We start from the raw sequence: 57,671 nt of genomic DNA, 5'->3' as shown, positions 1-57,671 counted from the left end.
CTTGCGCTTGAGGCGCAGCATGTAGTCCTTGTCGATCGACGACAGGGCCAGGGTCTTGACCTTTTCTTCTTCCTTGATCAGGTCTTCCATCTGCACCAGGAACCACATGTCGATGCCGGTCAGGTCGAAGATCTGCTCGCAGGTCATGCCGGCACGCATGGCGTCGGCCACGTACCAGATACGCTCGGCGCCCGGCACGGTCAGCTCGCGCTTGAGAATGCTGCTGGCTTCAGGGTTGGCCAGGTCGACTTTCGGGTCGAGGCCGCAGGCGCCGACTTCCAGGCCGCGAAGGGCTTTCTGCAGGGACTCCTGGAAGGTACGGCCGATGGCCATGACTTCACCCACGGATTTCATCTGGGTGGTCAGGCGGGCGTCGGCTTTCGGGAATTTTTCGAAGGCGAAACGCGGCAGCTTGGTGACGACATAGTCGATCGACGGTTCGAAGGACGCCGGGGTGCGGCCGCCGGTGATGTCGTTCTGCAGTTCGTCGAGGGTGTAGCCGACAGCCAGCTTGGCAGCGATCTTGGCGATCGGGAAACCGGTGGCCTTGGAGGCCAGCGCCGAGGAGCGCGAAACGCGCGGGTTCATCTCGATCACGACCATGCGGCCAGTGTTCGGGCAGATACCGAACTGCACGTTGGAACCGCCGGTTTCTACACCGATTTCACGCAGCACCGCCAGCGAGGCGTTGCGCATGATCTGGTATTCCTTGTCGGTCAGGGTCTGTGCCGGGGCAACGGTGATCGAGTCACCGGTGTGCACGCCCATCGGGTCGAAGTTCTCGATCGAGCAGACGATGATGCAGTTGTCCTTCTTGTCGCGGACCACCTCCATCTCGTATTCCTTCCAGCCGATCAGCGATTCGTCGATCAGCAGTTCCTTGGTCGGCGACAGGTCCAGGCCCCGGGCGCAGATTTCTTCGAACTCTTCACGGTTGTAGGCGATACCACCACCGGTGCCGCCCATGGTGAACGACGGACGGATGATGCACGGGAAGCCCAGGCGCTCGAGGACGGCGTTGGCTTCTTCCATGCTGTGGGCGATACCGGAGCGCGGGCACTCCAGGCCGATGTCCTTCATTGCCTTGTCGAAGCGCGAGCGGTCTTCAGCCTTGTCGATGGTGTCGGCGTTGGCACCGATCATTTCCACGCCGAACTTTTCCAGAACGCCGTGGCGCTCCAGGTCCAGGGCGCAGTTCAGTGCAGTCTGGCCACCCATGGTCGGCAGCAGTGCGTCCGGGCGCTCTTTCTCGATGATCTTGGCCACCGACTGCCATTTGATCGGCTCGATGTAGGTGGCGTCGGCCATGGCCGGGTCGGTCATGATGGTGGCCGGGTTGGAGTTCACCAGGATGACGCGGAAACCTTCCTCGCGCAGGGCTTTACAGGCCTGGGCGCCGGAGTAGTCGAATTCGCAGGCCTGGCCGATCACGATCGGGCCAGCGCCGAGAATCAGGATGCTTTTGATGTCTGTACGTTTTGGCATGGTTGTCACTCAAATCCGGGGTCAGTCGGCAAGCCGCCTTGAACAATCTGGGTCAGGCGCTTCCGGGCGCGGCGCAAGCCGGCCCGGGGCCTTGAAGCAGGATGCTCAGCGGCGCTTGGCCATGGCATCGATGAAACGATCGAACAGTGGCGCGACGTCGGTCGGGCCTGGGCTCGCTTCAGGGTGGCCCTGGAAGCTGAACGCGCTCTTGTCGGTACGCTCGATACCCTGCAGGGTGCCGTCGAACAGCGACTTGTGGATGGCGCGGACGTTGCCCGGCAGGGTGGCTTCGTCAACGGCAAAGCCGTGGTTCTGGCTGGTGATCATGACCACGCCAGTGTCCAGGTCCTGGACCGGGTGGTTGGCACCGTGGTGGCCGTGGCCCATTTTCACGGTCTTGGCGCCAGAGGCCAGGGCCAGCAGCTGGTGGCCCAGGCAGATGCCGAATACCGGGATCTCGGTCTCGAGGATGTCCTTGATCGCCTGGATAGCGTAGTCGCACGGCTCGGGGTCACCAGGGCCGTTGGACAGGAACACGCCATCCGGGTTGAGTGCCAGCACTTCGCTGGCCGGGGTCTGGGCCGGCACCACGGTCACGCGGCAGCCACGGGCAACCAGCATGCGCAGGATGTTCAGCTTGACGCCGTAGTCGAAGGCGACGACGTGGTACGGCAGGTCAGCGGCTTCGATGGTCGGGTGACTGTCGGTCTTCAGTTCCCACACGCTGGAGCGCCACTCGTAGCGTTCCTTGGTGGAAACGACCTTGGCCAGGTCCATGCCCTTCAGGCCCGGGAAGGCGCGGGCGGCGGCGATGGCGGCTTCTTCGCTGATATTGTCACCGGCGAGGATGCAACCGTTCTGAGCGCCCTTTTCACGCAGGATTCGGGTCAGGCGACGGGTGTCGATGCCGGCGATGGCGACGACGTTGTTGGCCTTGAGGTACTCAGGCAGCGACTGGGTGTTACGCCAGTTGCTGGCCAGCAGCGGCAGGTCACGAATGACCAGGCCAGCGGACCAGACGCGGTTCGACTCGGCGTCTTCCGGAGTAGTACCGGTGTTGCCGATGTGCGGGTAGGTCAGGGTAACGATTTGCTGCGCATAGGAAGGGTCTGTAAGGATTTCCTGGTAGCCGGTCATAGCGGTGTTGAATACCACCTCACCAACGGTCTGACCGTCGGCACCGATAGCTTCACCGCGGAAAATACTGCCGTCGGCAAGGGCGAGTATGGCTGGCTTTGTCAAGAAGACCTCCCGTAAATCAAGCATGAAAGGGCGATCGCAGGTTGCAAAAAAGCGGAGTGACGTATGGACACGTCACCCCGCTTTCATGTGCTGAATTCAATTCGCTGCGCGCTTTTAGTGGACACACTAAAGCTGTAGCTTACAGAAAAGTGCGTTTTCGGTCTACCGCGGATGTGCCTCTAAAACACATCAATGCGACAGGCTGACATCGGCGCCGGCTTTCTTCGCGGGTAACCCGCTCCCACAGGTACAGCGCTGCCCTCAGGCATGGCGCTATCCCAGTGGGAGCTGGCAAGCCCGCGAAGAAGCCAACACCACTCCAACTGCTTAACGCAGCTCGAGCACATCCTGCATGTCGTACAGGCCAGGCTCACGCCCGTCCAGCCACAGCGCCGCTCGCACGGCACCCTTGGCGAAGGTCATGCGACTGGAAGCCTTGTGGGTAATCTCGACGCGCTCGCCTTCGGCGGCGAACAGCACGGTATGGTCACCCACCACATCACCGGCACGTACGGTGGCGAAGCCAATGGTCTGACGCTCACGTGCGCCGGTCTGCCCTTCACGACCATACACGGCCACTTCCTGCAGGTTGCGACCCAGTGCCTGGGCAACCACTTCCCCCATGCGCAGCGCGGTGCCCGACGGCGCATCGACCTTGTGCCGGTGGTGCGCTTCGAGGATTTCGATATCCACATCGTCACCCAGCACGCGCGCTGCGGTATCCAGCAGCTTCAGGCACAGGTTGACACCGACACTGAAGTTGGCGGCGAAGACGATCGGGATTTCCTTGCCGGCTTCGGCCAACTGCTGCTTCTCTTCCGGAGTGAAGCCCGTAGTACCGATGACCATGGCCTTGCCCGCCTTGCGGCAGAACGCCAGGTTCTTCAGGGTTACCGAAGGGTGGGTGAAGTCGATCAGCACGTCAAACTCATCGACCACCTTGCCCAGGTCGTCGGAAATCGGCACACCAATACGGCCCAGGGCCGCCAGCTCACCAGCATCAGCACCCACCAGCGAGCTGTCCGGGCGGTCAATCGCCGCCGTCAGGCCTGCCTGGGGTGCCTGCTGCTGCACGGCTTCGACGAGGGTCTTGCCCATCCGCCCTGCCGCGCCCATCACTGCAATACGTCGCATAGCCATTTCCTTGTCAGAGATCGCCGAAGAAGCGCTTCACGCCATCGAACCAGCCACTGGCCTTGGGCGAGTGGGAGCTATCACCTTCCAGCGAATCACGCAGCTCTTCGAGCAATTCGCGCTGGCGGCGACTGAGGTTGACCGGAGTTTCCACCGCAACGCGGCACAGCAGGTCACCCGCACCACCACCGCGCACCGGGGCAACCCCCTTGCCGCGCAGACGGAACTGCTTGCCGGTCTGGGTGCCTTCCGGGATCTTCAGCTTCACCCGACCATCCAAGGTCGGCACTTCCAGCTCGCCACCCAGGGCGGCATCGGTGTAGCTGATCGGTACTTCGCAGTACAGGTGCTTGCCGTCACGCTGGAAGATCTCGTGCTCACGCACGTTGATCACCACATACAGGTCGCCAGTCGGGCCACCATGGGTACCAGCCTCGCCCTCGCCCGACAGGCGGATGCGGTCGCCGGTATCGACACCTGCCGGTACCTTGACCGACAGCGTCTTGTATTCCTCGACACGGCCTTCGCCGTGGCACGAGGTGCAGGGATCGGTAATGATCTTGCCCTGGCCATGGCAGCGCGGGCAGGTCTGCTGTACCGAGAAGAAGCCCTGCTGCATGCGCACCTGGCCGATACCGCCACAAGTCGGGCAGGTGGACGGGGTGGAGCCCTTCTTGGCACCGGAGCCGTCGCACGGCTGGCAGTTGACCAGGGTGGGCACGCGGATGCTGACCGTGGTGCCACGCACCGCCTCTTCCAGGTTAAGTTCCAGTGTGTAGCGCAGGTCGCTGCCGCGCTGGGCGCCGCCACGCGAGCCGCCACGCCCACCACCGAAGAAGTCGCTGAACACATCGCCGAAGATGTCGGAGAAGTTGGCACCACCGAAACCTGCGCCACCGCCACCCATGCTCGGGTCCACACCTGCATGGCCGTATTGGTCGAAAGCCGCACGCTTGCTGGCGTCAGACAGCACTTCGTAGGCCTCGTTGGCCTCCTTGAACTTGTCTTCCGACTCTTTGTCGCCTGGGTTGCGGTCCGGGTGGTACTTCATCGCCAGGCGGCGATAAGCCTTCTTGAGGTCAGCTTCGCTGGCGCCGCGCTCGACACCCAGTACCTCATAATAATCACGCTTGGACATAGGTCATTTGCACCTTGTTGGGCGTCTGGCATCTGCGCCGCGCCATCAGCACCTGCCTTATGCCCACCAGGGCCACTGACAGATGCTGTAAAAATTCTCGAATTCCAGATACGCCAACGCGGGAGCAAGCCCCCGCGCGGCGACATCCTACCAGCTCACCGCCAAACGGCGGTGAACCGGCCGACAACTTGCAGGGATTACTGCTTGTTGTTGTCTTTCACTTCTTCGAACTCAGCGTCAACCACGTCATCGTGCTTGGCTTCCGGCTCGGCTTGCTGCGCGCCACCCTGAGGCTGTTCGGCCGACTGCTCGGCGTACATCTTCTGGGCAACCGGTGCCGAAACCTTGGACAGCTCTTCGACCTTGGCGTCGATGGCAGCCTTGTCGTCGCCTTTGACAGCGGCTTCCAGGGCAACAACGGCAGCCTCGATGGCGGCTTTCTCTTCGGCGGTAACCTTGTCACCAGCGTCAGCGACCATCTTGCGGGTCGAGTGAACCAGCGCGTCACCCTGGTTACGGGCAGCGGCCAGCTCTTCGAACTTGCGGTCTTCCTCGGCATTGGCCTCGGCGTCACGCACCATGCGCTCGATTTCTTCGTCCGACAGGCCGGAGTTGGCCTTGATCACGATCGACTGCGACTTGCCGGTGGCCTTGTCTTTGGCGCTGACGTGCAGGATGCCGTTGGCGTCGATGTCGAAGGTTACTTCGATCTGTGGCACGCCACGTGGAGCCGGCGGAATGTCAGCCAGGTCGAACTTGCCCAGCGACTTGTTCTGGGCAGCCTGCTTGCGCTCACCTTGCAGCACGTGAATGGTCACCGCGCTCTGGTTGTCATCGGCAGTCGAGAACACCTGCGACTTCTTGGTCGGAATGGTGGTGTTCTTCTCGATCAGCGAAGTCATCACGCCACCCATGGTTTCGATACCCAGGGTCAGCGGGCTGACGTCCAGCAGCAGCACGTCTTTCACGTCACCGGCCAGCACGGCGCCCTGGATGGCAGCACCCATTGCCACGGCTTCGTCCGGGTTGACGTCCTTGCGCGCTTCCTTGCCGAAGAAATCGGCAACGGCTTTCTGTACCAGCGGCATACGGGTCTGGCCACCGACCAGGATCACGTCGTCGATCTTGCTGGCGTCGATGCCGGCGTCTTTCAGAGCGATGCGGCAAGGCTCGATGGTACGGGTAACCAGGTCTTCGACCAGCGATTCCAGCTTGGCGCGGGAAATCTTCACGTTCAGGTGCTTCGGACCGGTAGCGTCTGCAGTGATGTACGGCAGGTTTACGTCGGTCGACTGAGCGGAGGACAGTTCGATCTTGGCCTTTTCAGCGGCTTCTTTCAGACGCTGCAGTGCCAGGGGATCGTTCTTCAGGTCCATGCCGGACTCTTTCTTGAACTCGTCCACGAGGTAGTCGATCAGGCGCATGTCGAAGTCTTCGCCACCAAGGAAGGTGTCGCCGTTGGTAGCCAGTACTTCGAACTGGTGCTCACCGTCGACTTCGGCGATTTCGATGACCGAAACGTCGAAGGTACCGCCACCCAGGTCATAAACGATGACGGTGTGGTCGCCCTTGGCCTTGTCCATGCCGTAAGCCAGTGCAGCGGCAGTCGGCTCGTTGATGATGCGCTTTACGTCCAGGCCAGCGATGCGACCGGCATCCTTGGTGGCCTGACGCTGGCTGTCGTTGAAGTAGGCCGGAACGGTGATGACCGCTTCGGTAACGGCCTCGCCGAGGTAGTCTTCGGCGGTTTTCTTCATTTTCTTCAGGACTTCGGCGCTGATCTGCGGCGGAGCCATGTCCTTGCCGCTGGCCTGAACCCAGGCGTCGCCGTTGCTGGCCTTGACGATCTTGTAAGGCACCAGCTTGATGTCTTTCTGTACCACATCTTCTTCGAAGCGGCGGCCAATCAGGCGCTTCACTGCGAACAGAGTGTTGTGCGGGTTGGTGACCGCCTGACGCTTGGCCGACTGACCCACCAGGATTTCGCCATCATTGGCGTAGGCCACGATCGAAGGGGTGGTACGCGCACCTTCGGCGTTTTCGATGACCTTGACGTTACCGTTTTCCAGAACAGAGACGCACGAGTTGGTGGTCCCCAGGTCGATACCGATGATTTTACCCATGTTAACTCTCCCGAAACTTGAATTTGGTAGCAGCGACTACTTTGGCCAACTGCGGTAATACTTGAAGGCTTGACACCTAGATGGGGATGCCCGGAAGGATTTCAAGCCTTTTCATCGATCGAGGGCTGCGCGGCGCTCGGCGCCTTGCTGACCACCACCATGGCAGGGCGCAGCAGGCGGCCGTTGAGCAGATAGCCCTTCTGGAACACGTTCAGCACGCTGTTCGGCTCGACTTCGGCGTTTTCCTGCATGGCCATGGCCTGGTGATGCTCTGGATTGAACGGCTGGCCGTGAGGGTCGACCGCTTCAAGGTTGTAACGCTTGAGGGTGTCCTGGAACATCTTCAGGGTCAGCTCGACACCTTCACGGATCTGCTTGACGTGCTCGTCGTCGGCACTGGAGTGCGCCAGGGCCAGCTCCAGGCTGTCGATCACAGGCAGCAGGTCGCCCGAGAACTTCTCGAGGGCAAACTTGTGGGCTTTCTCGACATCCTGTTCGGCACGACGGCGAGCGTTCTGCACGTCGGCAACGGCGCGCAGCGCCTGGTCCTTGGCGGCGGCCAGCTGCTCCTCGAGTTCCAGGACGCGGGCGTCGGCAGCATTACCTGCACCGGTCTCTTCGACGTTTAGGTCTTTCTCGTTCAGCTGTTCGTCAGCCATGGGGTCTCTCCTGCGCAATTTTGTGGACTGCGAGCCAGGCTCGCCTTGGATGACGGCTATATGGGGCCGGAAAAACCAGCTTCAAGGGGCAAGGTGGTTTTCCCGGCTGCAACAGAATCTGCCAAGGGGCATTGGCAGGCCTGAAAAAAGTACTGTATAAATAAACAGACCTGACCTTTCGGGAGCCGCCCCATGCTGGTGCACCTGTCCATTCACAACTACGCCATCGTCGAGCACCTCGATCTCGAAATCGCCCGCGGCATGTCCGTCATCACCGGCGAGACCGGTGCCGGCAAGTCGATCATGCTCGACGCCCTCGGCCTGGCGCTGGGCGACCGGGCTGACAGCGGCGTGGTTCGCCCCGGCACGGACAAGGCAGACATACTCGCCACCTTCGACCTGGTGGACATCCCCGAGGCACATGCCTGGCTGGCCGAGCGCGACCTGGACAACGACGGCCTGTGCATCCTGCGCCGGGTGATCACCGCCGAAGGCCGCAGCCGCGGCTACATCAATGGCACGCCCTGCCCACTCGGCGATCTCAAGGCACTGGGCGAGCTACTGATCGATATCCACAGCCAGCACGAGCACCAGTCGCTACTGAAGACCGACACGCACCGGCGCCTGCTCGACGAGTACGCCGGTGCCGTCGACCTGGCCCGCCAGGTACAGCTGGCGGCCAAGCGCTGGAACCAGACCCGTCTGGAGCTGGAGCGCCTGTCCAACTCCGGCGATGAGCAGCGCGCCCGCCATCAGCTGTTGAGCTACCAACTGGAAGAACTGGACAACCTCGGCCTGGGCGAACACGAGCTGGAGCAGCTGGAGCAGGAACACAAGAACCTGACCAGCGCCGAAGCCCTGTTCGGCATTTGCCGACAGGTCATCGACCAGTGCAGTGAAAGCGATTCGGGCAATGTGCTCAGCGCCCTCACCTCCAGCCTCAACCGCCTGGGTGCCGCTACCAACTCGCCGAAGGCACTGAGCGAAGCGGCCAACCTGATCGCCAGCGCGCAGATCCAGGTCGAGGAGGCCGTGGGCGAGCTCAACCGCTTCCTCGACAACTTCGACGCCGACCCCATGCGCCTGCAGGCACTGGAAGAACGCCTCGACACTATCTATACGCTGGCGCGTAAACACCGCGTGCACCCCACCGAACTACCCCACCTGCAACAGCAGTTGATGGAAGAGCTGGAAGGCCTGAACGCCAGTGACGAGTCGATCGAGCGGCTGGGTGAAGAGCTGGCCGCTTTCGCCCAGCATTATAAAGAGAAGGCTCGCGAGCTCAGTGCACTGCGCCAGCAGGCCGCCCAGCAGCTGGCAGTGGCCGTCGAGCAGGAAATCCAGCGCCTGGGCATGCCCGGCGGGCGCTTCTGCATCGCACTTACACCCAATGAGGGAGCAGACCTTTCGCCTCATGGCCTGGAACAGATCGAACTACTCGTCAGCGCCAACCCCGGCCAACCGCTCAAAGGCCTGGCCAAGGTGGCTTCAGGTGGCGAACTGTCCCGCATCAGCCTCGCCATTCAGGTGATTACCGCGCAGACCTCGCGCATTCCCACCCTGGTGTTCGACGAAGTCGACGTCGGTATCGGCGGGCCTACTGCCGAAATCGTCGGCCAACTGCTGCGCCGCCTGGGCGAACGCGGCCAGGTGCTAACCGTTACTCACCTGCCGCAGGTGGCGGCACAAGGGCATCACCACCTGTTCGTGCACAAGGTGCGCAACAGCGACACCACCCATACCGCCGTGGCCAACCTGGGCAAACGCGAGCGGGTCGAGGAAGTGGCGCGGATGCTGGGCGGCATAGACCTGACCAAGGAATCCCTGGCGCATGCGCGCAAGATGGTGGTGAGCGGCAAGGCCTGAACCCTTCTTTTCCAGGCCTCTTCGCGGGTAAACCCGCTCCCACAGGATATTCCGCAGTACCTGTGGGAGCGGGTTTACCCGCGAAGAGGCCGGCACAAACGACCCAGCTCTCAGCCTCAGAAAGCACAAAAGCGACCCGAAGGTCGCCTTTGCCATTCATAACGATAAGAAATCGTTACTTCTTTTTACGCACGTACAGGACCAGATTGTGGTCTACCAGCTCGTAGCCATGCTCGGCCACGATTTCGCGCTGGCGTTTCTCGATCTCGGCATCCATGAACTCGATGACTTCACTGGTATCCACGTTGACCATATGGTCGTGGTGACCGCCATCGGCCAGTTCGAACACCGCATGACCGCCGTCGAAGTTGTGGCGAACCACCAGACCCGCCGCTTCGAACTGGGTCAGTACGCGGTAGACGGTGGCCAGGCCCACGTCCTCGCCAGCCTCCATCAGCGCCTTGTAGACATCCTCGGCGCTCATGTGACGCTGCTCGGTGGAGTCGAGCATCTGAAGGATCTTGACTCGAGGCAGGGTCACCTTGAGACCGGCTTTGCGCAATTCGCTATTTTCAACCATGGTCAGCTTTCTCGCCGATGCTGCTTCGCAGCTTCTCTTAATACGGGTATGATCGGGGTTTACGTTGTCCAGCCAAGATAGTGGAAGTCGCCCACCGATGCAAAACACCAAGCTCTTGCTAACCAGCCTCACCCTAGTGGGACTGCTCGCACTCGCCGGTTGCTCGTTTCCCGGGGTTTACAAAATCGACATCCAGCAGGGCAATGTCGTTACGCAAGACATGATAGACCAATTGCGCCCCGGAATGACCCGCCGGCAAGTAAGGTTTATCATGGGTAACCCGCTGATCCAGGACACCTTCAACACCAACCGTTGGGATTACCTGTACAGCCTGCAGCCAGGCGGCGGCAAACGCCAGCAAGAACGCATGAGTGTGTTCTTCAACGAAAGCGATCAGCTGGTCAGCCTTTCTGGCGACTTCATGCCAGGCGTCAGCCGCGACCAGGAAATCCTTGGCGGCAGCAGTGACACCACGGTCAGCCCGGCCAACCAGGCAGAGCAGCCAACCGTGCAGCCTGAAGAAAAACCGGCCAAGCCAGGCTCGGTGGAAGAATCCATCCAGCGCGAGATCGACACCATCGAGACCACCCCGGTCCCGACTCCAGCGCCGTTGGAAACCTCGCCTCAATAAGCGGCGAGCAGAAACAAAAAGCCCGGACCTGGTCCGGGCTTTTTGTTGCCGCTTTTTCAGTCAGGCATTCAACTGCTTGGCACGCTGGCAAAACGCATCCACCAGCGTATTGGCCGCCTGGTTGAACAGCGGACCCAGGGTCGCGCGCACCAGCGGGCCGGCATAATCGAACGACAGGTCCAGGCTGATCTTGCAGGCCTTGTCACCCAACGGCTTGAACACCCACAGGCCATGCAGCTGGGTGAACGGCCCTTCTTCCAGGTTCATCTCGATGGACTGCCCCGGCACCAGTACATTGCGAGTGACGAAGTGCTGGCTCATGCCGCCCTTGGCCACTTCGAGCTTGGCGCGCATGTGCGTGTCGCTGGCTTCGATCACCGTCGAGGCCGAGCACCAAGGCAGGAACTGCGGATAGCTGGCCACATCGTTGACCAGATCGTAAAGCGCCTGGGCAGGGTATGGCAGCAGGGCGGAGCGTTGAATATGGGTAGTCATCCAGGCGTCACTTCCAAGGCTGGGTGGCGGCGCTTCGCAGCGCGCCGAAAACAGGTTCTGCCGCAAAGACAGGGGCTGTATTGTCCGGTATTCATTGCAGTGGCTCAAGCACACCGAAATCCCATAGCCGACGACGCGGCGACTGCCTATAATGCCGCCCCTATGGCTAAACAAAAGAAACATCCGACCGGGACCATCGCGCAAAACAAGAAGGCGCGACACGATTACTTCATCGAACACAAGTTCGAGGCCGGGCTGGTCCTGTCCGGCTGGGAAGTAAAAAGCCTGCGAGCCGGCAAGGCGCACCTGACTGACAGCTACGTGCTGCTGAAGGACGGTGAAGCCTGGCTGTTCGGCAGCCACATCACCCCGCTGACCACGGCCAGCACCCACGTCATCGCCGACCCCATCCGTACTCGCAAGCTGCTGCTGAACAAGCGCGAGCTCGAGCGACTGGAAGCGGCCGTGGCGCAAAAGGGCTACACCTGCGTGGCCCTGGCGCTGTACTGGAGCAAGCACCTGATCAAGTGCGAAATCGCACTGGGCAAGGGCAAGAAGGAATTCGACAAGCGCGACACCATGCGCGAGCGCGATTCCAACCGCGAGCTGCAGCGGGCAGTGCGGAACAAGGGCAAGGAAGAGTAATACCTCTTCTTTAGCCTGTTCTGGCCTCTTCGCGGGTAAACCCGCTCCCACTGGATTAACACTGAGTTCAGATTCGGTGCAGTCTCTGTGGGTGCGGGTTTACCCGCGAAGAGGCCAGCACTGCCAGTACAAATCTCAACGCCCGCTACGCCGCTCCGCCCGCGCCACTCGCTGCGCTTCTTCATGCGCCTCTTCCAGCACCTCCTGCACATACAGAATGTGCCGGCTGGACACCTCCCGCGCATCCTCCGCCCTGCCCTCGACTATCGCCAGGTACAGCTCCCGGTGCTGGCTGATCAGCATGTCCCGGGTCTCGGTGCGTTGCTGGTACATGCCACCGATGTTGGTCACTACATTGCGCTTGAGCAGGTCGAACAAGCCCCGAATGGTGTGCAGCAGCACGGCGTTATGGCTGGCTTCGGCAATCGCAAGATGGAAGCGCGCATCGGCAGCGCCCTCCTCTGCGCGAGTCACCTCATCAGCCCTCGCATAGCAGTCCTGCAGCGCATCGAACGCCGCCTTCAGCCGCGCCCGGTCCGGCTGGGTCGCGCGCTGGGCCGCGTAGTAGGCGCAGGACGCCTCCAGGGTATGGCGGAATTCGAGCAGGTCACGCTGCGCCTCGGCACTGTGCTCGAGCAGCTGCAGCAATGGGTCGCTGAAAGTGGACCCCAGAGACTCGGCGACAAAATTGCCCCCACCCTGGCGGCTGACCAGCAGCCCCTTGGCCACCAGCTTCTGGATCGCCTCACGCAGTGACGGGCGGGAAACGCCGAACTGCTCGGCAAGGACACGCTCGGCCGGCAGCCGCTGCCCCGAAGTCAGCGTGCCTTCCAGAATCATCCCTTCCAACCGATCGACAATGTCGTCGGACAGGCGCCGTTGGCGGACCTGATCAAAAACCATCACATGCTCTCCACAAACCCCCGGCAGATTTCAGGGGGCGTCTATTCTCGCCGATCCAGATCGCGCAAACACCCACCAGGTGACGATTTTCCCGGCCCACCAGGCGCCCGCTCATCGGCACACGACCAAAGTTTTGCACGGGACAAATTGACACACCCACGAAGACGCTTTTAACCTAGCGCCCAGCCATTGTAAATTGGTCTTACCAATTATCCAATGCCAGTGCCTGACCAACAACAATTAGGGGCCACCCCATATGCAAACCTGGCAACAAATCTATAGTCCGCTTGGTAGTCTTGGCCTGTCCGCACTGGCGGCGGTCATTCCCATCGTCTTTTTCTTCCTTGCCCTCGCCGTGTTCCGCCTCAAAGGCCACGTGGCCGGCAGCATAACTCTCGCATTGTCGATCCTGGTGGCCATCTTCGCCTTCCAGATGCCTGTCGACATGGCATTCGCCGCTGCGGGTTATGGCTTCCTCTACGGCCTCTGGCCGATTGCCTGGATCATCGTAGCCGCGGTGTTCCTGTACAAACTCACGGTCAAGAGCGGCCAGTTCGAAGTGATCCGCAGTTCGGTGCTGTCGATTACCGATGACCAGCGCCTGCAAGTGCTGCTGATCGGCTTCTGCTTCGGTGCCTTCCTGGAAGGTGCGGCAGGCTTTGGCGCACCGGTGGCAATCACTGCCGCGCTGCTGGTGGGCCTGGGCTTCAACCCTCTGTACGCCGCCGGCCTGTGCCTGATCGCCAACACCGCGCCAGTGGCCTTCGGCGCCCTGGGTATCCCGATCATCGTGGCCGGCCAGGTCACCGGCATCGACGCCTTCCACATTGGCGCCATGACCGGCCGCCAGCTGCCGCTGCTGTCGCTGTTCGTACCGTTCTGGCTGGTGTTCATGATGGACGGCCTGCGTGGCGTGAAAGAAACCTGGCCTGCCGCCCTGGTCGCCGGCCTGAGCTTCGCCGTCACCCAGTACTTCACCTCGAACTTCATCGGCCCGGAGCTGCCGGACATCACCTCGGCCCTGGCCAGCCTGATCGCCCTGACCCTGTTCCTGAAAGTCTGGCAGCCCAAGCGTTCGTTCGCCGAAGCCAAAGGCAGCGTCGGCGCCGCCGTGGTTCAGCCAAGCGGCAGCCAGCCAAGCCCCTACAGCTTTGGCGAAATTTTCAAGGCCTGGTCACCGTTCCTGATCCTCACCGTGCTGGTCACCATCTGGACCTTGAAACCGTTCAAGGCAGCGTTCGCCCCAGGCGGCGCGATGTACAACTTCGTGTTCAACTTCGCCATCCCGCACCTCGACCAACTGGTGATCAAGACCGCACCGATCGTCGCCGCGCCAACCGCCATGCCAGCGGTGTTCAAGCTCGACCCGATCTCTGCCACCGGCACCGCGATCTTCCTCTCGGCGCTGATCTCCATGGCCGTGCTGAAGATCAACTTCAAAACTAGTCTGACCACTTTCAAGGAAACCTTCTGGGAGCTGCGCTGGCCAATCCTGTCGATCGGCATGGTGCTGGCCTTCGCCTTCGTCACCAATTACTCCGGCATGTCCTCGACCATGGCGCTGGTGCTGGCGGGTACCGGTGCCGCGTTCCCGTTCTTCTCGCCATTCCTCGGCTGGCTGGGCGTGTTCCTGACCGGTTCCGACACTTCGTCCAACGCCCTGTTCAGCTCGCTGCAGGCCACCACCGCGCACCAGATCGGGGTCAATGACACTCTGCTGGTAGCAGCCAACACCAGCGGCGGCGTGACCGGCAAGATGATTTCGCCGCAGTCGATCGCCGTGGCCTGCGCCGCCACCGGCCTGGTTGGCAAGGAATCCGACCTGTTCCGCTTCACCGTCAAGCACAGCCTGTTCTTCGCCACCATCGTCGGCCTGATCACCCTGATCCAGGCCTACTGGCTGACCGGCATGCTGGTTCATCACTAAAGTGAAAGGGGCCGGGCGCCATCGCGCGCCCGGCAGTCCCCACATGCAACGCTGCGAGAATCCATGATCATTTCTGCCTCTACCGACTATCGCGCCGCGGCCCAACGCAAGCTGCCTCCCTTCCTGTTCCACTATGCCGACGGCGGCGCCTACGCCGAGCACACCCTGCGCCACAACGTCTCGGACCTGGCCAGTATTGCCCTGCGTCAGCGCGTGCTGAAGAACATGTCCGAACTCAGCCTTCAGACCAAACTGTTCGACGAAACCCTGAGCATGCCAGTGGCCCTGGCCCCGGTCGGCCTCACCGGCATGTACGCCCGCCGCGGCGAAGTGCAAGCGGCGCGCGCGGCAGCTGCCCACGGCATCCCGTTCACCATGTCCACGGTGTCGGTTTGCCCGATCGAAGAAGTGGCCCCGGCCATCGACCGGCCGATGTGGTTCCAGTTGTACGTGCTCAAGGACCGCGGCTTCATGCGCAACGCTCTGGAGCGGGCCAAGGCCGCCGGGGTCAAGACCCTGGTGTTCACCGTCGACATGCCGACACCCGGCGCCCGGTACCGCGACGCCCACTCTGGCATGAGCGGCAAGAACGGCCCGCTGCGTCGCGTGCTGCAAGCCATGACCCACCCCGAGTGGGCGTGGGATGTCGGCGTGATGGGGCGCCCGCACGATCTGGGCAACATTTCCACCTACCGTGGCAACCCCACCGGCCTTGCCGACTACATCGGCTGGCTGGCCAACAACTTCGACCCGTCGATCTCCTGGAAAGACCTGGAGTGGATCCGCGAATTCTGGGACGGCCCGATGATCATCAAGGGCATCCTCGATGCCGATGACGCCCGTGATGCGGTCAGGTTCGGTGCCGACGGCATCGTCGTGTCCAACCACGGCGGCCGCCAGCTCGACGGCGTGCTGTCCAGCGCCCGCGCCCTGCCGGCAATTGCCGATGCGGTCAAAGGTGACCTGAAGATCCTCGCCGACTCCGGCATCCGCAGCGGCCTCGACGTGGTGCGCATGATCGCCCTGGGCGCCGATACCGTACTGATCGGCCGCGCCTTCCTCTACGCCCTTGCCGTGCACGGCCAGGCCGGGGTGAAGAACCTGCTGGAGCTGTTCGAGAAGGAAATGCGCGTAGCGATGGTGCTGACCGGCGCCAAGTCGATCAGCGAAATCACCCGCGACTCGCTGGTACGCGAACTGGGCGCCTGACCGCCCGCAAGAACGACCGCCTGATTGACCCGGGGCATGTGGCGCACAGACGCCACGGCCCCGCGAGGAGACTGCATGAGCCTGCCTGCCGCGTTCCTGCGTGATGCCGAGCGCCTGATCCCCGCCGAACGCCGTTTCGACGACCCCACCTCCACCCTGGCCTTCGGCACCGACGCCAGCTTCTACCGGCTGATCCCCAAGCTGGTGGTGCGCGTCGAGTCCGAGGACGAAGTGGTCGGCCTGATCAAACTGGCCCAGCGCGAGCGGGTGCCGGTCACCTTCCGCGCCGCCGGCACCAGCCTGTCCGGCCAGGCCATCAGCGACTCGGTGCTGATCGTGCTGGGCGATAACTGGAACGGCCGCGAAATCCGCGGCCAAGGCGAACAGATCCGTCTGCAGCCCGGCGTCATCGGCGCCCAGGCCAATGCCTGGCTGGCCCCCTTCGGGCGCAAGATCGGCCCCGACCCGGCCTCGATCAACGCCTGCAAGATTGGCGGCATCGTTGCCAACAACGCCAGCGGCATGTGCTGCGGCACCGCGCAGAACACCTACCACACCCTGGCCGGCCTGCGCCTGGTGCTGGCCGACGGCACGCGCCTGGACAGCGAAGACCCCGCCAGCGTCGCCGCGTTCGAGGCCAGCCACGCCGACCTGCTGGAAGCACTGGCCCGCCTGGGCCGCGAGACCCGCGCCAACACTGCACTCGCCGAGCGCATCCGGCACAAATACCGGCTTAAGAACACCACCGGCCTGTCGCTGAACGCACTGGTGGACTACGACCAGCCGCTGGATATCCTGCAACACCTGCTGGTCGGGTCCGAAGGCACCCTGGGCTTCATCAGTGCCGTCACCTACGACACCGTGCCCGACCACCCGCACAAGGCCAGCGCCCTGTTGGTGTTCCCCAGCGTGGAAAGCTGCTGCCGCGCGGTGACCGTACTCAAGCGCCAGCCGGTCTCGGCCGTGGAGCTGCTCGATCGCCGCAGCCTGCGCTCGGTGCAGAACATGCCCGGCATGCCGCTGTGGGTAAAAGGCCTGTCGGATAATGCCTGCGCCCTGCTGATCGAGTCCCGCGCCGCCAGCCAGAGCCTGCTGCATGAACAGCTGCAACAGGTGATGGCCTCGATCGCCGACTTCCCGCTGGAACAGCAGGTGGACTTCAGCGAAGACCCGGCCGTGTACAACCAGCTGTGGAAAATCCGCAAGGACACCTTCCCTGCTGTTGGCGCCGTGCGCCAGACCGGCACCACAGTCATCATCGAAGACGTCACCTTCCCCATCGAGCAACTGGCAGACGGCGTCAACCGCCTGATCCAGCTGTTCGACAAGCACCGCTACGATGAAGCGATCATTTTCGGCCATGCCCTGGAAGGCAACCTGCACTTCGTCTTCACCCAGGGCTTCAACAGCGCCGAGGAAGTCGCCCGCTACCAGGCCTTCATGGACGATGTGGCGCAGCTGGTGGCGGTGGAGTTCGGCGGTTCGCTCAAGGCCGAGCACGGCACCGGGCGCAACATGGCACCGTTCGTCGAGCTGGAATGGGGCCATGACGCGTACCAACTGATGTGGAAGCTGAAGCGTCTGCTCGACCCAAACGGCATCCTCAACCCCGACGTGGTGCTGAGCGAAGACCCGGATATCCACCTGAAGAACCTCAAGCCGCTGCCCGCTGCCGACGAGATCGTCGACAAGTGCATCGAGTGCGGCTTCTGCGAACCGGTGTGCCCGTCCAAAGGCCTGACCCTGAGCCCGCGCCAGCGCATCGTCATGTGGCGTGACATCCAGGCCAGGCAGCGCGCCGGCATCGACACCCGCGAACTACGCCAGGCCTTTCAGTACCAGGGCATCGACACCTGCGCCGCCACCGGCCTGTGCGCCCAACGCTGCCCGGTCGGCATCAACACCGGCGAACTGGTGAAGAAACTGCGCAGCCAGGCTGCCGAGCACGAAAGAACCGCCGACTGGCTGGCCGAACACTTCCACACTGCCTTGGGCGGCGCGCGCCTGACCCTGACCGCCGCCAACACCGCACGCAAGCTGCTCGGCGCCCCACGCCTGGGCCGCCTGAGTGCCTCGCTGAACAAAGCCAGCAAAGGCCGCCTGCCACAGTGGACCCCGGCGATGCCACAACCCCTGCGCCCACTGGACTTCGGCCCGGCCAGCAACGACGCCCGCCCTCGCGTGGTGTACCTGGCCGCCTGCGTCTCGCGGGTGATGGGCCCGGCCTATGCCGACCGCGAGCAAAGCTCGCTGCTGGACAAGACCCGCGCCCTGCTGGAAAAGGCCGGTTACCAGGTGGTCTTCCCCGACAACGCCGACAGCCTGTGCTGCGGCCAGCCGTTCGCTTCCAAGGGCTACCCCGAACAAGCCGAACACAAGCGCCAGGAGCTGATCAACGCCCTCTTGCACGCCAGCCGCGGCGGCCTCGACCCGATCTACTGCGACACCAGCCCCTGCACCCTGCGCCTGGTGCAGGACCTGGGCGAAAGCCGGCTGGACTTGTACGACCCGGTGCGCTTCATCCGCACCCACCTGGTCGACCGCCTGGAGTTCGCGCCCCAGGACGAGCCGGTAGCCGTACACGTGACCTGCAGCACCCAGCACCTTGGCGAAAGCCAGGCGCTGATCGACCTGGCGCGGCGCTGCAGCAAACAGGTGGTGATCCCGGAGGGCATACACTGCTGCGGCTTTGCCGGTGACAAAGGCTTCACCACCCCCGAGCTCAACGCCCACTCGCTGCGCAGCCTGAAGGAGGCGGTGCAGTACTGCAGCGAAGGCATCTCCACCAGCCGCACCTGCGAGATCGGCCTGAGCAGCCACAGCGGCATCGACTACCACGGCCTGGTCTACCTGGTAGACCGCGTCACCCGGCCCCGCAGTATCTGACCCTGTGGGAGCGGGCATGCCCGCGAACACCGGCGCAGCCGGTGCCATACACCGCGCCGCCTGCTTCGCGGGCACGCCCGCTCCCACCGGTCCAGCGCATACCCCGAGCTAACCCAATTCCATGTGGGAGCGGGTTCACCCGCGAACACCGGCAAAGCCGGTGCCATCGCCATCCTCATTTCACTCCGCCACCATCCCGATTGAACCCCCGCCAATCCCCCGCAGTCCACCCTTACAGGCCCACCTTCCAGAGGCCCAGAAGGAGACTCCCATGAAAGGTACCGCGCTTTCAGCCCTGTTCGCGGCCGCCACCCTGCTGGCTTCGCCGGTGTTCGCCGCCGAAGACCTGTGCACCGCCAACCTGCAAAAGATCGACGACAGCATGGCCACCGCCGGCGCCACCTCCGAAGGCCTGGACAAGGCCATCACCGAGCACGTCGACAAAGCCAAGGCTGCCCAAGCCTCGGGCGACACCAAGGAATGCATTGCCATCACCAGCAAAGTCCTGGAGCGCCTGGAAAAAACCGAGAAAGGCAGCGGCACCAGCGGCGGCGGTAGCGGCGCGTGAGCCCAGAAGCGGGCGACCGGACCGGCTGTCGACGTCGCCCGCGCAATGGCGTATACTCCGCCTCACGTACCGTAAGGTGCGTTAGCTTAGAGCTAGTGTGGGGCCGATCAGGATTCGACGCCGGTAGCGAAACTCTAGGTGCATGCCGAGTTGGTAACAGAACTCGTAAATCCACTGTTGCAACTTTCTATAGTTGCCAATGACGAAAACTACGAGGGCTACGCTCTCGCTGCGTAAGCAGCTGAGCCCGCTCTCCTGGTAGCTTCGGCTCCAGCAATCATCAGGGGATGCCTGTAAACCCGAAATGATTGTCATACAGAACAGGATCGTCGTGTAGCACGTTGGGGGCAAAGCGACTAAAACTTACCCAACTCGTCCAAAGCACCCTGCCCGTCGGGCGGCTGCGGATTAACTCAGTAGACAAGGCTAAGCATGTAGTACCGACAGCGGAGTACTGGCGGACGGGGGTTCAAATCCCCCCGGCTCCACCAAATGATCAAACAAAGACGTCCACGGACGTCTTTTTTTGTGCCTGCGATCCAGTAAATACGCAACCTCCAGCGCTTTCGCGGTCTTTTGAGAGTTTTTGAGTTCCAACCGTTCGGGTATTCCAGGCGGTATTCCACCTCACCCGATGCTAATCTTTGGAATACCGAATCAGTGCCTGAGGAGAATCTCATGCCTGCTCAAAACCTCCGTCTCTCCGATCGACAGCTCAAGGGAGTCAAACCCGCGTCCAAGGATTACGTCCTTACCGACGGTGACGGTTTGCAGCTCCGCGTACGCAGCAACGGCTCGTTGCTGTGGAATTTCAACTACCGCGAACCGGTGACCAAAAAGCGCATCAACATCGGCTTCGGGACCTACCCCGAACTGTCACTGGCGAATGCACGAAAGATGGCAGTCGATGCGCGCGAGCTGCTCGCTCAGGGCATCGATCCGAAGGTGCAGCGCAATTCGTTGAATGAAGCCAAGCGCGCAGAAACGGAACACACCTTCGAGAACGTGGCCACCGCTTGGTTCGAGCTCAAGAAAGACTCGGTGACCCCTGCCTACGCCGAGGACATCTGGCGGTCGCTCACGTTGCACGTGCTCCCCGATTTGAAGACGACACCACTCACCAAAATCACCGCGCCGATGGTGATCGGATTGCTTCGTCCAATCGAAGCGAAAGGCAGCCTGGAGACGGTCAAGCGTCTCAGCCAACGGCTAAACGAGATCATGACCTACGGCGTCAACTCCGGCCTGATCTTCGCCAACCCACTCACCGGCATCAGGGCAGTCTTCAAGAAGCCCAAGAAAGAGAACATGGCTGCGCTGCCGCCCGAAGAGCTCCCCGAGCTCATGCTGGAGATCGCGAACGCCAGCATCAAACGCACAACCCGTTGCCTCATCGAGTGGCAGTTGCACACCATGACTCGCCCCGCCGAGGCGGCAACTACTCGCTGGGCAGACATCGACTTTGAAAGGCGTGTCTGGACCATCCCAGCAGAGCGGATGAAGAAGCGCCGCCCACACAGCATCCCGCTGAGTGACCACGCTGTCGCACTGTTGGAGTCATTGAAGACCCACAGCGGCCATCGCGAATACGTCTTCCCGGCAGACAGAAATCCACGCGCCCACGCTAATAGCCAAACGGCCAACATGGCGTTGAAACGCATGGGATTCCAGGATCGGTTGGTCAGCCACGGCATGCGCTCAATGGCCAGCACCATCTTGAATGAGCATGGGTGGGACCCGGAGCTCATCAAGGTGGCCCTGGCGCACGTCGACAAGGATGAGGTGCGGAGCGCCTACAACCGAGCCGACTACATCGAGCGCCGTCGCCCGATGATGGCCTGGTGGAGTGAGTACATCCAGAAAGCTGCCACCGGCAGCCTGCTCGCCTCTGCATACGGCCAAGTGAGAGACAAGAACGTGGTGCCGATCCGCTAGCGTTGTACAGGCGCAACAAAGGCGGCGAAAGCAACTGTGCGTTCAAGATTCAGAGAAAGCAGCCTCGATTAACGCTTGTCAGCGCGGGTCCATCCAAACAGGGCTGCAAAGCCGCCCTGTTTGGATGGACCTCACTTTGAAGAGCTAAAAGCCACAACGTTGTCCGGGACGTACCACGGAATTCCACCGATGGGTAACCGCTTTTCACGTCCCCAGGAGCGCTGAATCTCGGCCCTTGACCGGGTTTATCCACAGGCGTAGAACTAGCCGTGCAAGCGCTGTCGATGACAGCACCCCAGGTGACCCGAACCTTAAAGGTCACGCCGCTCCCGCGGTGGTTCTCCCCAAGGGCGATTCGCATCCGGCAGCTCGCCCGGTCACCTCCCCGGTGATGGATGCCAACTACATTTCATGGCCCTCGTGCGCCAGACGACACTTCCTATTGCGCTGCCCTGCAGCAACCTATCCGCTTGGCCGAATCTTGCCCCAACCTGTGCCCGTTTCTTTCTCCTGGAAAGAGACGGGCACTTCTACCACTGCTGCAGCCCAAATAGCACAAGGCTTTGCGGCAATCCCCCTCGTGACAATCGGCGTGACAAACGCCGATGTCACCAGCAACAGCCATGCAGATGATGGTGCCGCAGACCAGGGAATGGACTGCACCTGACTGACAGTCAGGCATGCACCGGTCATCGCATTGCTGCGTTCACCCGGCTCAGGATCTTCAGGCGCTGGTTTAGTCAGCCAGCCCTGCCTCCACCCGCCCACCGGCAACGGTGTTAAGGAGGCCAGATCATGAGATGCCCTTGCTCCCGGACGTAAGGAGCCGCCAGTCCCGCGTAGAGGACATTCCCCACAGGTCGCAGGGGCCTTGATCCCTGATAACACTCAGCATTCTTGGCGGGATGACGTGGGGCGAGGATCGGAGAACGGGCGATGAGGTGACTGATATGGCAGTGGTGGGTAGACGCGATGGCCGTAATTTCGGCTACGGTAGGCAGCTGAGCTACGCGGGACCGCAGGCGCTGAAAGACATGTTCGGCGGTGGCCATTACGGCACGGTCAAGGCGCACAGTGATCGTTGGCGGGCATTCGTGAAATGGTGCCGCTCCGAACAAGGGCCCGGTATCAATGATGCGCGGCAGATTGATCGGAAGGTGTTGGCCGACTATGCGGCGTACCTGCGCAACGTGGTTGGGCACGGTGACCTCGCCGTCAGCACCGCACAAAACCGCCTATCCAGTGTTAACAGGACCATGGCAGCGCTTCGCGGTGATCAGTGCGTGAAATTGCCAAGCCCAAGCAAGGCGTTGGGAATGCAGCGCTCCGGAGTTCGCCAGTCGATGCCACAGGGCCAAGACCGCGAACAGGTTAAGCACATCGTCGATGAGCTTTGCAGCCGTGATCAGAGACGGGCAGCAGCGATCGTGCTATTGGCGCGGGCCACCGGCATGCGCTTGCGTGAGGCCATCCTAGCTGACCTGCCACGGCTAAGCCGTGAGGCTAATAACCTAGGCAGGATTAACGTTCAGGATGGCACCAAAGGCGGCCGCGCCGGGGCCTCGGCGCCCCGCTGGATAGCGGTGGGCGATCATGTTCGCGAGGCGCTTAGGTTTTCGCAGCAGGCGTCTCCTGCGGGTAGCCGCAAACTGATTGCACCACACGAAAGCTACCTAAATCTTCTGCAAGAAATCATCCGCCCTGCGCGGGACATCCTGCATGCACACAACCTCAAAGGCTTCCACGAGCTACGAGCAGCATACGCATGTGAGCGCTACGAGCAAATCACCCAACACCGCGCGCCTATCAAAGGCGGTCAATGCTGCCAGGTAAATAGGCACCTTGATCGTGTGGCCCGGAGGCAAATCAGCTATGAACTGGGGCATGGTCGGATTGACGTAGTTGCCGCGTACATTGGAGGTCAGTCATGAGTACGCCATTCGATATGGAGCTGTTCTTGGCCGGCATGCTAACAGGGTCGCATGCGACGCGGCAGCGGCATTTCCGGCAGGCTAGGATTATACAGACGGCAATAGCTGAACGGTGGCAGCGGGAGACGCCATGGGGCTGGAAGCGAAAGCATTTGAATTGGTTTTTGAAGAATCGATTGAAACAGCGTAGTGACGGTACCCGATACTATTACCTGCTCATCGTCAGATTGATCGTTCGACGCTTAGGGACATCGTGGGTGTTCGATCTTTGAGCAAAGACAGCCCCGTGATGACCAACTGCAATCGAGCCATAGCGGATGATCGCACCAGGCGCCTTTGAGCCAGAAGCAGTGGTCGAGCACCTTGGAAATTTAAGACGCATCAGGCTGCCATATGCTTGTGATGGTAAAATCGAAGTCGGTATCGGAGGCGTGGATCACAGCATGAAACCAGCGGAATTAGCTGCAATTCCGCTGGTGTAAGTCAATCAAGGGCTGACAATAACCCTGATGTCCGAGCCCGAGATGCTCTTAATATATGAGTAACTCGTTCCCAGGACGGCCAGTTGCTCTTTCGACACTTTCTTCGCTGAGATCGCAGGTTGCACGATCACAAACTTGAAGATCAGCTCATGGTCGTGGCATTTGTTTCGCAGTATCTCCAGCTGCTGAGGCGTGCCCTTCAGCATCCTGTCGAAGTCCTTCAGCAGACCTTGTTGGTATCGATCCATTAGTCGGTTGAAGAACTTATCGCCGGTGTACAGCCATTTCACCGACCTGGACGCCTGACCGCATACTTCATAGACGTCAGCGACGCGTGCCCCAGGCGCAGCCACGCCATCCGTCATAGGACAAAATTTGCAGTGGTAGAGGTCGACGTAGATAGCGTCTTGGTTCTCCCGAATTGCCACCAGGTCAGCAATTTCGCCTTTTCCGTCATCGTTGAACACGATTGAGTAATCGTCAGTGATCTTGTCAAAGGTGAACCCTTGTACTGAATCCTTACGTCGCTCCGCACGCATGGACTCCTGATGGATTTTCGTCGCTCCCCAATCCCAGGGCTCGAGTAAACCGGCTGGCAGTTTTACATCCATGCTGTTGAGAGAGTACTGACGGTAGTTGCCCTGCACCATGGAGCCATCGACCTTGAGCAGTACCAGCGGCTCTCCATCCAGGTAGGAATCCAGTGGCATTTCGTGGGGATAAAGGATCTTCACGCCCGGGCAGGAGGTTTTGTATCCATCCTCCAACAACTTGATAGCGATGGTAGTGAGGCGTCGCTCGTTGCCATCTTTGTCCGCGACCAATACAGGGATTTCCAGCGTGCGCGCATCACTATAATCAGGCTTACCAAGCTCGACATCGAGCAGGTTGAAGGTCTCTCCCTGAAAATACAGCGAGATCCTTTGCTCATTTTCGATCGCGATCGACACAGGCCAGTCGGCGTAGAACAAGCCTTCTGGCCATTTCTCCTTGATCTGGTCAGCACGCATGACATTTTTGAGGACGTCACCAGGGTCGATGGTGTTGTCGTTGAGTTTGACCGCCATGCGCTTGCACCACTCGACCCAGTAGTTGATCGGAGAGGAGTTCATCTCCCAGATCTTGCCCTTGTGCGAACAGCCCACGGTGGTTCGTTCTCCATCCTCAAAACCGGTGGCGAAGATGTTCGACTTTGTAGCATTGCCTTTCTCGATATCGCTGATCACCTGGTTGATGTCGCGCCCCACATGCATCGTAAACCGCAGGTCTTTCCGGGCGCGGGACAGGCCAACGTTCTGCAACTTCATCAGCTTGATGTCGTGGAGCGTACGGAACGCCGGCTCACCATTAATGCGACGAGAGTCTTTGGCCACCAGATTCAGAAAACGAGTTGCCTGGGTGTCGTCACCCGATGTGTGAATAAACAGGGTTTTCTGCGTCTTGTCATAGAACGCGATGTACAAATTCCAGTTGGTATCGACAATTTCTTCGGTCTGAGCCCACCCAACCAGCGTCTCTCGCCGAGTTACCGCAATAACGGTATCGGCTTGCTCATTGATCGAGAAGTACTGCAGTATCTCTCTACGCCCATCCAGACTCTGCGCCCGCTGCGGTGTCCAGTCTTTGGGAGAGACGTCATACGCCACGGCGCTGATTTTGGGGTTTGGGTTCAGCCCGAAAATCACCTGGGCATCGTCACCGTCAGCGAACTGCTCGGTGAAGTCCGCCTTCTCAATTTCCCGGCTGACCTTTTTCTCACTCACGTTGCGAATGACTGCCCCCCAGTCAGCACTCTCCTTATAGAGGTCAGCCATCTGGTGGTCGGTCTTCTGGTTAGCGATGTTCGCCACGAACTTGGCATCACCAAGGGCCGCATTCACCCGTGTCAGCCGGCCGATGAATTGGAGCGTAACGGCAGGGCTTTGGTGTTGATCATGAATGGCAGCAATTTTGAGCTCGGGTAGGTCGAAGCCCTCGCCAAGCATGTCGACGCAGACGATGATTCGGTGCTTCTTCTTGATGATCTCAGCCATCACTCTGGCCTGATTCGGCACATTGCTGTGAATCAGTACCGGCGTTAGGTCGGGGTGCTGCTTGTAAATCTCAAACAGGTCTGACGCCCGCTTGTGCGACTTGGCCCGCACCATCATCAGATGGTTATACCCAGCCTTGAGGTCAGCCCTGAGCAGCTCAACAGCCTTATCTGCGATGGCCTGGTCGGACAGCTTGAGGTTGTATTCTCGTACCGGATGGAACTCGATACCTTTGAAATAGCCGTCAAGCTGCGCATCCCGGAGCGGGTAGTTGTAAATGATCTTACCGGCCAGAGCCAGACCATCTTCCCGGAATGGCGTCGCGGTGAACTGAATACACGGTTTGCCGATGAAGGCGGTTTTGATTCGATTCCAGCTGGCAGCGGCGACGTGATGAGCCTCGTCGATCATCAGGTGGCTGCACATATTGACCAGCGCGCCCAAGGCGGCGTCTTCGAATAGCAGCAGGGCCTGAGGAGTAGCCACAATAATGTTGGCGCTAGCCAAATCAGCAACCTGCTCCTCTGACAACTTCGAATCGATGGACGCCACAATAGGATTGCGCGCCGTGTCCGATACCGCCCCCACGGTGCGGAGCGTCTTCATCTCCGTGCACTTGCCCACCAACTGCGTTCTGAGGGCGTCTGAGGGAACCAGGATCAAGGTTCTTGCCATCCTCGCAGCGATGATCAGCGCGAGCATGGTGTCAGTCTTCCCTGTACCGGTCGGCATGACCACTGTGGCGGTCAAAGAGGGATCAACCACCAGGTGCCCCAGGGTGGCATAAAGCGCAGCCAGTTGAGGCTTGCGCAGCCCAGGTGCCTTCGTCTTTGGATCGTCGAGACTGAAATTGAAGAGATGGCTTTGCCAGCTTTGGTACACATCCAAATGCGTTATGACTACGTCGTCCATGGCGATTACCTGGAGGCAGAAAAGACTTCTGGGGGATAGAGTGGCGATATGGTAGCACGCACCATATTGCTTGATAGGTGAAAGCGATCCGGGACGAAACGCATGAAGACGTTGTCCTTTTGATGCTTGAGCAACCGTTTGAGCAGCTCTATCGAGACGGGCACGGTATGGTCGTAGCGCATCCACAGATCTAGGCGAAGCTTTTTGACCCCGACAAGGTCCTGCGTGATGTCAGACGCACTGCTGCCATATGCCACAGCAGCCAATACATAATCCACCTCAACGCCTATCACAGGCAGCAGATCCCGCAGGTGTAACCCGTTAACTCGGTTGGCGACGAGCTTCATGTCAAATCCCTTTCACACTGCGAATGAATATATCCCTTGTCAGAGGATCCACTAAAAACGACGCAGCTACTCCAGAACAACCTCATCAACAACGATTAAGCTCCCGCGATCATCAATGAAACGGGCATATAGCTCGTTGACTAATGCCGAATCTATACAGCTCACATCCGTCTCATGTTCACGCTCATCATGAGCTTCGGGCTCAATGAAACCCCGATCAAAGCGAAGTCCTGCTTTCTGATTGAACAGGTAGCGCGCATGGATATCTTGGTCTAACTGATCTCCAGCCAACCGATAAATGGTGATTTCAATACCGAGCTCAACCCATCCGCCAAGCAAGTCTCTATACTCTTGCCGCACTACATCTAAGCCGCGCGGGTCCTTAGTGTGGTCGGAGAAAATAGTCACCTGATTAGGCAATGCACCGGTTTCCTGACAAGCAGCAAACATGGCACAGAGAACTTTCGTGCACTTGGACTTGGACTGAAAGTAGCGATCCACCAGTACAACGCTATCCGAGGCGACCAGAACATATTTAGCTACCTGAGCCAACGCATTCGCAGTCCGCTTCACACGAAAATCCCGACGATTTTCAAACAGATTCTCGTGGGCATCATCGAGGCTATGGAATTTTTCTGAGATGACCTGGTTTCGTACCAAGATGGCTGACAACTTATTCAAAACGTCTTCAGCACCAACATTTTCTAGCCAACCACCGTCGCCGTACGGAAGCCTCATCCGCACAAGGCGGTCGCTCTTGATAGCTTGTAATCGCTCCACGACCCGCGCCATGTCGAGATCACCGACACCGTTATGCTTACAGGCCTCTATCACCATTCGCTCCCACTTACCCGGGTAACGCGCGATTAAAAGCCCCTTGCTGTAACCAAATTTCTCCACGGCATAGCGAAGACCTGGCCAGTTATTGATTGCCTCCGGCTCTATGGCAAAAATGGCGTGCATCAGAAAAGCTCCTCGCCACGTTCAGCGAAGAAGCCACTCGGCCAGCGGCTGGTGAACTCACCCGTGTGGTCTATTTCAATCCGTCGGGTTCTCACTCCCATCTCACATGGTTCCATGTAAACGATGGAGACATCAGCTGGTGAGACGGGCTGCAGCCCCGCTGGTAATTCGCGCTCTGAGGTTTCTCGGATGCGACGCAAGATCCGCAGGATCAGGTGCTCGCTATGAGTTTCTATCAAGAAAGTGGTGTTCCTGTTGGCTTGCGTCAGCAAATCGCCGATGCCGACCTGAATCCTTGGATGGACATGTAGTTCCGGTTGCTCGCAGGCAGTAATACCTCGCCCAGCCTGTACCGCTGCGACCACCAGTGGGAACAACTGAGATATTCCGACCCCTACCTCGGAAAAGGCTACCTCGATGTTGTTGAGGTCGTCCCAAAGCACCCACTTGCTGTAGACCTCCTTTGTCGCCAGCTGCCGCGCTTTGGCCCCAGTAGAATGCTGATCTGCCTCGAGCAGTTTTTTCACTGCGTCCAGCGAAATTGGATGCTGCTCCGGCAGCGGATTGCCGTCTTCATCTGCTTCAGAGAGGCTCAGGCTGAGCGAGCCTCCGAAAGTCTCAATCAATGCCTGTAACTCACTGGCGGTATCGCCGCCTCCCGAGTATGCGGCTTGGCTGATCACGCGCTTCGAGCGCAGGGAATATCCGAGATTCAGGGTGCCTGAAGCATTCAGCCAGTGGTTGAGCTCCACCATATTGGCTGCGGTCAATCGCCCTGTGACGTCCCACGCAGCGGCACCGGAATACCAGTCCTTTTGCTGCGGATAGGGATTTGGCCGATGCAGGGCGTCTGGGATAAGGCGCAACGGGCCAATGCACAGGCTCTCGTTGAGCAGCGCCAGTAGGTTGTCGAGAGGTGCAACCAGCACATCCGAGAGGACTTCGTGCAGACGCAGAGTCAGGGCCGGCTCATCTGCCTCGATGACCGTCTCCAACCGCTTACCCGGCACAGGTAAAGCGCCGGCAAGTCCCTTGAAGCCGATAACAGCATGCTCAAAGGAAATCTCGGCGTTCTGCCCAATATCTGTTCTGGACACGGTTTCGGGCTTGCGGTTGGCATTGAGCAGCTCATGCAGGCGGCTGACATAGTCCCTTTCCGCGTACTCTTCGTGGTCCACCTCAGTCAACAACGCTGGGTGCCGATAGTTGAGCCAGGTAATAACTGGCTGTCTAAGGCCCGCATCGCTGGAGAGCTCGGCGATCAGGTCGTCATCCAGCCAGACCTTGTAGCAGGCAACATACGCCATGTCTTCGGCTTTCGACCAAGCAATATGAAACTCCACAGCCATGCGGTTGGCGTCAGCCGTGGGGCTGTCGACAGGTAGGCCAAAATCATCCCCCACCAAATCCACGATCTGGTTATAGCTGGCACCGATGGCGCCCGACTTATCCAGGGTCAGCTTGATAACCATGCGCTTGGCGAGATCACGACCATTGACCAAGCTCTTGAACCCGCCAATATGCTTCTCACCCAGCGCATCAATGCGCTGTGGGTCACACTGCCCCTTCTCCAGCATCTGCTGGATATAGAACAGCGCCATCAGCACCGAGCTTTTACCCACGCTGTTGGGTCCGAACAGCAAGGTGACGGGTGCCAGCGCAATGGATTGGGTGGCCTGAAAGGAACGAAAGTTGGTAAGGGTGATTTCTGTAATGCGCATGATTTTTATGCTCTAGCTCTGCCTATGACCGGCAAATGGCTTATTTGTAGTTTTTACTCAGCCGATGCATGCGCTCACGTAGCCTCTGCTCGGTGCGCAGGCAGAGCAAACCGTTTCGATGCAGTCGAATACAGTTCTGAGCTCAAGGGGCCAAGGCCAACAGGTTCTCGATCAGCTCTTTCAGCTCCGAGCGCTGCTCAGCACCCTCTTGATACATCGAGCGCTGGAGGATTTGGTCGGCATTCATCAGAGGCCAGAATCGATCTGAAACGTCGTCTGGTTTCATCCCCACTGCGTCACCAATGATCTGCTTGGCATCGCTGGTATCGGTGAAATTAACCACGACACCGGCTTCTTGCAGAATCAAATCTGGACACAGGTAGTTCTCGATTTCACGCTTACGAGTCGAATAAAACGCCCGTCCAAGCCCTTCAACTTCCTGTTTTCGCTTGAGGTTTGTCTTGTGCTGAAAGGGATCACCAAGATCTGAGTCCAGGAAAACGCACCACGGCAGGCCAATTTCGTCGGCAAGCTGATGGGTGACCCAATGCTTCACGTTTCCACAGCCGCCAACGTGAATCGGGATAAGCCCCTGATCATCGAGATCGCGGTCAATAACGCTTGCCGCCTTGAGGGTGCTAGCTGTGTGACGCAGGAAGGTGATATCGCTCCTGCCCTCCACCAGGATGATTCCCTTCGCCCGCTCCATACCCGTTTCGGGGAGCACACCCAGGCTCTCGGCGGCCTCCTTGAGCACATCGTCATTGGGCATTTTGACGACAGGAATGCCGTTATCATCCTTGGTGACATAGCGGACGCCATCAATGGGCATCAGGCCGGCCAGGGCGGGGACGTGGGTGGTGACGATGATCTGTCGGTTGGGTTGGTTGGAAAGCTCCAGCAGCGCCTTCATCAGCATCATCTGGTAGTTGGGGTGCTGCGAAGTTTCTGGCTCTTCGATAGCATAAATTACATTGCGTGAGCTACCAATTGCAGCCTTCTCCGCTTCGGCGCGGAAGAAGTTGAGCAGGATCAGTCGGCGCACACCGCTGCCGCGCTTGTTGATGGGGATACCGTTCTCACCATCCAGGGTGAAGCTGAAGCTCCACTTGGGCTTTTCCTTGAAGCGCGGGGTCAACTCATTGGCCAGCTCGGGAGCCATTTCCCGCAGTTTGTCGAGGGTGCGGGCAGCGACATCTAGCACACTGGCTTCGATCTGCTGCTCCAGTGCGCTGATTTCATTCTGCAGCGCAGCCTGGGCTTCCTTGACCGCTTGCTGCAGGGGGTTCTTGGCCTCGGCATCGCCATCACTGCTTTCACGATCCGCCTTGAACAGGGCGAAGGTGGGCAGCTGGGCCTCGATCTTTTCCCAGATGGATTTGCTGTCAGTCGAAAGTCCTTTGCTGACGTCGAGCAGCATCTCCTGACAGGCGATGGGCTGTGCTGCTGCACGGATAGCCTGCCGCCACTGTGAGGCCACGCGCTTGTCAGCGACATGCTCGGCAACGCCTTGCTGCTCACCGAGCTTTTTCAGTTCAGCGATTTTCAAGCTCAGCAGCCCAGCCAACGCCTCATCCGCAGGGTGCTGGCAGTGGATGGCGGTTCGCTCCAGCTTGCCGGTACTGGCCTTGAAGGTTTTGACGATCTCCAGCGCACCCTCGGCGTTGAGCAGATACTCCTGCTCTAAGGAGGTCTCGGCATTTTCATCCAGCACCAGCGCCGCAGGCAGATCATCAAACTCACAGGCAATCTCGAACTGCTCAGCACCCTCGGCCAGGATGAAGCAGTTCATATCACTCTTGTCCGCCTTGACGTCGCCGCTCTCGAAGAAGATCGCCAAAGCTTCTAGGATGGTCGATTTGCCATAGTCATTACGACCAACGATGCCGGTCATGGCCTCGTCAATGGGAATGACCGTGGTTGTACGGTAGCCACGAAAATGGGTGAGCTTGACGGACCTGAGGCGCATGGGGATTTCCTTATCTACAGCTGGCCGGAGAAGGCTTTCTGGCTGATAGAAGAGAACACCAGCTCATCCAGAGATTTATTTTTATAAAGATGCGAATACAAACTCTCTACCTTTATAAGCCTGCGTTCAAATTCCTCCTGCAAATCTAGAGGCGGAACAAAAACCTTTATTCTCGATAATCCAGCTTGATCTATGGTTGTCATTGTCGACGTTTTCGCCTGCTGGAAAATTCTCGCCCTAACACTCGGCATTCTAAGCTGATAGTTTAGAAAAACTGGATTAACCTTTTCGAGGCAAGGCGACATCCGAATCAAATGACATTCAAATAATGCATTATCATCATCACCAAGATATATATTATTAAAACCAATACCCTCAAGCCTTAAAGATGATCTACAAAAAAGCAAATCGCCATACTTAAGCCCATAAGCGTCAATCTCTTTTTCTGTAGGCTCTATACGGCTCGCATCCTCGGAAAATGAAATTCTATTTCCCCGAAAAAGTTCTCCAACCCAAGCCACTGGGACAGATCCTCCGTACTCATCATTCTTCCTGAATAACCCATTATTCATTTTTCCGGTCGTTAACTCCCCCAAAACCGCTTCATTAAAACCTTTGGGGTTAGCTCCAGGGTCGCCGAACATGTCCAGAAACACGGCACGGAGGAAGTCGTCGGCGAGCTGGATGGCGTGCTGCCGTTTGCGGAGGATAGCCTCGGCCTTGTCGAGGATGGCGGCGATGCGCTTTTGTTCGGGTAGGGGTGGGAGAGGGATTTCCAATCCAGCCAAGTTTCCGCGAGAAATTCTTTGCCTCGTTGTACCAGTAACATGCCGATCTATCTGGTTTCTGAAGCGCTCTGAATTTATCAGATGCATCAGCCATCTGTTATCAATCCTTTCCGAATCAGGGCGTACGATACAAATATCAACGACCGTAACACATCTACCCATATCCTCAGGAAAGATACACGCACGGCCAATTGGGTCTGGCATTCGCGCGACCAAAATATCTCCAGCCTGCAGGTACGAGCACTTCAGCTCATCGGCCCTCTTAGAGGTCATAAATCGATTCGATTTATTAACAAACTCACCAACTCCGATGTCCGCCAGTTGGATTAGCCTTACATCGCCTTCAGGGTCTTGATCTTTGCTTTCTACCCAATCGCCATCAGAAAACAAGCCCGAGCGACTGATAGCCTCACTAAACTTAATTGCCGGCCAAATCACAACATCCCCTCCAACGCATCCAGATCCGCCAGGATCTCCTGCTCCAGCCCTTTGAGCCGTTGCAAAATCACCTTCGGGTCCTCAAAGGCTTCCTGCTGGTACTCCACTTCCTTGTAACGGTTGATGGAGAGGTCGTACTTGTTGGCGGCGATATCTTCGGCGGGTACGACAAAAGCCTTTTTGCGCTTGTCGCCGAACAGAGTGTTGATGGTGCTGGCGCTGAAATTGCCTCCGACCATCTGCCGGTATTTGTGCCACTGGGCGATTGCGTCGGGCAGGTCGTTGCTGCCCTCGCCTTTCAGCTCGGTGCGCTTGTCATCCAATGAGTAGCCGTCGGCCTGCAGGTCGTAGAACCACACACGCTCAGTCGTGCCACCTTTGGTGAAAATCAGGATGGCAGTACTAACGCCGGCATAAGGCTTAAATACACCGCTGGGCAGGCTGACAATGCCTTCCAGCTGGTTGTTGTCGAGCAGCTCCTGGCGCAGTTGCTGATGCGCCTTGGAGGAGCCGAACAGCACGCCGTCCGGCACGATGACGGCGGCCCGGCCACCAAGCTTGAGTAAGCGGAGGATATGAGCGACGAACAGCAGCTCGGTCTTTTTGGTTTTCACCAGGCCGAGCACGTCGGGGTTGGTGTTGGTTTCGTCCAAGCTGCCTTTAAACGGCGGGTTGGCCAGCACGACGTCGAAGAAGTCCTGCTCCTGACGCGGGTAGTGCTCCTTGATAGATTTGCTCAGGGAGTCCTGGTAGCGGATGTTAGCGCCGTTCACGCCATGCAGCATCATGTTCATGCTGGAGACACGCAGCATCGTAGTGTCGAAATCGAAGCCCCAGAACATCTCGCTGTTGATGTGCTGACGGCAGGGTTCGAGCAGGTCACCAGAATAGTGCAGGTTGCCGTCTTCGTCGGTGAAGGTACCTTCCGGGCTGGAATGGACGCGGTTGAGGTATTCCATGGTTCGGGCAAGGAAGCCAGCGGTGCCGCAGGACGGGTCGCAGATAACCTCAGTGGGCTGCGGGGCGATAAGCTCGATCATCGCATCGATGATATGGCGCGGCGTACGGAATTGGCCGTTGATGCCGGCAGTGGTAAGTTTGCTCAGCAAGTATTCGTAGATATCGCCCTTCACGTCGCTCTGAGTCAGCGGCAGGTCGTTTACCATCTCCACGGCCGAGGTGAGTACAGACTCGTTCTTGATCTCCAGATCGGCGTCCTGCATGTATTCGCTGATATGACCAAGACCTTCGCGCTCACCGCCCTCGCCCTCGGCGCTGCCAAGTTGGGCGAAGAACGGATAGACCTTTTTCTTGAGGTGGCTGTGTAGTTCCTTCCCGCTCATGTTGCGAAAGTTCTTCCAGCGCAGCAGTTGGCCTTCCGGTGTATTAGGAAACAGACGGTCGAAGACCTTGCCGGTGCGGTTAGCCTTGCGCTCGGCCACGTCTTCCTGCATGTCGAGCATGCGGGCGAACATCAGGTAGCTGATCTGTTCGATCACCGTCAGCGGGTTGGTGATACCGCCAGTCCAGAATTTTTCCCAGAGTTTGTCGATATCGTTGCGGATCTTGCCGGTGAGCATCAGGCGTTCTCGTAGTCGGTTTCAGTGTCGGATTCAGCGAGCAGGTCTTGATCTTCGGTGCTGCCAGTGAGCGCCTCAATGTTCTGCTCGGCAGGGATAAAGTCGATTTCCAGCGCAGCTTTGTCGGCGAAATAGGCAGGTAACTGGGCTTTGATGGCAGGCGCCAGGTTCTTGAATTCGCCCACCTGTTTGACCAGATTGCCCTTGCCGCTGACCAGTTGGCCTTCGGCCTTAACATATGCTTCGGTGGCGGTTTCCAAGCCCTTCTTGATTTTCTCAAAGCTAGCCAGGAAAGTGTTGAGCTTTTTGAACACGCCCTCTGCCCGACTGGCCAGCGCGGCGGTGTGCTTGTTCTGATCCTCATAGCGCCAGAGCTGGCGCACGATGTTAAGGCTGGTGAGCAGCGTGGTAGGTGTGGCCACCAGCACGTTGTTTTCGATGGCCTGCTGGAACAGGGTTTCGTCTGCTTTGAGTGCTTCGACGAAGGCCGACTCAATGGGGATGAACATGAATACCATGTCCGGAGAATTAAGCCCCGGCAGTTTGTAATAGTCGCGGTCAGCCAGTTCCTTGATGCGGCTGGCCACGGCCTGCACATGCTCTTTCAGGGCCTGCTTACGCTCTAAATCGTCTTCTGCGTTCACATAGCGGGTATAGGCGTTAAGCGAAACCTTGGCGTCGATGATCAGGTGCCTGGCCTGAGGCAGGTACACCACGGCGTCGGGGCGCTGGCGACCCTCCTCCGTGGTGATGCTGACTTCGCGCAGATAGTCCTTGCCCAACTGCAGGCCTGAGCGGTCGAGTACGTTCTCCAGCACCAGCTCGCCCCAGTTGCCCTGCAGCTTCTTCTGGCCGCGCAGCGCAGTGGACAGCTCATGGGCTTCGGTAGTGATCTGCTGGTTCAGCGTTTTCAGCTGTTCCAACTCTTTGCGCAGCTCGCCCTGCTGGGTGGTTTCGCGGTGGTGGATCTCTTGCACTTCACGTTTGAAGGTGTCGATGGACTGCTGGAACGGCGTCATCACAGCACTCAGGCTGACCTTACTGCTTTCCTGCAGAGCCTGGGTTTTCGCTTCGAGAATCTCGTTGGACAGCAGCTTGAATTGCTCGCTTAAGCCAGCTTTCTGCCGTTCAAAGTTGGCGAGCTCACGGGCATGGCTGGCCTCGCGTTCATCCAGTTCGGCCCTAAGTTTGGTTTCCTGGCGCTTGATCTCTGCCTGGTCGCCCTGCAGCGTTTCAATCTTTTCGCCTGCGGTCTTCATCTGCTCCTTCAGCTCTGCCAGCTGTGTCCGAGCATCCGTGTTGGCAGCCTCAAAGCCTTTGGCTTTTTTTCCCTCTTCGGCCAGTGCTGACTTGAGACCACTGACCGATTCACGCTCTTGCTGAAGCAAGGTATTCGCCTGCTCCAGACGACTCTGGTAGTCCTCAACTTTCGCGTTAAGGCTCCGAATTTCAGTCACCGCCGTTTCATGCTGAATGACCGCTTCATGATGTTGTTTGACAGACTGCTCCAGCTTGGCCTCCAGGGTTGCATGACGATCCTTAGCTTCCTGGTGTTCCTGAGTCAGCCGCGTCACACCGTCGAACGCTCCCTGCAGCTTGGTTTTCAGGGTGCTCTCGGCGACCTGGAGCTCATGCACTAGTGCTTCCGCGGCCATGAGCTTCTCACTCAACGCGGCGCTGCCGGCCACTGCTGTCGTTTGAGCCAGTTGGGCCTGCTCAAGCTCGGCCGCTAGCTGACTGAGTTGCCGGCCCTGACGCAGTGCTGCCGCGAAATGGCCCAGCAATGCGCAAGCCAGTGCGAGTACAACTGTGATGACGATGATATCGGTGGTCCATTGACTGGCTTGCATGTGCACTCCTAGTGACTGGTAGGCGGGTTATCCCCGCGCAAGAAGGGCTTGAGCACGGCCACCAGCACGCCCACATCGGCGGGGGCAAACACACCGTCGATGCCTTCGTGGGAAATGCTAGAAAACGGTGCGTCGTAGAGCTTTTCGATGACGATGCTGCCGTGCTGGGCAATGTAGCTTTTCAGCAGATTCATGAAGCGCACCTGCTGGGCCGTGAGGCTGGGATGGGTATGCAGGAACTGGGCAAAATGCTGCTCAATGGCCTGTACATCCAGGCCAATCAGCTCGCGCACAGTCAACTGCAGCTCGCTGGCGGTGCGGCCATAGAACTCGTTCAGCACTTGCAGACTGATGCCAGGATGAGTAGTAAGGATGGTCGAGGTGAGCGAGTTCAGCTCCTGCTCAGCAATAGGTTCGCCCTTGTGGATTTTCTGCAGGGTCGGGTTGGCAGCCAGCATGCCGTCGAGGATGTCCTTGAGGCGGTGCCGGTAGATCATCGCCTCGTTGGCCCCGGGAATCTTGATCTGACGTTCAGCCACCTGAACGCCGCCATCGGCGGTGCGAGTGCCGGGCGTGCTGTAGAGCACTCCCTCACCCGACTTGCGATATTTCATGATTCCGCGCAACTCCTGCCGAGCTCGTTCCAGCTTGCCCACATTGGCGTTGAGCCAGAAGTCCGCGCTACGCACCTCCGCAATCAAGGCATCCTTCTGGCGCACGGCCTGAATGTTGATGGCGAGCTTGTCGATCTCATCCAACAAGGTGATCTTGCCATCCTCGAAACAACTGGCGTTTTCCACCAGGCAGCGCTCGATGGCGGCGATAAGTTTGTCGAGCGCAGTGGCATGTTTGTCGCGCAGCACACGAGCCGACATCAGCGGGGCAATGGTATTTTCCAGCAAATGCTGGGTCTTGGCGTCGAACTTTTGCAGCTGGTCGCGCTGCTGCAATTGGTGCACAGCCCGCAACTCGCGCTTGACGGCAACGCTGCTCTCCGGCAGGTCATTGATGTCGGCACGCAGCAGCTCAATGGCGGTATCAAAGGCGGCGGCATGGTTCTGTTTGAGAGCCGCCTGCGCCAGTTCCAGACGCGCTTCGAAGGTGGTTTGCAGGAGCGACTTGCCGCTCTTGTCATCTGGCTCTTCGTACTCCTGCTCGAAGAAGTCGAAGTTGCCGTAGTGATCGAAGATGAGGAACTCGCTTTTGTGCTTGCCCTGACCAAACAGATTGGGGCGCAGGCGTGTGCCGCGCCCGATCATCTGCCAGAACTTCACCCAGGACTTCACCGGCTTAGCGAATACCAGGTTAACCACTTCGGGCACATCGATGCCGGTGTCGAGCATGTCTACCGAGATGGCGATGCGGAAGTCGTTCTCTGGTTTCTTAAATTCTTTGATCAGCGTACCCACGTGCGGGATTTGGTTGTGGATGACCTTGCAGACCTTACTGCCATACTGTGGGTAGAGCTTGCAGAAGAGTTTTTCCAAGTGCTCAGCATGGTCCTGACGCTGGGCAAAGACGATGGTCTTGCCGACCAGTGACCCTGTCTCATCCTTGATGCCGTTGTCGATCAGGTTTTCCAGAATCAAGCGGTCGGTGTCTTCGCTGAAGATCTTGCGACCGATATCCTTGCCGGCGATGGTGGTGCGCTTGGCCTCCTCCTCGCCGAGGTCCTCTTCAAGCTGACGTTGCTGTTCTTCGTTCAGGTCGTTGTAGTGAATGCCGTCGCGTAGGAAATCGGTGGTAAGGTCCTTAACGCGGAACGGCACCAGGTACGGCGGATCGTTGTTGATGGCTGCATCGAGACCGAACTCGAAGGTCGGGTCGGTCGTCTCGCAGTCGAACATGTCGAAGGTATTGCGGCTGATGAACTTTACCGGGGTGGCGGTTAGGCCTACCTGCAGGGCATCAAAGTAGTCGAACAGGTCGCGGTACTTGTTGTAGATGCTACGGTGGCTTTCGTCGGCAATGATCAGGTCGAAGAAGCCCACATCAAGCTGGGCGAAGCGGCTCATCATGCCCGGGTAGGTGGCGATGTAGACACGTGCAGTCTGATCGACCTTGTTGGTTTCACCGATCACGCAGCGCGGCTCGCTGGGTAGGTTCTGCTTGAAAGCGTCATCAGCCTGGACGCGCAGTTCCTTGCGGTCACACAGGAACAGCACGCGCTTGGCCCAACCGGTGCGCAGTAACAGCTCGGCCAAGGCGATGGACACGCGGGTCTTACCAGTGCCGGTGGCCTGAATGATCAGCGCACGACGACGCTGCTGCTGGAAGTTAGCGGCAACCGTCTTGATCGCTTCGATTTGATAAGGGCGGTCAGCGATGTTCAGATCCGGGTTATGACGCTCCAGCTCCGCTTTGCGGTATTGACGCTGATAGATCAGGTATTCGAGGCTGTCTTTGCTATAGAGGCCGTACACCGGGCGGTAGGTGTTGTATTGCGCGTCGTCCCAGATGAAGGTCTCGTAGCCGTTGCTGTAGAAAATCACCGGGCGCTGCATGCCCATGCGCTCGAAGCCATCGGCATACATCCGGGCCTGTTCGCGTCCGGCCTGCAGACTGACATTGCCGGATTTCTTGGCCTCGATCACAGCCAGCGGTTGGCCGTTGTCACCCCATAGCACGTAGTCAGCACGGCCCTTGCCAGAGACGTTATCGGGAAAGTCGACGTCCACTTCCTGGCCTACCTGCGAGGGATTGCTGATATCCCAGCCCGCCTGAACCAGCATGGCATCAATCAGCAGAGCGCGGGTCTTGGCTTCGTTCCACTGCAGGCTGTCGGCAACTTTCTGACTCTGCTGCTGACGGTGCTGCTTATCCGGCGTAGCAGGCGGCTCCAGCTTATCAAGATTGCGGGTGCGCTCCTGCTCCAGCTTATCCATGACGCGCTGCAGCTCTTCCTGCTGCTGAGTGAGCTCCTTCTCGTAGCTGGAGACGGTCTTCTGCAGGCTAGCGAGAGTCGCAGTCGGATCCTGCACCTCGGCAAAGGGCGAAATATCAGCCTGTGCGGTGCCGTAGTACTTGATGGCCATGTACATGGCCAGTTGATGGGCGGTCTTCAGTGCCAACTGCGCATTGCGCAGGTCACCTTCCGCACCGTGAGCGGTGTCATTGCCCTGGATACGCAGGAAGTTGATTTGGTGAACCAGAGGCTTGCTGACGCAATCGGTGAATACCGAGCTTTTAACCAGTTCGTAAAAGGTCGACTGCGGCATACGCGGCAGCAATTCTTCCTTGTAGATACCTTTGGTCAGCTCCTCGGCAAAACTGCGCAAGCGCGTCAGAGCGCTGCCCGGATCAATATGGATCACGGCCTCGGCCAGGCCAGCTAGGTTTGCCAGCAACTCGTTGCCGGGACGAAGGAACTCGAAGTTGACTGATTTCATATAGGCGATTCTGTCCATAACCATCCTCTGAGCGAGGATCGTGCCAAGTTTCTATTCGACGTCGTACTTGCTCATCCAGTTTGTCAGCGTTTGCTGGCTTTTCAGCCCCAGCAGGCTGGCTGCCCGGGTCTTATTGTGCCCGGTCACTTTCAGGGCCTGACGCAGATAGCGCCTTGCGGTATCTGCAATTATCCCTTGTAAATCAATAGTTTGAGAAAAACTCTCAAGCTGTTCAGCATGCCCATCTTGAGGTATCTGGAACAGCGCCTGCTCTATGTCTCCAGCCTCGATCAAATCGCCCCGGCACCACAGCGCTGCACGTAACAGGGCCGATTGCAACTCACGAACATTACCGCGCCAAGGATGGCGAAGAATAAGATTTTTTGCCTCTGCGGAAATTTTCTTATCGCCTAGAGTGTCATCTTGCTTGGCGGTCTCCCCGAGCAAGGCGTCAGCCAGGAGCAACAGATCACCCTCTCGCTCGCGTAATGGCGGCAAGTGCAAAACGCCAACGGCGACTCGATAAAACAGATCCTCACGGAAACGCCGTTCCGCCACCGACTGCATGAGATTGCGGTGGGTAGCCGTAATCAGGCGTACGTTGACCCGCACCTCCTGACTACTGCCCACTGGCGTAATCACTCCATCCTGCAACACCCTCAGCAAACGCACCTGAGCATCTGCCGTCAGTTCGCCAAACTCATCAAGGAACAGGGTGCCGCCATCCGCTTGCTGGAACACTCCTACGCGATTTTCCACCGCGCCGGTGAAAGCCCCTTTACGATGGCCAAACAAGGTAGAGTCGATCAGGTCTGGTGGAATAGCCCCGCAGTTAAGCGCAATGAAAGGCGCTGACGAACGCGGACCAGCGTTATGGATGGCTCTGGCAAACAACTCTTTACCAGTGCCTGTCTCTCCATAGAGCAACACCGGGACCTGCTTCTGAGCCAGCACCTGTGCCTGCGATTTGAGCAGCAGCATGCGCTCGCTTTGCGTGATGATGCTGGCGAAGGCGGCATCAACCGGCGCTCGACTGTCGGCGAGGCGCAACAGCTTGTCGGCACTGATGGCGTTGGCGGCTGGCACATACTCGGCCGCAATCTCAAATGGCACATCAACCTTCTGCACCCCCTGCTCCAGCGAGGACTGATAGAAAGTCACCGGGTAGCGGGTCTTGCCCAGGAGAATCCACACAGCCTGCATGGCCGGAGTGCCAGGGCTGAGGAGAATGGAAAGGTGGTTGGAATACAGGTGCAGGCGCGTCAGGTGAGCATTGGCAGCCTGGTAGATATCCCCGAAATGTACAGGGCTCGTCAGTGACTCATAACTGACGGTGACCGGCATACAGACCCGCTCACGGAGCCAGGCGACATAAGGCTCGACCAACTCAGACGGATAAGACGAAAGCAGTTCCGCGCGATCAAAGGATTGCGCTCTTAGCGTCGCCAGTACAGGCCCAGTTTCACTGCCCGACAACGCCTTCAGATCGTTCCCTCCGACCCAGCAGAGCAGCACCTTCTGCTTTGTAGACACGCCTTCCAATCCCCTAGGTCCTCTCGCGTCCAGATGCGCGGCTTGCTGGCATTGTGCCTTGTGGCAAAGATGCCGGATAGTAAATCATCTGGTTAGATTCAATCGCGCTACTGCCTTGGCTGTGAAAAATATGAAGATCACGCTGAGAACCGCTCAAAGTAACCGACTACCCTGCGCAATCAGATCATGCATGGCGGCGCTACGTGGAACAGCAGCTGCTTCAACCATGATCAGTTGCGTGATTGTGCCAACCTGCTCGGCAAGCGGGTGCCGGTCATCATTCTGCTGATGCTGGATAACCCAGGAGCGCTGTGGGGGATGGTTGTTATCCGTTTATTGTTTAGCCAGATGACTTCGATTGGTACAGAGGTCACCTGACAGACAACACTACTAGTGAATCGGCGGGACTACATCGCCGCCTCATGTTCACCCGTGCAACCGCAGTCAGCAACGCTATCCCCTGACCGCGCCAAGCGCTCTCCCCACCAGCGGCACACTCGCTACCTCCGCATCAACCAAGCACCCGGCTTCCAAATCAAACGGCAGCGCCCACAACTGCAGCCCTTCCCCATAATCAAACACTGGCAACGCCCGCTGCAAACCAGCCCAGTATGGATAAATCAGTACCAGTCTCGGCACGTTTCCGCCGTTACGGTATTTATGGCCGTACGCGAACAGTTGGTAAAAATCACTTTGCCTCAGGTTGTAGTTATGCTCAGCGTTGCGTTGGTCAATGCGTTTCCACTTAGTGTCCAACACCCAGCGTTGCTCGGCAGTATCAATGAGCAAGTCCGGCTTCAACCGAAATACTCCTCTGTCACCATGGAGGCAGAGGTCCGCTTGTGAGGTCTGCGCTGTCAGCTCAACACCCGGCCTCAACTGCTTGCCAAGCGACTGCTGCACATAGTTCTCGAACAACCGCTCCATCGGGAAAAGCAAGCTTACCCCTTGCCAAGTGCCCTGTACCGCAACCGGCATCTGCTGGTTCAAGACAAGCTCGCACCAGGGCCTGATGGCGCCGTAATGTGCCATCAGGCGATCACGGCTCCACAGGCGGAAATCCTGTGCGACGCGCCGGCTGGCAGGTATTTCTGCTAACAAGGCGCGCAGCTCGTTGGCGAGACGCCAGTTGGCAGGCAGTTGGGTTACCTTGGCGACCTGTTCCAATGCGAGTTTCAGCAACCGGTTTTCCGCACGGTCCGGCAGATAGACGTCATGACGCACTTGAAACTGGTGCTGCCGGCCCGGGGGCTGGCGGAGCTGCGCCACTACATTGAGCTGGCCACGCAAAAAGGGTCGCTCCTCCTCGACACGTGTGTAGTCGAAACGAATACCGCGTTTCACTAAAGCATCCAGCTCATTCAGATACTGCCCCATCACCCATTCAGTGAGCGGTGCATCGAACAATTCCAGCGCCGTAACTGATACCTGCCGTGGCTTTAAAAACAGCGCGGCTTGAATCAACTTTCGTAACAGCGTGCGGCTCTTGACCACGCAGTCACCTTGTTCGAAATGCTTGGGCAGTATTTCAAGCCGAGTGCCGCAGGGAGTTTCGATAACGCCCACATAGCTGTCCCATTTAAGCGACTGCCGGCCCTCGACCTGCAGCAGGGTAGCGCCAGCGCGGTTGAAGCTTGCGCTGAGGTCGCACAGCCAGTCGAACGCCGTTTCCGAGATGTGCGCGCAATCCAGGTTGTCCGGCGGCACCGGCGCCGTGGTAAGCCTGGCGTACTCCCGAACGATAACGTTCGTGCTCACGCCGATTGCTCCTCCGGGGAAATGACATCCTGAGTGCCAGCATGGGTACTGATCACCCCGGCATAAGCCGTAGGTCGACTGAACGCTAGTGGGTTGATACGCCACACTTGGCCCTGCGCAGGTACCTTGTCGCCAAATAGCGCCAGCAAATTCTGGGTTTCGCGCAGCACGAAACAATCGGAGACGGGTTTACGGTGGTCGTTCAATACCCATTGGATGCGTTGCCAATCTTCAAAGAAGTACTCCTGCAACAGCGGCAGTACTTGATTGCGGAAAATCAGCTCTAACTGGGCCAGCGTGCCGCCGTTGATCAATGGCATAAAGTAGGCGTGCCCCAAGCAGTGCTCGCGATCGAGCAGCACTTCAATACGCTGGTTCATTACCCTCAACAACTGGCCAATATTCACCCCCTCGACCGTAGTGCCATCCAGCAAATGTGGTTCTGGCAACATTTCTCTGAACACAAAGCGGCGGCGCAACGCGATGTCGAGCCCGGCTAGCGAACGGTCTGCGGTATTCATAGTGCCGATGATGTGCACATTCTGAGGCACGGTAAACGGCTTCTTCGAATAGGGCAGTTGCAGGCTGAGCGCTTCATCCGCACCATCGCGCTTGGATGGCTCGATCAGGGTGATCAGTTCACCGAAAATACGCGACACATTGCCTCGGTTGATCTCATCGATGATGAGCACATAAGGCGTGTCTACTGGCGAGGCGGATACTGAGGGTTCGACGGCTTTAACACCTTCGTGCTGCAGGTAAGTCAGCAAGTCTGCCCAAGTGAAGCGGTTCATCGCGTAGACGGTTTTCAACGTGAACTGACGGCCATCGTTGATGGGCAGTATGGACAGGTTGATGTCCCGATAAAGCCAACGCACTGAGCGCACATGCCGATAGTGAGGGTTCACCCCATCAGGCACTTTGGCTTCATACCGGTACTCGCTGGACACTACTCCAATGGCGCCGACCTTCTCGGCCGACTGGATACATAACAGAATGTCCCCAACTGCAATTTGCTCAGCAAAGTAGTGGAGTGTGCCTTTGTCGCCTGAGCCCAGGCCCTGGTAATAGTCATTGGCTTCGTAGTCTTCACTTAAGTCCCCGCTTTGGCCCCATCCAATGCGAGCCTCGCCGTGCGTCAGGCAGTAGTTTTTGCTGGGCGACGTGCCAGAGCCATCGATGGAAATTTTCCAGATAGCGGCGTTGGGACGAACTCCCAAGTCTGCAACCGGCTGCGTCTTGGCGTCGTCGCAGATCCGCTTGAATACACCCGCTTCTATGGGGTAACGCAACTGCCCCGTTTCACTGTCTGAATCCGCGCGGATGCCCTCGACAAAGTCTTCATAGCTAAAGCTCTGATGGAAGGTGACGAAGCGCACGCGCCCCGCAGAAGCAAAGCGCTCGAACTCGGCTTTCAACCGCTGGCGAGCTTCAGGAGAGTTGCCGGTGTTCTGCGCCAGGAACTCGGGCGCAAGAATTGCCAATGCCTGGTTGATAGTGGCGTACGTTTTGCCGGTACCGGGCGGGCCGAACAATATTTGATTGAGCGGGGGCTTGGTTGCCGACAAGTCGATAACAGCCTCCGGGCATTCTGGTTCAGCCTGGCCATAGTCACTAGGTACCAACCCACTCCCCTTCAATGGTAATTGTCGGTTCTCAAGTACCTTGTCCACGGTTTTCATCCAAGCCTCTACATCAGCTTGAGTGGGACAGCGTTGCGCGCTGATTTCCCAGCCTTCTTCTTGCGCATCCATCAGCGCCCGATGATCCGCGACCCCGCGAACCGAACAGCAAATTTCACCGCCGTACCAGTAAAGGGTGAATGCGGGCTTTCCTTTCAAACTGTTTTGCTCTCGCACACCAATTCGAATATCCGCTGGGGAAATATTCACTGTCCAGTGATCGGCCTGAGGGTAGTGTTCACGGAAGCACTTGAGCAGCATCCAGACCCACGCCTGTTCCTCAGCTGTACCTTTGTCCAGAAGCTGAATCACACGCTGATCGGCATAGCCCTCAATCGCACCTCGCGCGATCTGTCGCTGGTACTCAAGCCACTGCTTTAGCCCGTTCTGCACGTTGTTGCTGTTGCTCGCACCAATCTGCGCAAATTCACCGCCTGGGCCGTATTGCCGATAGAGCGTAGTCAGCTCATCCACATCGGTGATCAGAAGCACTTGGCGCCCCAAGTGGTTGCTGATGGTATTAAGGCCAGAACGGTAGCTACTGGCTGTATTCGGTGATTTTCCGGTATCGGTCAACCAGACTTTGAACAGCTTTCCTTGTACATCACTCACAGGCGTACTCCAGTATTTTTGAGCGTCAAACAGGCACAACCGAGGTCAGCATGAAAAGGTTTGATAACGCTTCGCCCTGAGCCAGCATGGCCCTAGCTATTGATCCTGAAGATCGATTACAAGCACCAGCATTCCATTGGCGCTTGCAAGACAACCGCTGGTCTGGTTAACGACGGCGAAGGATTGCCGACGCCCTATCCCGCTCCGCCTCACTGTGGCCATAAGAAGCCGCGATGATTCTCAGCTCGTCGTTGGACTTCGACTCCAGCCCCCTGAGACGACGCTCCAACACGTTCGCGGCCATCCGGACACTTGCCTCGGACCCACTGTCTGCTGATCTTGCTATGCGCTGGAGAACATCGTCAGGCTCCTTTTCAAACAGCTCACGTCGTTCTCGCTGTTTACTCATCTCCTCTCGCACTTTTTCAGCGGCTGCCGTTGCTGCCGCTACCGCGATCGCTGATATCGCTTTTTTGGCGTTATCCACCGTCACCGTCTCAACGATTTTGTCCTTGCCTTTCTGGATAGCCGCATCCAATGTGTCGCGCCAGCCCATGAGTTTCTCCCTGATGCGGTACCTGGGCCATCCCGCCCGATAACCCGTACCTAAGGGATCGACGCAATTGCCCAGATCTTTAGCAGCACCCGAAGAACTAGTAGGCATTCGTGCCCAGGGTCTGATTCAGCGGTCTTTGTACCTGGGCAACATCTCTTTCAGGCCTGCAGAAACTTTATGGCGTATCCGGACACTAGTGATGTAATTGTCGATCTCCCAGGTCAACAGTTGTTCAGCTATGTCTTGATGACCAGCCAGGATTGCCAGATTTCGCGGCGTGTTACCGTCATTGTTCTTGGCATCAATGTCCACGCCAAACATAAAATGCTTTTCGGAAAAGTACTTGGTCGCTTTGAAATGGCCGTTAGCAGCAAGCCAATGAACAGGCGTGTTCCCTTCTCCATCTCGACTGTTGAGACATCCCCCTTCTGCATGCCGCTTTTCCAGCGTTTTCAGCTTTCCTTGCTTGGCGGGCAGGTGCACGTACTTGTCATTTTCTATAAATGCGCCAACCCCCTTGTACTCAAGGATCGCCTTGTCTCCTTCGGCACCAAGCGCCTGCAACGGCCCAATCAGCGCTGTACGGTTCAACCGATAAGCAATGTCCAGCGGGGTATGCCCAGCGTAATCCCTGTCATTCAGCGCCTGCGGGTTGAGCTGAGACAGAGGAGCGATGCAATCCAGTAGCACGCAAACGTGCCAGTCTCCCATCCCGTGGGCTTGCATGTCGTGGCTGCAATATCCCGTGGGAGCCAACGCCTGCTCAAGAAGTGTGATCACAGTGGTGGAGTACGTCATGGTTCGTCCCTGAATGAATTGAACCGAAAGAATGAACGTCGCAGGTAACTCGGTCAACGCAGCTCCTGAGCCTGGTGCAAGAGGTAGCCTTGCGTCCGCCACCTCTATGCTGTCTGAACGAGCCGCAGATGGCGATCATCGAAGCCGACTTTGGCATGCTGAATGGGCAGCTTGTGGTACCAAGCCGCAAGGCCTTGATGAAATACGTGCTGCAGCGCTACCACATCGACCCACGCAACCTCCCAACCTCGCAACCAGCCCCGAAGTCCAGCAGATCGTGGTCAAAAATCTCAAAGAACTGCGCCCTTAGCGGATGAACGACTGGTTCAGCCAGGCCCAGGGCGCCCCAGGCGGCTGACATTTTTATAGATTCGATGCCGATTCGTTTATGGCGCGTAGCTCTAACAGCACCGTCCATCGGAATCCAGGCAACGCAGCGTTCCAACTGGTATTCCAAGCAAGTTGGCCAAATAATTATTTACTCGCTAGAACATATAGATACCGACTGGTTTCAAATTACCCCGGCCCACCAAATCCCAAAGAAGAAGACGCCCTCGGGCGTCTTTTTTTGTGCCTGGGGTTTTGGGGTGCGCGAGCCCCAAAATCAGATTTCACCCCTTCCGTGTAGGGCGTTTCCCAAAGATACTCCCAACGCCTGTTTTCCGTTGCAGTCGTTTTTTAGCGTTCTAGGCTCGGTGGGTCGTTGTTCATCAACGACCAGCTTTGACAGGCTGATGACGACCATACACACGGTTTTGCCTATGGCGGCTGTGTGTGGGGCACCTCGTGTGCGCCGGTTTGGTCTTCACCGGTCTGTCAACCCATACACGGCTGCCACCACTTGTTTGACAGCAAGCGACTTTGTCCTCCTGTTGCAGCGCTACCAGATCGACCACCGCAACCTGGCCGTACTACCCGAGGCGCAGCAACTGGTGGTTAGCAATCTCAAGGAACTGAAGCCCTGGCTATTGAATGACTGATTGTCGAGTGCCGCGGCGAGGGGCTTGATACCCCCAGCTGCCGTGCCGTGGTACCCCGCCGCACGTTTCATGATCGCCCCTCGCCCAGCAATACCTCTGGCATGGCCGGCAGCGGCCGGCTCAGCAACACGCCGACCAGCAGCGCAAACAGCAGCGCCGCCACACCGGCGACCAGTAACACAGCTTCGAAGCCTCCGATGAACGCCTGGCGGGCCAAGGGTGCCACCGTTTCCCGCAACCCGGGCTCAAGCAACGCCAATGCCGCCTGCATATCACCCGCGGCAACCCGCGTGGCCATTGCGGCAACCTGGCCCGATTGCCCAGGCGCCACGGCAGCCATGGCCTCATGCAGCAACTGCCCACTATGTGCAGCCAGCACACCACCCAGCCCACCGATGGCCAGCACGATCGCCCCGAACCGCGTGGTTGTACTCAACCCCGAAGCCATGCCGGTACGCTCACGCGGTACGCAAGCCATGATGTTCTTCTGCGTATCGCCATTCAGCAGCCCGGCGCCCGCACCCAGCACCAGGCTGGCGAGGGCGAATGCACCGTAACCGCCCTGCTGCGTGGCCCAGGCACACAGCAGGTTACCCGCCCCGACCAATACCAGCCCAAGTGCGAACACCTGCGCCGGGCTCAAGTGTGCAGCCAGGCGCATGCCCAGGCGTGGCGCCAGCAGCATGGCCACGGCAAACGGCAACATGCCCGCCCCTGCGGCCAGGGCCGACAGCTGCAGGCCGTTCTGCAAGTACAGCGGCAGCAGGGTCATCATCACCTGGGCGCAGGCAGCGTAGGCGAACATACCCAGCAAGGCACCAACGAAGCGGCCGCTGCGCATCAGCCGCAGGTCCATCATCGGCCGTTGCTGACTGCGCTCGACCATGACGAACAGGCCAAACAGGAAAGCGCTGATCACCAGCCGACCCAACGTTTGCGCACTGCCCCAGCCCACCTGGCTGGCATCGATCATTGCCCAGATCAGGTAACCCAGGCTGCCGGCGAAAGTCAGGCTGCCCCATGGGTCGAGCCGGGCCGCAGCGCTGTCACGGGACTCTTCGACACTGCGCAGCACCATCACTGCAAGCACTGCCACCAACGGCAGGTTGATGTAGAAGATCCAGCGCCAGCCAAGGGTGCTGGCGATCACACCGCCCAGCAGCGGCGCAAAGGTAATGGTGGCGCCCATGCAGGCGCCCCAGAAGGCCCAGGCGCGCATGCGTTCCTGGGGTTGATGGAAGCGGTGGCCGATCGCGGCCAGGGCCGAGGTCAGCAGCAGCGCTGCGCCAACGCCCTTGGTTGCCCTGGCCAGGTCGAGGAACAGCAAGGTGGGCGCCGCGCCGCAGGCCAGCGAGGCGATGCCGAACAGGGCCAGGCCGAGCAGCAGCATGCGGCGGCGGCCAAAGCGGTCGGCCAGGCTGCCAGCGGGCAGCAGGCAGGCGGCAAAGGCCAGCAGGTAGGCGCTGACCACCCATTCGATATCGGCAAACGAGCCGGACAGGTCACGGGCGATGCTGGGCAGGCTGACCGCGACGATGTTGGTGTCGAGGATGATCAGGGCGCAGACCAGGGAGGCGGTAAGCAGAGTGAAACGCGCAGAGGGCATGGTGAGGCTCCGGATGCAGGGCTGGTTGGTCAAAATGCCGGACCGCTTTGCGGTCCCCTGCAATTCCCCGGCAGCCTTTGCCGCCAAGCCATCAGCCTTGTAGTGTTGGCCTCACCATAACGCCGCCAGCCCCCAGGCTTGTTAGCCTCGGCGGCCCGCGTCATTACCCTGCAGGTAACACCCATGGAAATCCGCCATTTCCGCTACTTCCTCTGCGTCGCCCGCCACGGTCACTTCACCCGTGCCGCCGAACAGCTGGGTATCGCCCCGCCCACCCTCAGCCGGCAGATCCAGGACATGGAGCGCGAGCTGGGCGTGCGCCTGTTCGAGCGCAACCAGCGCGAGGTCAACCTCACCGCTGCGGGCCAGGCGCTGTTGGTCGAGGCCGAACATGCAGTGCGCCAGTTCGACGCCGCGCAACTGGGTGCGCAACGGGCAGCCCGAGGGGAAAGCGGGCGCATAGAGCTGGGCTATGTGGCTTCGGCCGCGTATTCGGGCATGCTTCAGCAGCAAGTCAGCCGCTACAGCGAAACCTGCCCCGCAGTGCGCATGAACATTCGCGAACTGCCCATGGCCGAACTGCCCGGCATGGTCCGCGACGGCTTGCTCGACCTTGCCTATGTGCGCTCGCCGATGGAGCTACCCGAGGAACTCGAAGCCATCGCCTTGCACCAGGAAGGTTTCGTCCTCGCCCTGCCCGCCAACTCGCGAATAAATGAAGTACCGCAGATCCCGGCCTCGCGCCTGGCCAACGAAACCTTCATCCTGCCCGAACAGATCTCCGGCACGCTGGAAGTGGCAGCACAAGGTGGTTTCGTCCCGAGGCTCGGCCCCCAGCCGGGCAGCCTGGTGGCGGTGATCACCTTGGTATCACTCGGCCAGGGCATCGCAGTGGTGCCAGAATCGGTGGTCCAGCGCGTCAGCCTGCCGCAGGTGAACTACCGGCGTATTGTCGACTGCCAGGCCAGCTCGTGGCTTAGCCTTATTCATCGACGTTTCGAGAAGGCGCCAGCGGCAATCAGATACATCGATATGATGAAGAGCTGAAAAAACAAAGGGCACCTATCCACTGGTGCCCTTTGCCCTACCGCCAGGTGAACTGAATCACCCCATCGAACGCACCCCCACAGGTTGCGCATGGCCCCGCGTGGTCACGATCCCCAGGAAGGAAATCACTATCGCCAGGCCCAACGTAGAGGTCACCTCCGCCCGGTGTTCAGGCGTGAACATCATGACTGCCAGCGCCCCGCCAATGAACAGGATCACCGCCCAGGTGAGGTATGGGAACAGCCACATGCGGAACTTCAGCTCGGTGTTTTCCCGCTCCAGGCGGCGGCGCATGCGCAGCTGCGAAATGGCGATGACCATGTACACCAGCAAGGCGATGGCGCCGGAGCTGGCCAGCAGGAACTCGAATACACCCTTCGGCGCGAAGTAGTTGAGGATGGCAATGGCCGCGCCGATCAGCGTGCTGCCGAATACCGCAGCGCGCGGTACACCGACCTTGGAGGTCTTGTTGAGCATGGCCGGTGCGTCACCGCGCTTGGCCAGCGAGTACATCATCCGCGAGGCAATGTAGATCGAAGAGTTCATGCAACTGGTCACTGCCACCAGCACCACCAGGTCGACCATGAAGGCCGCGTTGGGAATGTTCATGATTTCCAGCGCACGCTGGTAGGAACCCACCACCGCGAGCTGCGGGTCGTTCCATGGCACCACCGAAATGATCACGAAGATCGAGAGGATGTAGAAGGTGCTGATGCGCCAGATCACCGAGCGAGTGGCCTTGGCGATGTTGCGCGACGGATCGCTGGATTCGGACGCGGCGATGGTAACCGCTTCGGTGCCGATGAAGCTGAACATCACGGTGATGAACGCACCAACCACGGCCGACCAGCCCTTCGGCGCGAAGCCGCCGTGCTCGGCCATCAAGCCGCTAAGGCCGCTGACCTCGCGGTTGGGCAGCCAGCCCATCAGTGCGGCGAAACCCAGGCCGATGAAACCGAGAATGGCCGTGACTTTCAGAATGGCGAACCAGAACTCGAACTCACCATACTTGGCCACGCTGAACAGGTTGGTACCAGCCAGCAGCAGCACCGAAGCCAGGGCGAATATCCAGCTGTCCACCTGCGGAAACCAGGCGTTCAGCACATGCCCGGCGGCCAGCGCTTCGATCGGGATGACCAATACCCAGAACCACCAGTACAGCCAGCCGATGGTGTAGCCGGCCCAGCGGCCGATGGCCTGCTCGGCGTAGGTGGAAAACGATCCGGTGTCCGGATGAGCCACGGCCATTTCGCCGAGCATGCGCATGACCAGTACCACCAGGGTCCCGGCCACGAAATAGGAAATTATGGTAGCTGGCCCGGCTGCCGCGATGGCGTGGCCAGAGCCGACGAAAAGTCCGGCGCCGATGATGCCGGCGATGGACAGCATCGTTACATGACGTGGCTTGAAACCTTGTGCAAGGTTGCCATCAGATCCCACGGTGTTCATTGATGTTGTTCTCTTTTTGCTGACACAAGGATGGACGGGCAGGTGTAGGCGAAAATATCTCCTTTGAAATCAATAAGTCGACACGTTACTCGCGCTCTGTTGTTGATATTTGGCACGCGTCACAGAGCAACGTGTCAGTGCAGGTCGGGCTTCATTTAAGCCCCGCAGGGCTGTGGGAAATTACACGAGAACGCCCCGGAACTGTTCGATCACGACAGGGCATTTCCATGAACGCCAGATGTCGTGAATGGCTTGCCCTATCGCGTCACCAGGCCGTCTGGAGCTTTTGTTTTTCATTTGGGTGTGTTTGTGGCTGTACTGGCCCTTTCTGCCAGCCACAAAAAAGCCCCGGTCTCCCGGGGCCTCTGTTGCCAGGCGTCTGCCTACGCCTGCCCGGTACGCTCGAAGCGTCGGGCCAGCAACAGGTAAGCGAGGATCCCCAGCACGCCATGGGCGGCCACGAACCAGAGTGCGTTGTGAAAGGAGCCGGTGCTGGCCACCACATAACCGATCACCAACGGGGTGACGATACCGGCGATGTTGCCGATGCCGTTGAACACGCCACCGCACAGGCCAACCATCTTCTTCGGTGCCACATCCGACAACACCGCCCAGCCCACCGCCGCCAGGCCCTTGCCGAAGAACGCCAGGGTCATCAGGGCGATCACCGCGGCATTGCCGTCCACATAGTTGGCCAGCACCAGGCTGGTGGACAGCCCCATGCCGATGATGAACGGGGTCTTGCGGGCCTTGGACGGGTGCACCCCACGGCGGATCAGCCAGTCGGACACGAAGCCACCGAGAATGCCACCGGTAAAACCGCAGATTGCCGGCAACGCGGCCACCCAGCCGGCCTCCATGATGGTCATGCCACGGCCCTTGATCAGATAGATCGGGAACCAGGTGATGAAGAAGTAGGTGAGCGCGGTAATGCAGTACTGGCCCAGGTACACCGCCCACAGGTTACGGCTGGTGAACAGTTGCGCAAGCTCGGCCCGGGTCGGTTTGCTCTTGGCAGTCTTGCGTTCCTTTTCCAGGTCGACCAGGGCGCCGCCTTCACGCATGTAGTCCAGCTCTTCGGGGCTCAGCCCTGGCGCACTGTGCGGCTCGTGGTACAAGCGGAACCACACCACGCTCAGCGCCAGCCCCAGCACGCCCATCCAGATGAACACCTGCTCCCAGCTCAGCGCATGGGTCATCCACGCCATCAACGGTGCGAACACCACCACAGCCATGTACTGCGCCGAATTGAACAGTGCCGAGGCGGTGCCGCGCTCGCGGGTGGGAAACCAGCAACTGACGATGCGCGAGTTGGCCGGGAAGGCCGGCGACTCCACCAGGCCCAGCATGAACCGCATGGAGAACAGCGCCACGGCGGCGGACACACCAGCCAGGCCCATCCAGCCCACGGTCCCTTGCAGCAGGGTGAACAGCGACCAGAGGATCAGGCTGATGCCGTAGACCCGGCGGGCGCCGAAGCGGTCGAGCAACCAGCCGCCAGGCACCTGACCCAGGGCGTAGGCCCAGGCGAAAGCAGAGAAGATCATGCCCAGCATGACCGGGTCCAGGCCGAGGTCCTTGAGCACCTCGGTACCGGTAATCGACAGGGTGGCGCGGTCGGCGTAGTTGATGACGGTGATGACGAAGATCAGTGCCAGGACCAGGAAGCGATGGCGACCGATCCCGGCCACGGCCTGCGGTGCGGCGACGGCGGATTTGCTGTTCATATGGACCCTCTTGCTTCTCGGTGGAAGCGATTGTTCTTGTGCGGAGAAGGTGTGGCCTTTGGGGCCTTCTGTTGCCTGTGCTGGCCTCTTCGCGGCTAAAGCTGCTTCCACAGGGTCAGTGCAGTGTTCAGGGCATGCGCTGTTCCTGTGGGAGCCGGCTTGCTGGCGATGGGGCCTACACGCAATTCGGGGGAACCTCGCCACGGAAGCAAGCAGCGAGATTCGATAAAACCATCTGCCCCATTTCCAGCCGGGTTTGCAGCGTGGCGCTGCCTCGATGTGGCTGCAGAACGACCTGGTTCAGGTCACGCAGCGCCGGCGGCACATGCGGCTCGTGGACGAAAACATCCAGCCCGGCCCCGGCAATGCGCTGCTCCCGCAACGCCTCGACCAGCGCCTCTTCATCGACCAACTTGCCGCGCGCTACATTGACCAGGTACCCCTCCGGCCCCAGTGCATCGAGCACCTCGGCCGTCACCAGCACCTCGCCGCCATCGGCGGCAGCTGCAACCACCAGCACATCCACCGAACGCGCCAGTTCGACCAGATCGGCTTCAAAGCGGTAGCCGGTTTCTGGTTGCTCGCGCCGCCCGTTGTAGGCAATACGCATGTCGAATGCAGCGGCACGGCGAGCGATAGCCTTGCCCACCTCGCCAAGCCCGACGATGCCCAGTTCTATACCGCTGACCTTGCGCGCCAATGGCAGGTCTACCTTGCCCCACAGGCCATCACGCACCAGCCGCTCACCCTCGCCCAGGCGGCGCAAGGTGCTGATGATCAAGCCCATGGCCAGGTCGGCCACATCGGCGGTGAGCACGCCCGGCGTGGTGGTGACATGGATGCCGCGGCTGGCCGCATGGCGCAGGTCCACGGCATCGGTGCCAATGCCGCTGATGGCGATGATCTCGAGCGCGGGCAGTTGCTCCATCAGCTCATTGGACAGGCCCTTGGCACCGCCTGTAACCACCCCACGAATGCGCGGGCCGGCTTCGTCGAGCAACTGTTGCGGGTTGGAATGCTGATACAGGCGATGTATCCGATAAGCGTTGACCAGCCGGGCATCGATGGCCTCTGGTACTGGCTGGGTCAACAGCACTTCGATGGGGTTCTCGTTCATGGTGCGCATCCGGCAGTTCGAAGACATGACTCGATGCTAGGCCGGCATTTGATACAGGTCTAATATAGATACTGGATCGAATAATTCAGGAATTGAATCATGGAGCTGCATCAGCTGCGCTGTTTCGTAGCCGTGGCCGAAGAGCTGCATTTCGGCCGTGCCGCCACCCGCCTGCACATGACCCAACCGCCCTTGAGCCGGCAGATCCAGCTGCTGGAACACACCTTGGGCGTGCTGCTGCTCGAGCGTAACAACCGCCAGGCGCGGCTGACCCTGGCGGGCCAGAGCTTTCTCGAAGACGCCCGTCGCATCCTGCAGATCGCCGAGTCGGCCAGCCAGTCGGCGCGGCGCATTGCTCATGGCGAAGCGGGCCGGTTGACCTTGGGCTTCACCGCAGTGGGTGCCTACAGCATGATCCCGCGCTTGCTGGTGCATGCCGGGCAGACGCTGCCGGACATCGAACTGGTGCTCAGCGAACGCGTCTCCAGCACCCAGGTGCATGACCTGGAGGCAGGGTTGATCGATGTTGGGCTGGTGCGCCAGGTGCTGCCCAGCGCGCGCGTGGAGTACCTGCCGATCCACCGCGAACCCTTCATCGCCGCCCTGCCCGCCGTGCATGCGCTGGCGGCACGTGAGCGGCTCAGGCCGAGCGATTTCGATGATCAACCATTCGTGATGTACAGCGCCAACGAAGGGCGCTATTTCCATGACCGCATCGCCAACCTGTTTGCCCGGCATGAGGTGCAACCACGGTACCTGCACCAACTGGGGCAGACTCACTCGATACTGGGGCTGGTCAATGTGGGGCTGGGCTGCGCAGTGGTGCCGGCCTCGGCGCAGGCATTGCGCCTGGAGCAGGTGGTATTCAGGCCGTTGGTGGGGATGGAGCAGCAGGCGGAGATTTTCCTGGCGTTCTGCCGGGATAACCCCAACCCGGTGCTGGGGGCATTCGTGGCGATGGCGCGGAAGTTTTTCGAAGCAGGTTGATTTGTGCCTGTCTCTTCGCGGGCTCGCCCGCTCCCACAGGATAAATGCAGGCCTGGAGCCTGATGCAGTACCTGTGGGAGCGGGCAAGCCCGCGAAAGGGCCAGCAGCCTCAACGCACCAGGCAAGGCCGCTTGTTATCGAAGCTCCACCCCGGAATCAGGAACTGCATTGCCACGCTGTCATCCCGCGCGCCCAACCCCATGTTGCGGTAGCACTCATGCGCCTTGGCCAGCTGGTCTTCATCCAGCTCCACCCCAAGCCCCGGCCGCGCCGGCACGTGCACATGCCCATCGACGATGCGCAGTGGTTCACGGGTCAGGCGCTGGCCGTCCTGCCAGATCCAGTGGGTGTCGATCGCAGTGATTTCACCCGGCGCCGCAGCTGCCACCTGGGTGAACATTGCCAGCGAGATATCGAAGTGGTTGTTGGAATGCGAACCCCAGGTCAGCCCCCAGTCGTTGCACATCTGCGCCACCCGTACCGAACCCTGCAAGGTCCAGAAGTGCGGATCGGCCAGCGGAATGTCCACCGACTGCAACTGGATCGCATGGCCCATCTGCCGCCAGTCGGTAGCGATCATGTTGGTGGCGGTGGGCAGGCCGGTGGCGCGGCGGAACTCGGCCATCACCTCACGGCCCGAGTAGCCGTTCTCGGCACCGCACGGGTCTTCGGCGTAGGCCAGCACATCGTGCTTGTCGCGGCACAGGGCAATGGCCTCCTTCAATGACCAGGCACCATTCGGGTCGAGGGTGATGCGGGCTTCGGGGAAACGTTCGGCCAACGCCGTTACGGCTTCCATCTCCTCCTCGCCGCGCAACACCCCGCCCTTGAGCTTGAAATCGCTGAAACCATAGCGCGCCTTGGCGGCCTCGGCCAGACGCACAACCGCCTCCGGCGTCAGGGCCTTTTCGTGGCGCAGGCGGAACCAGTCGTCCTCGGCATCAGCTTCGTTGCGGTAGGCCAGGTCGGTCTGCTGGCGGTCGCCGATGTAGAACAGGTAACCGAGCATCTTCACCGCCTCGCGCTGCTGCCCCTCGCCCAGCAGTGCCGCCATCGGCACGTTCAGATGCTGGCCAAGCAGGTCGAGCAGCGCAGACTCGATGGCCGTCACCGCATGCACGGTGATGCGCAGGTCGAAGGTCTGCAGGCCGCGACCAGCCGAGTCACGGTTGGCGAAGGTCTGGCGCATGGCATTGAGCACGCGCTGGTAATGGCCGACCGGCTGGCCGACCACCAGGCTGCGAGCGTCCTCCAGTGTCTGGCGGATCTTCTCGCCGCCGGGCACCTCGCCCAATCCGGTATTGCCGGCGCTGTCACGCAACACCACCACGTTGCGGGTGAAGAACGGGCCATGGGCACCACTGAGGTTGAGCAGCATGCTGTCGTGCCCGGCAACGGGGATCACGCGCAGCTCAGTGACCACAGGGGTGCTGGTGTGAAGGGTCTGCATGTTCATGGTTGTTGTCTCGCAGTCATCAATGGCTCTGACCCAGGGCCGAAGGGGCCTTGAGGTCATCGGAAGGGACGCCCTTTGGGCGAGTGCGTACGAAGAAGATGGCAATGGCCGCCAGCACCGAGGTCACCGCCAGGCCATACAGGCCGCCCTGGATCGAACCGGTCTGCTGCTCGAGCAGGCCGAAGGTGGTTGGGGCGACGAAGCCGCCGAGATTGCCGACCGAGTTGATCAACGCGATCACCGCAGCGGCGATGCGGGCATCCAGGTAACCCTGCGGGATCGGCCAGAACAGTGACGACGCCGACTTGAAACCGATGGCCGCGAAGCACACCGCGACAAAGGCGAACACCGGTCCACTCGTGGTGGACATGAACATGCCGATGGCAGCGATCACCAGCGCACCTGCGACCCAGGCCTGCTGGAACTTCCAGCGCGCCGAGCCGGCGGCGAAGGCATACATGGCCAGGATCGAAACCAGCCATGGGATCGAGTTGAAGAAGCCGACCTGCAGGTCGCTGAGGTCACCCATGCGCT

The 57,671-nt window shown here is 59.4% G+C and carries 42 protein-coding genes, 1 other RNA gene and 2 pseudogenes (2 of these 45 cut by a window edge); 16 read left to right on the top strand and 29 right to left on the bottom strand.

The genetic code is table 11. The annotated features are described in order from the left end of the window. The 6 genes from carB to grpE all read right to left on the bottom strand — a co-directional run. Positions 1-1,485, bottom strand: partial view of a carbamoyl-phosphate synthase large subunit gene (gene carB / locus IRZ77_RS07135; RefSeq protein ID WP_013974293.1) — the beginning only. It extends 1,737 nt beyond the left edge of the window; only the first 1,485 of its 3,222 coding nucleotides appear in the window; the start codon lies at positions 1,483-1,485; the stop codon falls past the left edge of the window. A 105-nt stretch (positions 1,486-1,590) separates the two neighbouring features. Beyond that, on the bottom strand, positions 1,591-2,727 hold the full coding sequence (gene carA / locus IRZ77_RS07130; protein ID WP_025340706.1) for a glutamine-hydrolyzing carbamoyl-phosphate synthase small subunit: 1,137 nt from the start codon (positions 2,725-2,727) through the stop codon (positions 1,591-1,593). A 327-nt stretch (positions 2,728-3,054) separates the two neighbouring features. Next, entirely contained in the window at positions 3,055-3,861 is an 807-nt protein-coding gene (dapB, locus tag IRZ77_RS07125; protein ID WP_046613137.1) for a 4-hydroxy-tetrahydrodipicolinate reductase, read from the bottom strand. Between the two features lie 13 nt (positions 3,862-3,874). Further along, positions 3,875-4,999, bottom strand: coding sequence for a molecular chaperone DnaJ (gene dnaJ / locus IRZ77_RS07120; RefSeq protein WP_025340707.1), 1,125 nt, complete (start codon positions 4,997-4,999; stop codon positions 3,875-3,877). 197 nt (positions 5,000-5,196) lie between these two features. Further along, a complete protein-coding gene (gene dnaK, locus IRZ77_RS07115) occupies positions 5,197-7,122 on the bottom strand; it encodes a molecular chaperone DnaK (RefSeq protein WP_135002627.1) in 1,926 nt (641 codons plus the stop codon). A 101-nt stretch (positions 7,123-7,223) separates the two neighbouring features. Next, positions 7,224-7,781, bottom strand: a complete 558-nt coding sequence (gene grpE, locus IRZ77_RS07110; protein ID WP_025340709.1) for a nucleotide exchange factor GrpE — start codon at positions 7,779-7,781, stop codon at positions 7,224-7,226. A 192-nt stretch (positions 7,782-7,973) separates the two neighbouring features. Here grpE and recN point away from each other — a divergent pair, with 192 nt between their 5' ends. Then, a complete protein-coding gene (gene recN / locus IRZ77_RS07105; RefSeq protein WP_135002628.1) occupies positions 7,974-9,647 on the top strand; it encodes a DNA repair protein RecN in 1,674 nt (557 codons plus the stop codon). A 175-nt stretch (positions 9,648-9,822) separates the two neighbouring features. Here the strand turns inward: recN and fur are convergent, their stop codons facing one another. Beyond that, positions 9,823-10,227, bottom strand: a complete 405-nt coding sequence (gene fur, locus IRZ77_RS07100; RefSeq protein WP_012274258.1) for a ferric iron uptake transcriptional regulator — start codon at positions 10,225-10,227, stop codon at positions 9,823-9,825. Positions 10,228-10,324: 97 nt separating this feature from the next. Here fur and IRZ77_RS07095 point away from each other — a divergent pair, with 97 nt between their 5' ends. Further along, positions 10,325-10,858 (top strand): outer membrane protein assembly factor BamE, encoded by a 534-nt coding sequence (locus IRZ77_RS07095; protein ID WP_085599585.1) that lies wholly within the window; start codon positions 10,325-10,327, stop codon positions 10,856-10,858. A 60-nt stretch (positions 10,859-10,918) separates the two neighbouring features. Here the strand turns inward: IRZ77_RS07095 and IRZ77_RS07090 are convergent, their stop codons facing one another. After that, entirely contained in the window at positions 10,919-11,353 is a 435-nt protein-coding gene (locus tag IRZ77_RS07090) for a type II toxin-antitoxin system RatA family toxin (RefSeq protein WP_046613141.1), read from the bottom strand. Between the two features lie 162 nt (positions 11,354-11,515). Between IRZ77_RS07090 and smpB the strand changes: the two genes are divergently transcribed. Next, positions 11,516-11,998, top strand: a complete 483-nt coding sequence (gene smpB, locus IRZ77_RS07085) for an SsrA-binding protein SmpB (protein ID WP_013974300.1) — start codon at positions 11,516-11,518, stop codon at positions 11,996-11,998. Between the two features lie 135 nt (positions 11,999-12,133). Here smpB and IRZ77_RS07080 read toward each other — a convergent pair whose 3' ends face one another. Then, on the bottom strand, positions 12,134-12,901 hold the full coding sequence (locus IRZ77_RS07080; protein ID WP_013974301.1) for an FCD domain-containing protein: 768 nt from the start codon (positions 12,899-12,901) through the stop codon (positions 12,134-12,136). 256 nt (positions 12,902-13,157) lie between these two features. Between IRZ77_RS07080 and IRZ77_RS07075 the strand changes: the two genes are divergently transcribed. The 8 genes from IRZ77_RS07075 to IRZ77_RS26895 all read left to right on the top strand — a co-directional run bounded on the left by IRZ77_RS07075 (position 13,158) and on the right by IRZ77_RS26895 (position 23,629). Further along, a complete protein-coding gene (locus IRZ77_RS07075) occupies positions 13,158-14,828 on the top strand; it encodes a lactate permease LctP family transporter (protein ID WP_196173183.1) in 1,671 nt (556 codons plus the stop codon). 63 nt (positions 14,829-14,891) lie between these two features. Next, positions 14,892-16,037, top strand: coding sequence for an FMN-dependent L-lactate dehydrogenase LldD (gene lldD, locus IRZ77_RS07070; protein ID WP_013974303.1), 1,146 nt, complete (start codon positions 14,892-14,894; stop codon positions 16,035-16,037). Positions 16,038-16,112: 75 nt separating this feature from the next. Then, the gene (locus IRZ77_RS07065) at positions 16,113-18,923 is read left to right on the top strand and encodes an FAD-binding and (Fe-S)-binding domain-containing protein (protein WP_196173181.1); all 2,811 of its coding nucleotides are present in this window, start codon (positions 16,113-16,115) and stop codon (positions 18,921-18,923) included. Between the two features lie 271 nt (positions 18,924-19,194). Continuing rightward, positions 19,195-19,491 carry a hypothetical protein gene (locus tag IRZ77_RS07060; RefSeq protein WP_013974305.1) on the top strand — a complete coding sequence of 99 codons (297 nt, stop codon included), beginning with the start codon at positions 19,195-19,197 and terminating at the stop codon, positions 19,489-19,491. Positions 19,492-19,590: 99 nt separating this feature from the next. Continuing rightward, positions 19,591-19,982, top strand: a transfer-messenger RNA (tmRNA) gene (gene ssrA / locus IRZ77_RS07055). 187 nt (positions 19,983-20,169) lie between these two features. Then, positions 20,170-21,426 (top strand): integrase domain-containing protein, encoded by a 1,257-nt coding sequence (locus tag IRZ77_RS07050; RefSeq protein ID WP_196173179.1) that lies wholly within the window; start codon positions 20,170-20,172, stop codon positions 21,424-21,426. A 950-nt stretch (positions 21,427-22,376) separates the two neighbouring features. Further along, positions 22,377-23,357: an integrase domain-containing protein gene (locus tag IRZ77_RS07045; RefSeq protein WP_196173205.1), complete on the top strand. Its 981-nt coding sequence runs from the start codon at positions 22,377-22,379 to the stop codon at positions 23,355-23,357. Further along, a complete protein-coding gene (locus tag IRZ77_RS26895; RefSeq protein WP_230386346.1) occupies positions 23,354-23,629 on the top strand; it encodes a hypothetical protein in 276 nt (91 codons plus the stop codon). The genes IRZ77_RS07045 and IRZ77_RS26895 overlap by 4 nt, the downstream gene beginning before the upstream one ends. Before the next feature lie 215 nt (positions 23,630-23,844). On the opposite strand, the gene IRZ77_RS07040 is transcribed toward IRZ77_RS26895, so the two are convergent. From IRZ77_RS07040 to IRZ77_RS06995, 10 genes are all read right to left on the bottom strand, one after another. Beyond that, positions 23,845-26,784: a DEAD/DEAH box helicase gene (locus IRZ77_RS07040; protein WP_196173177.1), complete on the bottom strand. Its 2,940-nt coding sequence runs from the start codon at positions 26,782-26,784 to the stop codon at positions 23,845-23,847. A 5-nt stretch (positions 26,785-26,789) separates the two neighbouring features. Beyond that, positions 26,790-27,131, bottom strand: a complete 342-nt coding sequence (locus IRZ77_RS07035) for a hypothetical protein (RefSeq protein ID WP_230386348.1) — start codon at positions 27,129-27,131, stop codon at positions 26,790-26,792. Positions 27,132-27,197: 66 nt separating this feature from the next. Further along, positions 27,198-28,094: a hypothetical protein gene (locus IRZ77_RS07030; protein ID WP_196173175.1), complete on the bottom strand. Its 897-nt coding sequence runs from the start codon at positions 28,092-28,094 to the stop codon at positions 27,198-27,200. Beyond that, positions 28,094-29,815 carry an AAA family ATPase gene (locus tag IRZ77_RS07025; RefSeq protein WP_196173173.1) on the bottom strand — a complete coding sequence of 574 codons (1,722 nt, stop codon included), beginning with the start codon at positions 29,813-29,815 and terminating at the stop codon, positions 28,094-28,096. Before IRZ77_RS07025 ends, IRZ77_RS07030 begins: the two co-directional genes overlap by 1 nt. A gap of 142 nt (positions 29,816-29,957) precedes the next feature. Beyond that, entirely contained in the window at positions 29,958-31,784 is a 1,827-nt protein-coding gene (locus tag IRZ77_RS07020) for an AAA family ATPase (RefSeq protein ID WP_196173172.1), read from the bottom strand. A 14-nt stretch (positions 31,785-31,798) separates the two neighbouring features. Further along, the gene (locus tag IRZ77_RS07015) at positions 31,799-33,010 is read right to left on the bottom strand and encodes a restriction endonuclease subunit S (RefSeq protein ID WP_196173171.1); all 1,212 of its coding nucleotides are present in this window, start codon (positions 33,008-33,010) and stop codon (positions 31,799-31,801) included. Further along, positions 33,007-34,590 carry a type I restriction-modification system subunit M gene (locus IRZ77_RS07010; protein WP_196173170.1) on the bottom strand — a complete coding sequence of 528 codons (1,584 nt, stop codon included), beginning with the start codon at positions 34,588-34,590 and terminating at the stop codon, positions 33,007-33,009. The genes IRZ77_RS07015 and IRZ77_RS07010 overlap by 4 nt, the downstream gene beginning before the upstream one ends. Continuing rightward, complete coding sequence (gene rmuC, locus IRZ77_RS07005) at positions 34,590-36,440, bottom strand: DNA recombination protein RmuC (protein WP_196173169.1); 1,851 nt, start codon at positions 36,438-36,440, stop codon at positions 34,590-34,592. Before rmuC ends, IRZ77_RS07010 begins: the two co-directional genes overlap by 1 nt. 8 nt (positions 36,441-36,448) lie before the next feature. Beyond that, positions 36,449-39,829, bottom strand: coding sequence for a DEAD/DEAH box helicase family protein (locus IRZ77_RS07000; protein ID WP_196173168.1), 3,381 nt, complete (start codon positions 39,827-39,829; stop codon positions 36,449-36,451). Positions 39,830-39,880: 51 nt separating this feature from the next. Continuing rightward, positions 39,881-41,362, bottom strand: coding sequence for a sigma-54 interaction domain-containing protein (locus IRZ77_RS06995; RefSeq protein WP_196173203.1), 1,482 nt, complete (start codon positions 41,360-41,362; stop codon positions 39,881-39,883). A 186-nt stretch (positions 41,363-41,548) separates the two neighbouring features. Between IRZ77_RS06995 and IRZ77_RS06990 the strand changes: the two genes are divergently transcribed. Beyond that, positions 41,549-41,740, top strand: coding sequence for a hypothetical protein (locus IRZ77_RS06990; RefSeq protein ID WP_408003927.1), 192 nt, complete (start codon positions 41,549-41,551; stop codon positions 41,738-41,740). Positions 41,741-41,815: 75 nt separating this feature from the next. On the opposite strand, the gene IRZ77_RS06985 is transcribed toward IRZ77_RS06990, so the two are convergent. From IRZ77_RS06985 to IRZ77_RS06970, 4 genes are all read right to left on the bottom strand, one after another. Next, positions 41,816-43,120: an McrC family protein gene (locus IRZ77_RS06985; RefSeq protein WP_196173167.1), complete on the bottom strand. Its 1,305-nt coding sequence runs from the start codon at positions 43,118-43,120 to the stop codon at positions 41,816-41,818. Further along, positions 43,117-45,414, bottom strand: a complete 2,298-nt coding sequence (locus IRZ77_RS06980) for an AAA family ATPase (protein WP_328314401.1) — start codon at positions 45,412-45,414, stop codon at positions 43,117-43,119. The genes IRZ77_RS06985 and IRZ77_RS06980 overlap by 4 nt, the downstream gene beginning before the upstream one ends. 166 nt (positions 45,415-45,580) lie before the next feature. Next, positions 45,581-45,970 carry a hypothetical protein gene (locus IRZ77_RS06975; RefSeq protein WP_196173166.1) on the bottom strand — a complete coding sequence of 130 codons (390 nt, stop codon included), beginning with the start codon at positions 45,968-45,970 and terminating at the stop codon, positions 45,581-45,583. 126 nt (positions 45,971-46,096) lie between these two features. Beyond that, complete coding sequence (locus tag IRZ77_RS06970; RefSeq protein WP_196173165.1) at positions 46,097-46,768, bottom strand: ankyrin repeat domain-containing protein; 672 nt, start codon at positions 46,766-46,768, stop codon at positions 46,097-46,099. A 113-nt stretch (positions 46,769-46,881) separates the two neighbouring features. Here IRZ77_RS06970 and IRZ77_RS06965 point away from each other — a divergent pair. Next, positions 46,882-47,078 (top strand): annotated as a pseudogene (locus IRZ77_RS06965) (WYL domain-containing protein); the annotation flags it as partial. A 559-nt stretch (positions 47,079-47,637) separates the two neighbouring features. Then, a pseudogene (locus IRZ77_RS06960) lies at positions 47,638-47,748 on the top strand (WYL domain-containing protein); the annotation flags it as partial. Positions 47,749-47,815: 67 nt separating this feature from the next. On the opposite strand, the gene IRZ77_RS06955 reads toward IRZ77_RS06960, so the two are convergent. Continuing rightward, positions 47,816-49,354 (bottom strand): MFS transporter, encoded by a 1,539-nt coding sequence (locus tag IRZ77_RS06955; RefSeq protein WP_196173163.1) that lies wholly within the window; start codon positions 49,352-49,354, stop codon positions 47,816-47,818. A gap of 183 nt (positions 49,355-49,537) precedes the next feature. Between IRZ77_RS06955 and IRZ77_RS06950 the strand changes: the two genes are divergently transcribed. Further along, positions 49,538-50,401 (top strand): LysR family transcriptional regulator, encoded by an 864-nt coding sequence (locus IRZ77_RS06950; RefSeq protein WP_046613146.1) that lies wholly within the window; start codon positions 49,538-49,540, stop codon positions 50,399-50,401. Positions 50,402-50,458: 57 nt separating this feature from the next. Here IRZ77_RS06950 and gabP read toward each other — a convergent pair whose 3' ends face one another. The 3 genes from gabP to IRZ77_RS06935 all read right to left on the bottom strand — a co-directional run bounded on the left by gabP (position 50,459) and on the right by IRZ77_RS06935 (position 54,694). Continuing rightward, positions 50,459-51,850: a GABA permease gene (gene gabP, locus IRZ77_RS06945; protein ID WP_046613147.1), complete on the bottom strand. Its 1,392-nt coding sequence runs from the start codon at positions 51,848-51,850 to the stop codon at positions 50,459-50,461. Positions 51,851-52,233: 383 nt separating this feature from the next. Then, positions 52,234-53,577 (bottom strand): MFS transporter, encoded by a 1,344-nt coding sequence (locus IRZ77_RS06940; protein WP_085599595.1) that lies wholly within the window; start codon positions 53,575-53,577, stop codon positions 52,234-52,236. A 175-nt stretch (positions 53,578-53,752) separates the two neighbouring features. Further along, the gene (locus tag IRZ77_RS06935; RefSeq protein ID WP_108480725.1) at positions 53,753-54,694 is read right to left on the bottom strand and encodes a 2-hydroxyacid dehydrogenase; all 942 of its coding nucleotides are present in this window, start codon (positions 54,692-54,694) and stop codon (positions 53,753-53,755) included. A 99-nt stretch (positions 54,695-54,793) separates the two neighbouring features. On the opposite strand from IRZ77_RS06935, the gene IRZ77_RS06930 reads away from it, so the two are divergent. Beyond that, the gene (locus IRZ77_RS06930) at positions 54,794-55,681 is read left to right on the top strand and encodes a LysR substrate-binding domain-containing protein (protein ID WP_196173161.1); all 888 of its coding nucleotides are present in this window, start codon (positions 54,794-54,796) and stop codon (positions 55,679-55,681) included. A gap of 109 nt (positions 55,682-55,790) precedes the next feature. Here the strand turns inward: IRZ77_RS06930 and gudD are convergent, their stop codons facing one another. Both gudD and IRZ77_RS06920 read right to left on the bottom strand, forming a co-directional pair. Next, positions 55,791-57,137 carry a glucarate dehydratase gene (gudD, locus tag IRZ77_RS06925; protein ID WP_196173160.1) on the bottom strand — a complete coding sequence of 449 codons (1,347 nt, stop codon included), beginning with the start codon at positions 57,135-57,137 and terminating at the stop codon, positions 55,791-55,793. A 19-nt stretch (positions 57,138-57,156) separates the two neighbouring features. Continuing rightward, a protein-coding gene (locus IRZ77_RS06920; RefSeq protein ID WP_196173158.1) for an MFS transporter crosses the window boundary here: on the bottom strand, positions 57,157-57,671 show its 3' portion. The gene runs 838 nt beyond the window's last position; the window shows 515 of its 1,353 coding nt (coding positions 839-1,353); the start codon falls outside the window, past its right edge; the stop codon is at positions 57,157-57,159.

It is taken from the genome of Pseudomonas pudica (assembly GCF_015680405.1).
In the GTDB taxonomy this organism is placed as follows: domain Bacteria; phylum Pseudomonadota; class Gammaproteobacteria; order Pseudomonadales; family Pseudomonadaceae; genus Aquipseudomonas; species Aquipseudomonas pudica.
This window is presented reverse-complemented; position numbering and strand designations above follow the sequence as displayed.

Excerpts from the sequence above, each read along its gene's own strand:
- dapB (WP_046613137.1), bottom strand. The coding sequence starts at position 3,861 with ATGCGACGTATTGCAGTGATGGGCGCGGCAGGGCGGATGGGCAAGACC.
- dnaJ (WP_025340707.1), bottom strand. The coding sequence starts at position 4,999 with ATGTCCAAGCGTGATTATTATGAGGTACTGGGTGTCGAGCGCGGCGCC.
- dnaK (WP_135002627.1), bottom strand. The coding sequence starts at position 7,122 with ATGGGTAAAATCATCGGTATCGACCTGGGGACCACCAACTCGTGCGTC.
- grpE (WP_025340709.1), bottom strand. The coding sequence starts at position 7,781 with ATGGCTGACGAACAGCTGAACGAGAAAGACCTAAACGTCGAAGAGACC.
- recN (WP_135002628.1), top strand. The coding sequence starts at position 7,974 with ATGCTGGTGCACCTGTCCATTCACAACTACGCCATCGTCGAGCACCTC.
- fur (WP_012274258.1), bottom strand. The coding sequence starts at position 10,227 with ATGGTTGAAAATAGCGAATTGCGCAAAGCCGGTCTCAAGGTGACCCTG.
- IRZ77_RS07095 (WP_085599585.1), top strand. The coding sequence starts at position 10,325 with ATGCAAAACACCAAGCTCTTGCTAACCAGCCTCACCCTAGTGGGACTG.
- IRZ77_RS07090 (WP_046613141.1), bottom strand. The coding sequence starts at position 11,353 with ATGACTACCCATATTCAACGCTCCGCCCTGCTGCCATACCCTGCCCAG.
- smpB (WP_013974300.1), top strand. The coding sequence starts at position 11,516 with ATGGCTAAACAAAAGAAACATCCGACCGGGACCATCGCGCAAAACAAG.
- IRZ77_RS07080 (WP_013974301.1), bottom strand. The coding sequence starts at position 12,901 with ATGGTTTTTGATCAGGTCCGCCAACGGCGCCTGTCCGACGACATTGTC.
- IRZ77_RS07075 (WP_196173183.1), top strand. The coding sequence starts at position 13,158 with ATGCAAACCTGGCAACAAATCTATAGTCCGCTTGGTAGTCTTGGCCTG.
- lldD (WP_013974303.1), top strand. The coding sequence starts at position 14,892 with ATGATCATTTCTGCCTCTACCGACTATCGCGCCGCGGCCCAACGCAAG.
- IRZ77_RS07065 (WP_196173181.1), top strand. The coding sequence starts at position 16,113 with ATGAGCCTGCCTGCCGCGTTCCTGCGTGATGCCGAGCGCCTGATCCCC.
- IRZ77_RS07060 (WP_013974305.1), top strand. The coding sequence starts at position 19,195 with ATGAAAGGTACCGCGCTTTCAGCCCTGTTCGCGGCCGCCACCCTGCTG.
- IRZ77_RS07050 (WP_196173179.1), top strand. The coding sequence starts at position 20,170 with ATGCCTGCTCAAAACCTCCGTCTCTCCGATCGACAGCTCAAGGGAGTC.
- IRZ77_RS07045 (WP_196173205.1), top strand. The coding sequence starts at position 22,377 with ATGGCAGTGGTGGGTAGACGCGATGGCCGTAATTTCGGCTACGGTAGG.
- IRZ77_RS26895 (WP_230386346.1), top strand. The coding sequence starts at position 23,354 with ATGAGTACGCCATTCGATATGGAGCTGTTCTTGGCCGGCATGCTAACA.
- IRZ77_RS07040 (WP_196173177.1), bottom strand. The coding sequence starts at position 26,784 with ATGGACGACGTAGTCATAACGCATTTGGATGTGTACCAAAGCTGGCAA.
- IRZ77_RS07035 (WP_230386348.1), bottom strand. The coding sequence starts at position 27,131 with ATGAAGCTCGTCGCCAACCGAGTTAACGGGTTACACCTGCGGGATCTG.
- IRZ77_RS07030 (WP_196173175.1), bottom strand. The coding sequence starts at position 28,094 with ATGCACGCCATTTTTGCCATAGAGCCGGAGGCAATCAATAACTGGCCA.
- IRZ77_RS07025 (WP_196173173.1), bottom strand. The coding sequence starts at position 29,815 with ATGCGCATTACAGAAATCACCCTTACCAACTTTCGTTCCTTTCAGGCC.
- IRZ77_RS07020 (WP_196173172.1), bottom strand. The coding sequence starts at position 31,784 with ATGCGCCTCAGGTCCGTCAAGCTCACCCATTTTCGTGGCTACCGTACA.
- IRZ77_RS07010 (WP_196173170.1), bottom strand. The coding sequence starts at position 34,590 with ATGCTCACCGGCAAGATCCGCAACGATATCGACAAACTCTGGGAAAAA.
- rmuC (WP_196173169.1), bottom strand. The coding sequence starts at position 36,440 with ATGCAAGCCAGTCAATGGACCACCGATATCATCGTCATCACAGTTGTA.
- IRZ77_RS07000 (WP_196173168.1), bottom strand. The coding sequence starts at position 39,829 with ATGAAATCAGTCAACTTCGAGTTCCTTCGTCCCGGCAACGAGTTGCTG.
- IRZ77_RS06990 (WP_408003927.1), top strand. The coding sequence starts at position 41,549 with ATGCATGGCGGCGCTACGTGGAACAGCAGCTGCTTCAACCATGATCAG.
- IRZ77_RS06975 (WP_196173166.1), bottom strand. The coding sequence starts at position 45,970 with ATGGGCTGGCGCGACACATTGGATGCGGCTATCCAGAAAGGCAAGGAC.
- IRZ77_RS06970 (WP_196173165.1), bottom strand. The coding sequence starts at position 46,768 with ATGACGTACTCCACCACTGTGATCACACTTCTTGAGCAGGCGTTGGCT.
- IRZ77_RS06955 (WP_196173163.1), bottom strand. The coding sequence starts at position 49,354 with ATGCCCTCTGCGCGTTTCACTCTGCTTACCGCCTCCCTGGTCTGCGCC.
- IRZ77_RS06950 (WP_046613146.1), top strand. The coding sequence starts at position 49,538 with ATGGAAATCCGCCATTTCCGCTACTTCCTCTGCGTCGCCCGCCACGGT.
- gabP (WP_046613147.1), bottom strand. The coding sequence starts at position 51,850 with ATGAACACCGTGGGATCTGATGGCAACCTTGCACAAGGTTTCAAGCCA.
- IRZ77_RS06940 (WP_085599595.1), bottom strand. The coding sequence starts at position 53,577 with ATGAACAGCAAATCCGCCGTCGCCGCACCGCAGGCCGTGGCCGGGATC.
- IRZ77_RS06935 (WP_108480725.1), bottom strand. The coding sequence starts at position 54,694 with ATGAACGAGAACCCCATCGAAGTGCTGTTGACCCAGCCAGTACCAGAG.
- IRZ77_RS06930 (WP_196173161.1), top strand. The coding sequence starts at position 54,794 with ATGGAGCTGCATCAGCTGCGCTGTTTCGTAGCCGTGGCCGAAGAGCTG.
- gudD (WP_196173160.1), bottom strand. The coding sequence starts at position 57,137 with ATGAACATGCAGACCCTTCACACCAGCACCCCTGTGGTCACTGAGCTG.